Source organism: Prevotella sp. SGI.167, assembly GCF_050313615.1.
GTDB lineage: Bacteria > Bacteroidota > Bacteroidia > Bacteroidales > Bacteroidaceae > Prevotella.
The window spans coordinates 1-57,671 of sequence record NZ_JBNPLT010000013.1; the positions used below are offsets into that span (position 1 = coordinate 1).

The following is a 57,671-nucleotide window of genomic DNA, read 5'->3' on the forward strand; positions in this document are numbered from 1 at the left end:
TACTGAATAACCTTTTAGGTACCATACTCCCTGGGTATCATGGCAGCATAAGGGGAAAGTATAATAGAGGAATGGAGCAGAAGATGACGAGAAAATTCCTGGATGAAATATCCCCTTTACTGAAGGTAGTACTAGTACGCGTACGTAGTACGTACTAGGTAAATATAAAAAAATATTCGTATCTTTGCACCCGTAGTCAGACAACTAAAGTCTGGTTGCGGGCGTTTTTTGTTTATAGGAATCCGGTGCCGTTCCTGAAACAGAAATTTGGCGAATATCTCGCAGTCCAACCCTTTAACATTAAGAAAAATCGTGAGCGTAAGTTGTTTTGCAAGTGGGTCAAGGATTTTATCCAGCCTGTGATGGAGGACAAGGACAGCTCACCTATACCCAGGCTGAGATGGTGCGTCTGCAGGACGAAAATGTCGACGGAGCTGACGGAAAGCAAGGTGGAAAGGTGTTCAGTATTCAGTTATTCAGTTTTAAGAAGCTGTTATTTCGTTCCGACGGACTCGACCTGAGAGTTTTTAGCGTTTAATGGTTTGGAAACACTTAACATTCAGACTAATGGAAATAGTATTAAAGCGTATAGCTAAAAAAGAACTTATACATAGGCAGACTCTATCTGTTGGGCGTGCCGAATTTCGAGGGCATGGTGGTGGACTCCCGCATCTGACAGCATCAACTCATCAACGTCATGGAAGCGGCTCGCGACAGAGGCGAAAGTATCTGGATCACGATAATCTAGAAAAGATTATCTGGTGATAGCAAACAAAAGGAGGGTGTACCATTCAGAATGACACACCCTCAACATTTATACTTATCTGTTTGTTATCTCAAAGAAAATTACTTCTTGTTGATAGCGAGGTCGATAGCTACTGCGATAGCTACAGTAGCACCTACCATAGGGTTGTTACCCATACCGAGGAAGCCCATCATCTCTACGTGAGCAGGAACTGAAGAAGAACCTGCGAACTGAGCGTCTGAGTGCATACGACCCATTGTATCAGTCATACCGTAAGAAGCAGGACCAGCAGCCATGTTATCTGGGTGCAATGTACGACCTGTACCACCACCAGAAGCTACTGAGAAGTATGGCTTACCAGCAGCCACACGCTCCTTCTTGTATGTACCAGCTACTGGGTGCTGGAAACGTGTAGGATTGGTAGAGTTACCAGTGATAGATACGTCTACATCCTCGCTCCAGTTGATAGCAACACCCTCGCGAACGTCGTCAGCGCCGTAGCAGTTAACCTTAGCACGTGGACCGTCGCTGTAAGCGATGCGGTTAACAACCTTCAACTCACCTGTGTAGTAATCAAACTTTGTCTGAACGTATGTGAAACCGTTGATGCGGCTGATGATCTGAGCAGCATCCTTACCAAGACCGTTCAAGATAACGCGCAATGGGTTCTTGCGAACCTTGTTAGCCATCTCAGCAATCTTGATAGCACCCTCAGCAGCAGCGAAAGACTCGTGACCAGCCAAGAAAGCGAAGCACTGAGTCTCCTCACGGAGCAAACGAGCAGCCAAGTTACCGTGACCGAGACCAACCTTGCGGTCGTCAGCTACAGAACCAGGGATGCAGAAAGCCTGCAAACCGATACCGATAGCCTCAGCTGCATCAGCAGCAGTCTTAACACCTTTCTTGATAGCGATAGCAGCACCAGCTACATACGCCCACTTAGCGTTCTCGAAGCAGATACGCTGAGTATCTTCACACATCTGATAAGGGTCAACACCTGCGTCCTCGCAGATTTGATTAGCCTCTTCCAAGCTCTGAATACCGTTAGCATTAAGAGCAGCAAGAACCTGCTTCTCGCGACGTTCCTGACTTTCGTAACTTACTTTTCTAATCATATCTGTATCTCCTTATTATTCTTTACGTGGATCAATAGCTTTAACAACACCCTGCTCAGCAGTCGTACGACCGTAGCTACCTGTGAACTTCTTGACAGCCTCGTTAGCGTCCATACCGTTCTTGATAGCTTCCATCATCTTGCCGAGGTGAACATACTCGTAACCACAAACCTGGCTGTCCTTGTCGAGGAACTGCTTTGTGATGTAACCCTCTGTCAACTCGAGGTAACGTGTACCCTTAGCTACAGTACCATAGAGAGTACCTGTCTGTGAACGAAGACCCTTACCCAAGTCCTCAAGACCTGCACCGATAACGAGACCGCCCTCAGAGAAAGCGCTCTGGCTACGACCGTAAACAATCTGGAGGAAGAGCTCGCGCATAGCTGTATTGATAGCATCGCAAACGAGGTCAGTGTTCAAAGCCTCAAGAATAGTCTTGCCTGGGAGAATCTCAGAAGCCATAGCAGCTGAGTGAGTCATACCAGTACAACCGATGGTCTCAACAAGAGCTTCCTGGATAACGCCTTCCTTGATGTTCAAAGAGAGCTTGCAAGCACCCTGCTGAGGAGCACACCAACCCACACCGTGAGTATAACCAGAGATGTCTTTGATCTCTTTTGCCTGAATCCATTTTCCCTCTTCAGGAATTGGAGCTGGTCCGTGGTTAGGACCCTTAGCGACAACGCACATGTTGTCTACTTCTTTAGAATAGATCATATTCGCTAAATTTTATATTAATGAATATATATAAGTATAAATCCTTATAGTAATTTCACTTTGTTTGCTGAAACATCTGTCTTACGACATGATTTCCGACCACAAAAGTACAAAAAATATCTGTAAAATACCCAAAAAAGAGTATTCTTTTTAACTCTTTAACCTAATATTTAGATTTTTTCTTGGGTTTATGCACAATTTCATGTATCTTTGCAAACTAAAAATAGCAATTTTTGTAGATTATGATCGAAGTTAAGATAAAGGATGCCGTGCTTCAGCAGGCTGCCGAAGCGGGCATGGACGATTTTGTGAAGGCGTTTGTAGATGCCATCCGGGAGGCGATAGGCGGGGAGCTTACTGCCCAGAACATGGCTGAGCTGAACAGCGACCAGATTACGCTCCTGGCGTGGGACACCCTGCACGAGGAGATGATGGATGGGGGCATGATACAGCTCATCCACAACGGCTATGGCGCCTTCCTATGGAAGAATCCTACGGACAAGGCGTTCCGCAACTGGGGGCTGGTGGAGCTGTCGAAGCTCATCAAGAAGAGCCATTTCCTATATAAGAGCCATCATGAGGACATCGAGGGCGAGATGAGCGATGAGGAATTCATGGCGCTCTACGAGAAGTTTCCGGAATTTGATGATTTCGACGATGAATTCGTTGAAAATGAGGAGGAATGGACCAGCAGGGTGGCGTTCTACATCGATGAGCATATCGAGAACTTCGGAACGATAGTTTGATTGTTTAGTGTTTAATGATTACTTTTTAATTATTCATTATTCATTATAAATTATACATTATTATATATATATATGAACAAGCAAGAAAAGGAACTCCGAAAGAAGAGTCCGATACAGATACGCAACAAGAAGGCTTCGTTCGAATACTTCTTCGTTGACACCTATACCGCGGGCATCGTGCTCACGGGTACTGAGATTAAGTCTATCCGCGGTGGTAAGGCATCGCTGGTAGACTGTTACTGCGATTTCTATCAGGGCGAGCTCTGGGTGAAGGGAATGAACATCTCTCCCTACTTCTACGGCTCGTTCGGCAACCACGAGGCGCGCAGAGACCGCAAGCTGCTCCTTACCAAGCGCGAACTGCGCCGACTGGAAGAGGACAGCAAGCAGCCGGGCTTCACCATCGTCCCTACGCTCATCTTCATCGATGACAAGGGCCGTGCCAAGGTGGATATCGCCCTCTGTAAGGGTAAGAAGGAGTATGACAAGCGTCAGACTCTGAAGGAGAAAGAGGACAGAAGAGAAATGGATAGAGCCATTAAGCACTTTTAAGACTTTGAACGTTGAGATTTGAACGTTGAACTTTATGAAATGCATCTTTTAATGATGTTAGTCATTTCGGGCGGTTCTTTTCTCGATGTTTAAATACTCTTCATTATTTAAGTTTTTAGGATAATATGACAAATCATAAAGTTCAAAGTTCAAAGTTCAAAGCTCAATGTGAAAAGAAGATTCTGATTCTTGACGGTGCCATGGGTACGGAGATTCAGAAATATAATCTGACCGAGGATGACTTCCGAGGTGAGCGGTTCCGTGATGTACCGGGAATGATGAAGGGCAACAACGACATGCTCAACATCACCCGACCTGATGTCATCTCGGACATCTACCGACGCTACCTGGAGGCTGGCGCCGATATCATCACAGCCAATACCTTCTCGTGCCAGCGCATCTCGCAGGCTGATTATCACCTGGAAGACTGCGCCCGCGAGATGGCGTTCGAGGGCGCACGACTGGCGCGCATCGAATGTGATAAGTTTTCTACACCCGACAAGCCACGCTTCGTTGCCGGAGACGTGGGACCAACCAACAAGACTTGCTCCATGAGTCCGGACGTCAGCAACCCTGCCGCCCGCGAGATTACATACGATGAACTCTTCACCGATGTCTGCGAACAGGTGGATGGTCTCATAGAGGGTGGCGCGGACGTGATTCTCATCGAAACCATCTTTGATACGCTCAACTGCAAGGCGATGATTGATGCTGCCATCACCATGATGAAGAAGCATGGGGTGGAGCTGCCTATCATGATCAGTCTGACGGTGAGCGACCTGGCTGGAAGAACCCTGAGCGGTCAGACGGTGGATGCTTTCCTAGCCTCGCTCTCGCCTTATCCTATCTTCTCCGTGGGCATGAACTGCGCCTTCGGTGCGTCTCAGATGAAGCCGTTTATCGAGCATCTTGCCAAGGTGGCACCTTATTATATCAGTGCCCATCCTAATGCCGGCCTGCCTAACGAAATGGGCGAATATGACGAGACGGCTGAGTTGATGGCTCCGAAAATCGCCGAATTCATCGATGAAGGCATCGTGAACATCATCGGCGGCTGCTGTGGCACAAGTCCCGAATTCATCGCTCATTATGCCCGATTGGCTGAAGGAAAGAAGCCGCATCAGGTGGTGGAGAAGCCTAAGTATATGTGGCTCTCGGGACTGGACCTCCTGCAGGTGGATGACTCCGTTCATCTGCCGGTGGACGCCAGCAGGTTCGTGAACGTGGGTGAGCGCTGTAACGTGGCTGGTAGCAGGAAGTTCCTGCGTTTGATTAATGAAAAAGGTTATGAGGAAGCCATCGGTATCGCACGCAAGCAGGTGGCTGACGGAGCTGCCGTGGTAGACGTCAATATGGACGACGGACTGCTGGATGCGAAGGCTGAGATGGTGAACTTCCTCAATATGATAGCGGCTGAGCCGGAGATAGCCAAGGTTCCGGTGATGATTGACTCCTCTAAATGGGAGGTGATCCTGGCTGGACTGAAATGCTGCCAGGGCAAGTGCATCGTCAATTCCATCTCGCTGAAGGAGGGTGAGGAGGTATTTCTCTCGCATGCCAGGGACGTGATGCGATATGGCGCTGCCGTGGTGGTGATGTGCTTCGATGAAGTGGGTCAGGCAACTACCTTTGAGCGCCGCATCGAGATAGCCGAGCGTGCTTACCGACTGCTGGTGGACAAGCTGGGCATGAATCCGCTCGACATCATCTTTGACCCTAACGTACTCGCCATCGCTACGGGTATGGAGGAACACGACAACTATGCCGTGGAATTCATCCGTGCCACCGAGTGGATTCATCAGAATCTGCCTGGGGCCCACGTGAGCGGTGGAGTCAGCAACCTCTCGTTCTCGTTCCGTGGCAATACCTATATCCGTGAAGCCATCCATTGCGTCTTCCTGCATCACGCCCAGAAAGTGGGCATGGATTTCGGTATCGTAAATACAAAAGCCAGAATGGATTATGATAAGATACCTAAAGAACAGCTTGAACTCATCGAGGACGTGGTGCTGAACCGCAGAAAGGGTGCTGCCGATGACCTTATCGAGCTGGCTGCTGAAATCAAGGCGAAGGCAGATGCTGCCAAGGCAGCTGCCAAGGCTGGCGGTGCTCCGGTGAAGAAACCGGCGGCTCCGGAATGGAGAAAACAGCCTGTAGAAGAGCGGTTGAAGTATGCGCTGCAGAAGGGCATCACCGAGTTCCTGCAGCCGGATATCGACGAGGCTCTGCAGAAATATCCGCATGCCGTGAACGTTATCGAGGGTCCGCTGATGGACGGTATGAACCTTGTTGGCGAACTCTTCGGCAGGGGCGAAATGTTCCTGCCTCAGGTTGTGAAGACCGCACGTACGATGAAATCGGCGGTTTCTATCCTCCAGCCTCATATCGAGGCAGAGAAACAGGGTGGCAGTACCTCGGCTGGCAAGATACTGATGGCTACGGTGAAGGGCGACGTCCACGACATCGGCAAGAACATCGTATGCGTGGTGATGTCGTGCAACAACTTCGAAATCATCGACCTGGGCGTCATGGTTCCTGCAGAACAGATCGTGAAGAAGGCGATAGAGGAAAAGGTGGATGCCATAGGACTGAGCGGCCTGATTACGCCATCGCTCGAGGAGATGGTTCATGTGGCGAAGGAAATGCAGAAGGCGGGGCTCCGTATCCCTATCATGGTGGGTGGAGCCACGACGAGCGAGCTTCATGTGGCGCTGAAGATAGCCCCGGTTTACGACGGTCCGGTTATCTGGGTGAAGGATGCTTCGCTCAATGCCGGCATCTGTACCCGTTTCCTCAACGAGACCGAATGTCCTAAGTTCGTGGCAGAGCTGGATGAGCGCTATGAGCGCCTCCGCAACGAATATCACGAGCAGCAGGTCAAGATAGCATCGCTTGAAGAAGCAAGAAAGAACAAGCTGGAGCTGTTCTAAAAGATAAGAATACAAATGTTTTTAGGATAATTATGATCAAGACAGTTATTTTTGATATGGGTGGCGTTATCATCACCCTCGACGAGAATAAGGCAGGCAAACGTTTTGTTGAGTTGGGAATGAAGGAGTTTGCCGAGAAGATGGACCCCTACAAGCAGGTGGGCTTGAACGGCCAGCTGGAAGAGGGAAAAATCTCTGAAGAAGAATATCGCCGGATGGTGAGCGAAAAGCTGGGCAGAGAGGTGAGCTTCGAAGAGCTGCAGCACTGCTGGCTGGGCTATATGAAAGAGGTGCCAGCCCGCAATCTCATGGCGCTCAGAAAACTGAAGGAGCAGGGCTATCGCGTGGTGCTCCTCAGCAATACCAATCCCTACGTATCGGCTTGGGTAGACAGTGAGGCGTTCTCCGGCGACGGTCATCCTATTGGTGACTATTTTGATGCGATGTATCGCAGCTATGAGGTGAAATACATGAAGCCGGACGAGAACTTCTTCCGCTATGTGCTGGGGCAGGAGAAGACGATGCCCGAGGAATGTCTCTTCATCGATGACGGTCCACGCAACTGCTGCGCTGCCTCGGAACTGGGCTTGTTCACCTATTGTCCGCAGAACGGGGAAGACTGGTGCGACAAGATCTACGATTATCTGAAGTAACGTTTTGGGTATCGAATTGATGTAACAGTTTATGGTGATTATTTGCAGTCCGATTGCAAATAATTACCATTTTATTTTGCATTCTGCAATAAATGATGTACTTTTGCATTCGCAAATATTAAAATAACAAGACAATGGTTAAGAAAAAGAGATGGCATTGCTTGCCTGGACAGCCTCTTACTGAGCTCGACAAGCAGGTGATGTTTTGGGAAAATAAGGGTAAGCTGGTTCCTACCCGTGACTTGATTAAGACTCCTGAGCAGATTGAGGGCATCCGCAAGAGCGGCGTCGTCAATACCGGTTGTCTCGACGCTGTAGCCGAGATCATCCGTCCGGGTATCAATACACAGGAAATCGATGACCTTTGCATGCAGTACTGCAAGGATCATGATGCGATTCCTGCCTGCCTCAACTATGAAGGCTATCCTAAGAGCGTATGTACTTCTATCAACGAGGTGGTTTGCCATGGTATTCCTAAGGAAGAGGATGTGCTCGAAGAGGGCGACATCATCAATGTGGACATGACTACCATCGTGGACGGTTACTATGCTGATGCCAGCCGTATGTTTATCGTAGGCGGCAAGACTACTCCTGAGAAGGAGCAGCTGGTACGCGTGGCTAAGGAGTGTCTGGAGATTGGTATGGAGGCTGCCAAGCCTTACAGCTTCGTAGGCGACATCGGCCATGCCATCGAGAAGCATTGCAGGAAGTATGGTTATGGCGTGGTTCGTGATCTTTGCGGTCACGGTGTAGGTTGCAAGTTCCATGAGGAACCTGAAGTGCTCCACTATGGTCATCGCGGTACCGGCATGCTGCTTGTTCCAGGTATGGTATTCACTATTGAGCCAATGATCAATATGGGAACCTGGCAGGTGTTCATCGATGCTGACGATCCATACGGATGGGAGGTTATCACCGGTGACGAGAAACCATCTGCACAGTGGGAGCATACCCTCGTGATGACAGAGACCGGTGTGGAGATTCTTACACATTAAAACAAGGGGCATGAGCCCGATAGAATTATGGAAGAAAAAAAGGATATATATATATTAGGTATAGAGAGCAGCTGCGACGATACCTCTGCCGCAGTGCTCAAGAACGGAGTATTGCTGAGCAATGTGACCGCTTCCCAGGAAGTTCACAGAGCTTACGGCGGTGTGGTACCTGAGCTGGCTTCACGCGCTCATCAGCAGAATGTGGTTCCTGTCGTAGACCAGGCCATCGCCCGTGCCGGCATCACGAAGGAAGATCTTTCTGCCGTAGCCTTCACCCGTGGTCCGGGATTGATGGGTTCGCTCCTCGTGGGTGTGAGCTTTGCCAAGGGTTTCGCCCGTTCGCTCAATATTCCAATGATTGACGTGAACCACCTGCAGGGTCATGTGATGGCGCATTTCATCAAGGAGAGCGATGACGACCAGAGTGCTCCTCCATTCCCATTCATCTGCCTCCTCGTGAGCGGTGGAAATTCGCAGATTGTGAAGGTGAACGCCTACAACGACATGGAAGTGCTCGGACAGACCATCGATGATGCGGCTGGCGAGGCTATCGACAAGTGTGCCAAGGTGTTGGAGTGGGGCTATCCGGGTGGTCCTATCGTAGACAAGTATGCCCGCCAGGGTAATCCGAAGGCTTTCAGCTTCTCTGAACCTCACATCCCTGGCTTGAACTACAGTTTCTCCGGCTTCAAGACCAGTTTCCTCTACAGTCTGCGCAAGTGGGTGGCTGCGGATCCTGACTTCGTAGAGAAGAACAAGTTCGACCTGGCTGCAAGCATCGAGTTTACCATCGTGGATATCCTGATGAAGAAGCTCCGCATGGCTGTGAAGCAGACGGGCATCAAGCACGTGGCTGTGGCTGGTGGCGTAAGTGCCAACAACGGTCTCCGCAATGCCTTCCGCGATCATGCCAAGCGCTTTGGCTGGACCATCTATATCCCTAAGTTCAGCTATACCACCGATAATGCGGCGATGATTGGCTGCGTGGGCACTTTCAAGTATCGTGACGGTGAGTTCGCTACCATCGATTTGCCGGCTTATTCAAAAGTAACGTTTAAGTAAATTATACATTATATATTTGTATTTAGAATGGAATTTGAAACAAAGATATTGAGTAAGGGCATTCAGGAGATGCTCTACAACAGTGACAAGACAGTGGGTACAGCAGAGAGCTGCACAGGTGGTCGTATCGCCGAGGCAATCATCTCAGTACCAGGTGCCAGCAATTACTTCAAGGGTGGCGTAGTAAGCTATACCAACGAGGTGAAGGAGAATCTCCTGGGCGTGAGCCATGAGGTGCTGGAGGAGCAGACTGCCGTTTGCGAGGAAGTGGCTAGAGAGATGGTGCTGGGTACCATCAAGACCCTGAATGTAGACTTCGCCATTTCAGCCACAGGTTGCGCTGGTCCTACAGGTGGCACTCCAGCCATTCCAGTGGGAACTATCTATGTAGGTTATGGCAACAAGGATGACGTTCGCGTGGTAAAACTCACCGAAGATTTCGGACGGGACATCAACCTTGCAATTGCCACAAATACAGCGCTTAAGGGCATGCTGGATTTCCTCAAGGAACATGCAGAAGAACTGAAAAAAGAGGTATAAATTGCTAATTTTGGCAGATAAAGTATTAATAATCCTTAAAAGACACCGTTCTTTTAGGGATTATTTTGTTATTACCGAATTATTTTGTAATTTTGCACTCTGTTTGGAATAGGTAATAATTAACGAATTAGAAAATTAAAGATAGAAATGTCTAAGATTTGTCAAATTACAGGTAAGAAGGCACAGTTAGGTTGTAATGTGTCTCACTCAAAGCACCGTACAAAGAGAAGCTTTGACGTTAACCTCTTCAGCAAGAAATTCTACTATGTAGAGGAGGGTTGCTGGATTAGCCTCAAGATCAGTGCTGCTGGTCTTCGTCTTATTAACAAAGTAGGTCTTGACGCTGCACTTAATCAGGCAGTGAAGAAGGGCTATGTAGATTGGAAGGACATTAAAGTTATAGGAGAATAAATATCATGGCAAAGAAAGCAAAAGGTAATAGAGTACAGGTTATCCTCGAGTGCACTGAACATAAGAACAGTGGTATGCCAGGTACAAGTCGTTACGTGACTACTAAGAATCGTAAGAACACTCCTGAGCGTCTTGAGTTGATGAAGTACAACCCAATCCTTAAGAAGATGACTCTTCACAAGGAGATTAAGTAAGCTAGCTTACAAGTTTATAAACAATTTTATCAATTTTAATAGACTATGGCAAAGAAAGCGGTCGCTACCCTCCACGAAGGTAACATGGATGGTCGCGCATATACAAAGGTTATCAAGATGGTTAAGAGCCCTAAGACTGGTGCTTATGTTTTCGATGAGAAGATGGTACCTAACGAGGCTGTTAAGGATTTCTTCAAGGACTAATCTCAAGCTATTGAGTATTCAGTTCATCTGAAGAAGATATAAAATTTAAAAAGGATTGCATTCTTCATCATGAAGTTTGCAATCCTTTTTTTTGTTTCCTATATTCTTGTTTCTATTTCTTCTTTACTCCTCTTACTGCTTCGCTTTCCAGCGGGTTCTCAGGCCAGAAATGCTTCGGATATCGGCGCTTGAGCTCCTTGCGCACTTCGAAGTAGGTTCCTTCCCAGAAACTGTGGAGATCCTGAGTCAACTGCACCGGCTTGAATCCAGGTGAAAGCAACTCCATCAGCAGCGGCTGCTTGCCATCATTCACCGTCGGCGTCTCTGTCATTCCGAAGCATTCCTGCAGACGCACACTCAGAACAGGGGCTTCTGCGCCCTGGCGGTAGTCGATGCGGATGTTGCTGCCCGAAGGAACACGGAGGTGGGTAGGGGCGAGGCGCTCTATCTCCTGCTGAACATCGTATGGGATGAGTGCCCACAAGGCTTCCTCAAGATTGATTTTCTTCATCTCGCTGATGCTGGTCCTCACGCGCCCTGCATCCTCCAGATAGAAAGGGAGCCAGTCGGCAGCGGTCGATAGGAGCTTTTCTGTTGAAAGGTCGGGTATCTCCAATTCGGGATGCCATTCGCTCACCTTCGCTACACGTCGTTGCAGGCGCTGTACGCTTTCGTTCCAGTCGAACATGCTGAGTCCGTCTTTTCTGGCTGCGGTACAGATGATATCGATGAACTGCTGCTTATCCGCATTCTGAATCGGCTTGCTGTCAATCACCAGCTTGCCTATGCGTTGTTCCATCTGCATCTTCACCATTCCTGCTTTACTGTCCCAGGAGATGTTTTCAACCTCCGTAAATGGCAGGTCTCTGACAGCGACGGGAGCGCAGAGGAAAACTTTTCCTTTGCCACCGGCATCGTTACCGGAAGCAGATTTACCGGAAACAGATTTGCCGGATGCAGATTCGTTGCAGCTGGCAGAATTGAGCGAAGCGATGGCTATCCATTCCTGTGCAGACATCGCATCAGACTTGTCGATGAAGACCGTATTGCCGTTTGCCATGCGAAAATTGCCAATATTATCCACCGCCCTGGCGATGCGCTCCGGATAAGCCTGGGCTATCAGACTGCCCACTTCCTCAGCATCTATCTCTCCATTATCTTCCTTGATTCTAAGCATTCTGCGGTATTCCTGCGCAATCTGTGCTATGCGGTTCCATCTTCCCAGGTTCGATTTCCTGCGCTGCGAACGAAGGATGGAGATTCTTAAGGCGATATCCGTATCAGAAGATTCGCTCATCGGGTCTTTCTCTTCCAATAGCGCTGCAATATCGCAGGCCAAAGCTGCAGAATTTCTGTTCAGCATCATGCGGGCAATGCGTGGATGACAGGGTAGGGATGTCATTTCCTTGCCAAGAGCTGTGATGCTTCCATCTTCCCGAATGGCTCTGAGAGAAACGAGTAAACTCTTTGCTGACAGCAGATTAGCGGTAGGTGGCTGAGTGAACCAGGGTAGGGATTCAGGGTTGTTTTCTCCAAAGGCAGCAATATCCAGAACCATTGAAGCGAGATCTGCATCTTCTATTTCCGGACGGCGCTGATCTTCCATCAGATGTTCTGAGGTCTGCGTCCAGAGACGGTAGCAGATACCTTCAGCTACTCGTCCGGCACGACCTCTTCGCTGGGTAGCCATATCCTTGCTGATTCGTACAGTCTTCAGCTGGCTGAGTCCGGTTCGGTTATCATAGACCAGCTTTCTGCAGAGTCCGGAATCAACCACTATTCTCACGCCCTCAATAGTAAGCGAAGTTTCGGCGATAGGGGTTGCAAGAACGATTTTTCGGCTTCCTTCCTGTGAGGGAGCAATGGCGCTTCGCTGCTTCTCCGGCGAGAGATTGCCGTAAAGCGGATAGACGGTTGTGGCTGCCCACATATTATCAGCAGAAGAATCATCAGCCTTGGCTATTATCCCGTTTAACATTTCTTCGCATTTCAGGATTTCTCCCTGGCCAGGAAGAAACGCCAGAATATCGCCTTGATGATCGTGATGGGCCCTGACAATCGTGGCAACCATCTCCTGAACCATATCGTATGGGTTGACATCATCGGCTGCATAGACGGTTTCTACCGGAAACATCTTACCTTGGCTTTCTATGAGTGGTGCCCGGAGCGTTTGGCAAATGGCGGTTGTATCAATCGTTGCAGACATGATAACCATCTTTAAATCCGGTCGGATAATCTCCTGAGCTTGTCGGGTCAAGGCAAGCGCCAGATCTGAATTGATACTTCGCTCATGAAATTCGTCAAAGATGACGATGCTGACGCCATCCAACGTGGGATCATTCACCAGCATACGCGTGAGGATTCCTTCAGTGAGAACTTCGATGCGAGTATCTTTAGACGTCCTATTTTCGAAGCGTACGCGATAGCCAACCGTCTTGCCAACAGATTCGCCCAAAATACTGGCCATTCGTTCAGCTATCTGACGAGCAGCCAGCCGGCGCGGTTCCAACATGAGAATCTTGCCATTGCATGCGTTGAGAATGGTAAGTGGCAGCAAGGTTGATTTGCCGGCACCAGGTGGTGCAGTAATGACGAGATTGGATGATTCCGCCAATTTCTGATTGACTGCATCGGCAATCTGGTATGCAGGCAAATTTCCTGCCTGACTGAAAAGTCTATCAGTGTTCATATCGTTTATACTAATCTAAAATTACATTCTGCAAAGGTACAAAGAAATCCGTAAATAACATATTGGTTTTGTTTTTTTTATTACTTTATATTATCTCTATCTTAAAATATTAACGTGTATTATGATAAATAGACGTTTTCGGAAAGTATAATTTGCATAAAATAATTTGGTCAATACAAAATAATATTGTACTTTTGCGTTCGTAATAAACATATAAGCGTTGACAATAAAAATAAAGAGAATAAGATTATGAAATTCATAGGAATTATACCAGCAAGATACGCCTCTACGCGTTTCCCTGGCAAGCCGCTCGCCATGTTGGGTGGCAAGCCAGTTATACAGCATGTTTATGAAAAAGTGGCTGCAGTACTGGAAGAAGCATACGTTGCCACTGACGACGAACGCATCTTCAAGGCTGTTGAAGCATTTGGCGGCAAGGCTGTCATGACCCGCACCGACCATAAGAGCGGTACCGACCGCATCGAAGAAGCTATCGAGAAGATTGGCGGCGACTGGGACGTTATCGTAAACGTTCAGGGAGATGAACCTTTTGTTGCTAAGAGTCAGCTGGATACCATCTGTCATTGCTTCGACGACCCAACCACTCAGATTGCTACATTGGGCAAGGCTTTCACCTCGATGGAAGCTGTTGAGAATCCAAATAGTCCAAAGATTGCTGTCAGCAATCAGGGCTTTGCTCTCTACTTCTCGCGCAGTGTAATTCCTTACGTTCGTGGCAAGGAACGCAAGGATTGGCTTAGCCATTTCCCTTATCTCAAGCACCTGGGCATCTATGCCTATCGCAAGGATGTGCTCAGAGAAGTGACCCAGTTGCCACAGAGTTCGCTGGAGATTGCGGAGAGTCTGGAGCAGCTCAGATGGTTGCAGAACGGCTATAAGATTAAGGTGGGAACTACAGACGTAGAGACCGTAGGTATCGATACCCCGGAAGACTTGCAGAGAGCTGAGGAATTTCTCAAGGAGCAGGCGGAATAAAACAATATTACCTATTATATAATAGGTTAAGTATCAAGTATATAAATAGTCAGGTAAAGTATCAAGGCAATGAACAAGATAGAGTCTATCGTCAGGAAATTCATCATCCACCACAATCTTTTTAAAAGTCGTGGCAGATATATAGTTGCCCTATCAGGTGGAGCCGACAGCGTGGCGTTGCTCTTTATCTTGCAACAACTGGGAGTGAGCGTAAGCGCTGCCCATTGCAATTTTCATCTGCGTGGTGAAGAGAGCGAGCGCGATGAACAATTCTGCGTCAATCTTTGCGAAAGGCTCGGAATAACGTTGCATCGCATTCATTTCGATACTCAGTTTTACGCCAGTCAGCACAAAGTGAGCATCGAGATGGCTGCCCGCGACCTGCGTTATCGATATTTTGCCCAACTGGCTAAGGATATTGAAGCCGATGGCATCTGTGTGGCTCATCACCGGGATGACAACGTAGAAACAGTTATTCTTAACCTGCTCAGAGGCAGTGGCGTGGACGGACTGGCTGGCATTGCTCCCAAGAATGGAAACATCCTGCGCCCCCTACTCTGCATCAGCCGTCAGGATATTCTAGACTATCTCCAGTTGCAAGGGCAGGATTATGTAACCGATTCTACCAATCTGGAGGATGATGCTCTGCGCAACAGAATCCGCCATCACGTGATTCCATTACTCGAAACAATCAATCCGGCTGCCAAGGAGAACATCGACCAGACTGCAAAATATCTGAGGCAGGCGAAAACGATGCTGGAGGGATTGATGAATCATGATAGAGCTGATGCTGGTGTTGTCAAGGATTCTTGCAATGAAGGATCGGCAGATGAGCATGTGATTTGCCTGCAGAAGCAACCTATCATGAAAGCTCCTTCCCCTGAATTCATGCTTCATAGCGAACTGGGAAAATATGGTTTTCATGGTGATGTGATTGATGATATTTATGAGAGTCTGGTTGCCAAGGACGGTGGCGTGGGAAAGCTCTGGAAGAATGGCAGTTATATGGTTGCCATCGATAGAAATCAATTGTTGGTTACGGCTTTGGCTGATTTGGATACCATTCAGAGTGAACGCCCGTTCCGCTTGCCGGAAGAAGGTAATTACAACTTAGGAAAAAGCTTGAAGATAAAACTTCATTGCTATCCACGGACTGCTGACTTCACTCCAAGCAAGAGCAGTCATCTGATAACGCTTGATGCAGATAAAGTAAGTTTTCCACTTACCTATCGCCTATGCGAAAAGGGTGACCGGTTCTACCCTTTCGGTATGAAAGGAAGTAAATTGGTAAGCGATTATCTTACCGACCGCAAACGGAATGTGGTACAGAAGATGGGGCAACATGTCATTACCAACAGCCAGGGCGAAATCATATGGCTGGTAGGTGAAAGAACTTCTGACAGGAGCAAGATAACAGATCAAACCCAAATAATTTTGGAAATAGAACTTGTGCAGAATAATGAAAAACAATAGAATCAAGGGCTTCAGCATTGCTGGAGCCCTGTTGGTAGTCATATTAGCAGCGCTGGGATATTGGATATATTATTGTCTCAATCCCAGCAGAGAGAGAGTAATGGCGGCAAGAGCCACTATCAAGGCTTATTCGCATTACGAACTGAGACAAGACGGCAAGCTGGTCTTATGCTTTGATGAGGATACGCTAAGCCTGGCAGCCAACTTTATGAACCGATGGACTCTCATACCTTCGTGTGGGGGCAGACTGGCTGCTGCATACAATAGCAGCATCAGTAAAAGCTGCTATCAGAAGGTGGATGCAGATACTCTCCTGAAAGAAAAAGTTGATTCGCTTGATAGCGTATATACTGACTCAAAATGGAAGGTTGGAGAGTTGAATTATTATTTACATTCTCACTCCGTTCAAGACCTCGGATATAACCCAATAAGCGGCTATACTCAGCGGGAAATCATCTTACGAGATTCTGCAAGAAAAATGCTTGATTCACTGAAACAAATCCGAAAGAAAGGACATGTGAAACTGGTGCGCTGCATAAGTTACAAGGCGTTTTTCAGGCAGGCTGACGGCAAGTGGGCAAGCGAATCTTGTGAACTTTTGAAAGCCATGGACGGCAGGAATACGGCTGGTCTTCATCTCTTCCGGTTAACTTCAGAAACGACTCCGGATGGTGTTGCCGCACTCTCTCCTCGCCTTGCCTCATCGCTTGCCAAGACACATGGAACAACCCTTCGCCGTTCTATCAACTATAAGCTGAAACCGGATTCGCTCGGCTACTATGAAGGGGCGTTTGACAGTCTTTATCAAGCAAACGGATATGGCAGATGGCAGGCGTATGACGGAACTTATTATGAAGGTGAATGGCAGAATGGAGTCCGACAAGGCTGGGGATTCAGCATCGCTCCAAGAAAGCCACTTCGTGTAGGTGAATGGAAAAATGACAGATATAAAGGAGAGCGACTGGTCTATACTTCCGAGCGTATCTATGGTATCGACATCTCCAAATATCAACATGGAAAAGGAAGAAAGAAATATCCAATCAACTGGGACCGTCTGCGCATCACGCATCTGGGCAGACTGAGTAAGAAAACGGTATCAGGAGCAGTCAACTTCCCTATCCGTTACATCTATATCAAGAGTACGGAAGGTGCCTCGCTATTGAATCCCTATTACAGGAAGGACTACCTGGCAGCCAAGGCTCATGGATTCAAGGTTGGCAGTTATCACTTCTTCAGTACAATTTCGCCAGCAGCCCAGCAGGCGCATTATTTTCTGAAGCACAGCTATATACGCAAAGGCGACTTTCCACCAGTGCTGGATGTGGAGCCTCTGCCCAGCCAGATCAGAAAAATGGGTGGTGCAGGTGTGCTCTTCAGCCGGGTAAGAACATGGCTAAGAATCGTGGAGAGAGCTACGGGTACCAAGCCGATACTCTACATCAGTCAGATATTCGTAAACCGCTATCTATCAATGGCTCCGGACCTTAAACATAACTATCTGGTATGGATAGCAAGGTATGGAGAATATAAGCCAGACATTCATCTTGTTTACTGGCAACTCTGTCCAGATGGACGTGTGGCTGGCATCAGAGGCGAGGTAGATATCAATGTTTTTAATGGCTATAAAGACGCCTTTATGAAATTCTCTCAGAATGAGACAGTTAAATAATTATGTTAAAGTAAGTTATCAAAAGTAACAACGTATCGATTTTTTTGCTATATTCGCGCTTAAATGGGTGTAACTAAAAGAAAATATAGCAGATATGAGACAACTTAAGATACAGAAAAGTATAACAAATCGTAATAGTGAGGCGCTCGACAAGTATCTTGTTGAGATAGGTCGTGCGCCCATGATTTCTATCGATGAGGAAATAGAACTGGCTCAGATTATCCGTAAGGGAGGTAGAGCTGGCGAAAGAGCTAAGAATAGATTGGTAGAAGCCAACCTGCGCTTTGTGGTGTCTGTAGCTAAACAATACCAGCATCAGGGATTGACACTTACCGACCTGATTGATGAAGGAAACATCGGACTTATCAAGGCGGCTGAACGATTTGATGAAACGAGAGGTTTTAAGTTTATATCCTATGCGGTATGGTGGGTTCGTCAGAGTATTTTGCAGGCTATAGCTGAACAGAGTCGTATCGTCAGACTGCCTCTCAACCAGGTAGGTTCACTGAATAAGGTAAATCAGGAAATCAACAAGTTCGAACAGGAGAATCTGCGTAAGCCAAGCGTGCAGGAAATTTCAGATAGAACGGGTGTTGACGAAGACAAGATAGCCCAGAGCATGATGGCGAGTGGTCATCATGTAAGTATTGATGCCCCATTCGGATCTGATGATGACGATAATGCCATGGTTGACGTGATGTCGAGTGGTGATGATAGCCGTACAGACAAAGGCGTTGATCATGAAAGTATGGCTCAGGAATTGAGAGCTGTTCTTGATAAGGTCTTGAAGGAAAGAGAACGCAAAATCCTGTGTGCATGCTATGGCATCGGAGAAACCGAAAAGGGTTTGGAAGAGATTGGCGACAAGATGGGATTAACGCGTGAACGTGTTCGCCAAATACGCGAAAAAAGCATTACAAAGTTGCGTGAATCCGGAAATATAAAAATTCTTGCAAAATATCTAGGTTAAAATTTGGATATTTGCGCAGATATAGTTAACTTTGCAATCGGGTACAGACTGTTCTGTTCCCGATTTTTTTATTTGTATGAAGAAATATCTATTATGCCTCTTGTTCTTCACGCTGCTGCCTTGTTGGGCTTGTGCCAGAAGATCGTCACCGAAAGACGCCTATGCTGATTCGGTGATGCATTTGATATTTCGATATGCCCAGACGGTGGATACTACAGGTAGAGCAGCTCATACCTCTTGCGCATATACAAAATTCCAACTTCGTACAAATCGGCGTAATGCCCTGCTCATGCTCGTTCCAACCATGTATGCTGTGGCTCACGGAGGTGGAAGAAAGTTCATCAGCGAGTATTACAACCGGATGAGTCATGATGCTAATGGTCAGTTGATAAACAAGCGCATTCTTGGCATCAGTACCATTCCGCACAGGAGTCGAACGATGGAACAGGCGTTGAGATACATGACTCCAAATGTGTATGAAGAAAATCTCTTTCAGGAGAACATCCTCTCCCCTTTCCATCGGTCCAATCGGATATATTACAAGTATTCGGTCACTCCTCTCCCCTTTGGCATGGCTCAGGTTTACGCTTATCCAAGAATCAGGAATACGCAGACGGTACTTACCAGGGCGATTGTTGACAGCAAGAACGGAAAAATCAGTATGGTTGATTTTGAAGGTGAATATGATATGACCCGCTTCTTCATCTCTGTGAAGATGGGAGCGGAAGGCTTTAAGTCGCTGGTTCCAAAAAGATGTGATATGAGAGCAAATTTCCGGTTCCTTGGCAATAAGATTGTTGGAAGGTATGTTACGGTATATGATTTGCCCGATTTACAGGCTGATTCGCTCAAGCAATTATCTGATACGGCTATCATGGCAAGAGTGAGACCGGAGGAATTAAACCTGGACGAAGAGAGTCTTTATCAATCTTACTACAAGAATAAGAACATCAAGAATACTTTAGCTCATAAGGAAAATGATTTTGTAAAAAATGTGCTTTGGGATATGGTAGGCGATAATATGCTGAACCGTATTTCTCAAGATTTCGGTAAGGAAAATCAGGGCTATTTCAAGCTGAGTCCTATCTTTAATCCGCTCTATATGGGTTACTCTGAACGCAAGGGATTGGTATATAAGTTTGACCTGAGAACGCAATATGCTTTCGACCACAACTTTCTGCTCAGTTTGCAATTCAAGGGCGGATATAGTATGCGACAGCATCGTTTCTATTTCCGCTTGCCTTTTATCTTTAGATATAACAACCTTCATGAAGGTTATCTCAAGGCAGAAATGGGTAATGGTAACCATATCACAACCAATCTGGTGGCACGGAAGTTTGTTGATATGGATACACCGACAGATACCATCAGCAATTATGAGTTCAAGAACGATTATCTGAAGATAACCAACCATTGGCGTTTCAACCAGCATCTGGCATTTGAGGTGGGTCTGGTTAACCATAAGCGTCTGGCTGTAAATCCGACGTTTTATACATCCCACGGCTATCCTTCATGCTATAAGTCGTCCGCCCCAGCCATTGGCATACAATGGTCGCCTAAAGGGAAGCGTGGCCCCGTTCTCACTCTGGACTATGAACGTGGAATCAAGGGTCTGTTTGGCTCCAATATCGAATATGAACGGGTAGAAATGGATGCTCAGAGTATTTTCTATTCCTCCCGTCGCCGCTCCTACTCGCTTAGAGTGGGTACGGGCTTCTATACCAAAAAAGGCGATCATTGGGATTTTGTAGACTACACAAATTTCCATGACAATAACATACCAGGAGGCTGGAATGATGACTGGAGCGGAGAGTTCGAACTGCTCAGTTCTCAATGGTATAATGCCAGCGATTATTACGCCCGCACCAATTTTACATACGAAGCGCCGATGCTGGCAGTGGCATGGGTTCCGCTGATAGGAAGGTTCATAGAGAAGGAAAGGCTATACATCAGTTCCCTTGTTGTCCGTCATCTGCATCCTTATTCGGAATTAGGATATGGAGTTACTACCCGACTGATGACTTTGGGTGTCTTCGCAGCATTCCATAATGCTTCATTTGATGGTATCGGTTGTCGCTTCGGCTTCGAACTGTTCAGAAATTGGTAAACTGTTTAAAACTTAAAAATAAGATAAAATTCAAAGTTATATATGAATTCACAATTAACTGTATATAAGGCAAGTGCAGGATCGGGCAAGACCTTCACTCTCGCCAAAGAATACATGACTCTCGTGATAGAGAATCCGATGGCTTATCGCACCATTCTCGCTGTGACCTTTACCAACAAGGCAACAGAAGAGATGAAGATGCGTATATTGAGTCAGCTCTATGGTATTGCGCAGGGACTGGAAGAATCGAATGGCTATCTTGAGCAAATCAAGATTGCCTTGCCCCATCTTTCAGAAGGAATAATAAGAAAGAATGCAGCAGAAGCCCTGAGACTCCTCTTGCATAACTACAATTACTTCCGCGTACAGACCATTGATACTTTTTTTCAGGGGGTATTGCGTAATCTGGCTCGAGAACTGGATCTCACAGCTAATCTGCGTATTGGATTGAACGATTATCAGGTAGAACAGCAGGCTGTGGATGAACTGATAGAAAGTTTAACCAGTACTGACCGTCTACTCTTCTGGATCTTGGATTACATTCAGGAAAGTATTGACGATGATAGAAGTTGGAATGTAATAGGCCCCATCAAGAAATTTGGTGAGAATATCTTCAAGGATTACTATAAGGAAAATTCTGATGCTCTGAATCAGTGCATGTCAAAGGAAGGATTCTTCAAGGAATTTACTGCCAAGATGAAAGAAATCAGAAGCCAGGCAAGAGAGAAGCTGCAGGAGATTGCCGCAACTTTCTTTGATAGTCTTGAAGAAGGTGGATATACTGCTGATGATCTGGCTGGAAAAACCAGGGGAATCTGGAGCTATTTCAATAAGTTGAAGAATGGCAAATATGATGAAGATGACTTGATAAACGCCACCTTCCATAAATGTTATGAAAGTCCGGAGGCTTGGGTCAAGAAAAGCGATGTAAAGGAACAGTCACCTCTGTTTATGTTTGTATCTGATAAGCTTTATCCTATCTTGAAATTCTCGGAAGAGAAAAGACCGGAATGGGTGAAGGACTACAAGAGCGCTACCCTTACGATGAAGCATCTCAACCAGTTGCGCCTGCTGGGTAGCATCGACCAGAAAGTGAGAGAACTGAACCAGATAGCCAACCGTTTCCTGTTGAGTGATACTCAGACACTGCTTCATGCTTTGGTTGAAGACAGTGACTCGCCTTTTATCTTTGAAAAGATAGGAACTCAACTTGATCATGTGATGATAGATGAGTTCCAGGACACCAGTACCATACAATGGCAGAATTTCAAGGTTCTGCTGGAGGAAACCATGAGCAGGGAAAATGCGGGAAATCTCATCGTGGGAGACGTAAAGCAGAGTATCTATAGATGGAGATCGGGTGATTGGCGATTACTCAATAATATCGAGAATGAGTTTGGTGGAACCAAGTCGCTCGAAATGAAAACTCTTGATACCAATTATCGCTCAGACCGCAACATCATCGCCTTCAATAATGCTTTCTTTGTAGAAGCAGCCAAGCAGGAGTGTGAGTTGCTGAAAGGCTCTGACCAGGAACAGGTAAAACAATTGGTAAATGCTTATGCCGATGTTTGTCAGAAAGTACCAGAGAAGAAGGGCAAAAAGGGATATGTAGAAGTGCAGTTGCTTGGAGGAGAAGACATCACGGAAAGCATGATGAAGCAGTCGCTGGAAATAGCAACTGAGCTCACGGCTATGGGTGTTCCAGCTAATAAGATTGCCATTCTGGTGCGCAGCAATAAAGCCATTCAGGATATTGCTGCCTATTTTATGGAGAATTCAGATTTTCTGATGGTCTCAGATGAGGCTTTCCGACTGGATGCTTCCCAAGCTGTTTCTACCCTCATTGTGGCATTGCGCCTCATGGCTTGTCCGGATGATGCCATTGCAAAGGCTACCCTCGCCAAATATGCAATCAAGTATCTGAGGGATCCTCATTTGGTTGAAACATTATTGGAACAGCGTTCTACCTTGCTGGAAAAACCGCTCTTTGAGCTTACCGAGATTCTTTATGCTACCTTGGGGATGGATAAGGTAAAGGATATGAAGAAACAAAGCGCTTATGTCTGTGCTTTCTATGACAAGATGAACGAATATCTGGTAGACAACAGCAGCGATATAGATGCCTTTCTCAAGGAATGGGACAATACCATTCATGAGAAAAGTATTCATTGTGATGGAATTAACGGAATCAGACTTATCACCATCCATAAGAGTAAAGGATTGGAATTTGATTATGTAATAATGCCTTTCTGCGACTGGAAACTGGAAAAAATGAATACTATCTGGTGTGAGCCACAGGAGGAACCATTCAATGAACTGCCCCTCGTACCGGTAGACTTCAATGCAAAAGCCATGATGCAATCCATCTATGAGGGGGATTATCATCATGAGCATCTCCAGAATGTTGTTGACAATCTAAATCTGCTTTATGTTGCCTTTACCCGTGCCAGCCATAGTCTGTTTGTATTGGGTAAGCGAGGCAATCAGAACAGTCGCGCATACTTGATAGAATCGGTTCTTCAGAATGTAGCCAGGAATTTGGAGAGTACTGGGGTTCCTGTAGAATTATCGGGAATAGGATCTGAGTCTTCTGAAGATATCAACTTCTCTTACGGTGAACTCATCGTAGAAGAAGAAAATCACGAAGAGAAGAAAGAATCGGAGAACGTCTTCATGAAAGATGAGAAACCGACAGATATCGTACTTTGTGCTAATCCGGATTTGCCGGAATTCAAGCAGAGTAATAAGAGTCGCGACTTTGTAGAGGGTGATGAAGCTGAAGAACAGCAGAAGTTCTACATCAAAATGGGTACGGTATTGCATAGCATTTTTTCTACTATCAAGACTTCAGCCGATGTAGAAAGTGCCCTCAAACAATTGGAAATAGATGGTATTCTCTACGATGACAACGTATCCAATGAAAGATTGGAAAAGATGATTAAGCAGCGCCTTGCCTCTCCTCAGGTAAAAGACTGGTTCTCTGACCGCTGGAGAGTATTGAACGAATGCTCTATCGTGAAATATGTGGATGGAAAAGCTGTTAAGTTCCGACCAGACCGAGTGATGAGAGACGAGAATGAAACGATAGTTGTTGACTTCAAGTTTGGTAAACCAAAGGAAGAACATCAGGAACAGGTTCGTGGATATATGAACTTGTTGCGTGAAATGGGATACCAGAATATCACCGGTTATCTTTGGTATGTTTATCCCAACAAGGTCGTTGAAGTAAGATAATAATTTTGACAAAATAAGTTTTTGATACTCAAAACTAGAAATAAAAGTAAAGCTATGGTACCATTTCTTAAATCAGTAGCAAGAGATTTGAGAGAGAAATATGGCAGGGACATGAGCGACATCGTTGTCGTCTTCCCTAACAAACGTGCCTCTCTCTTTCTGGATACCTATCTTGCAGAAATTGAACATGAGGCTATATGGTCTCCTTCATATATAACTATCAGTGAATTGTTCCGACAGAACAGTCCACTGAAGGTTGCTGACCCTATCAAGCTGGTATGCGATTTGCATAAATCATTTGTGAAATGTACTGAGATTGATGAAACTCTTGACCATTTTTACGGTTGGGGTCAGATGCTCATTACCGATTTTGACGATATTGATAAAAATATGGCAGATGCGCAACTGGTGTTCTCCAACTTAAAAGATATTCATGAGCTTGATGATATCTCCTATCTGACTGATGATCAGAAAAAGATGATTCAGAGGTTCTTCAGTAATTTTTCGGAAGACCATAATTCGGAATTGAAAAAGCGATTCCTCCAATTATGGAGTCATTTCCTCGATATCTACAACGATTTCAACAGTCGTCTCGCTCAGCAGGGGCTTGCCTATGAAGGTGCGCTTTATCGCCAGGTAGTGACTGATGAAAATCTCAAATTTGAACACAAGAAGTATGTTTTCGTCGGCTTTAATATGTTGCAGAAGGTAGAGATGCAATTATGCGACAGGTTGATGAAAGAAGAAAAGGCTGTCTTCTATTGGGATTATGACAAGGCTTATATGGATAACAACCATGAAGCGGGTCATTATATTCGCCAGAATCTGAAGTATTTTCCGAACGAACTTGACGCCGATTCAGGCAAAGGCAAGCTGGAAGCAAATGAAAACGGAAACGAGTCTGGTCAATCTGCGGAGAACATATATGATAATTTATCCAGGAAGAAGAGAATCAACTATTTTTCTGCTCCAACAGAGAATGTTCAGGCTAGATTCGTACATACCTGGCTAAAAGAGAACGGGTTGTGCAAGGAGACTGGCAATGTGGCTATTGTTCTTGCTGACGAAAGCTTACTCCCTACTGTTTTACATTCTCTCCCAAAGGAGGTAGAACATGTGAATATAACAATCGGATATCCTTTGCAGCAGACGCCTTTCTACAGTCTGATTCAGCAACTTATCCAATTGCAGGGCATCGGGCATCCTAAGGCTAGCAATACTTATCGCCTGCATCAGGTTCTTGCCACCCTGCGCCATCCTTATGCCCGTTATATTTCGCAGCTCAACCTACAGGTTATCGAGCAGTTGGAATCAAAGAAGACGTTCTATCCAGATAGAAGTACACTCATCATGAATGAGGATGAAGGACTCGCCATATTGTTCAGAGATATAGATAAGGTTGAGAATCTTGATGAGTATAATATGGGATTGCTAAACTATCTGATAGATATCCTCAAACAGATTGGCTATAACACGAAGCAGCAGAATGTGGACCAGCTTTTCCAGGAGTCTCTTTTCCGTTCTTATACTGTAATCAATCGTCTGAGAGGACTTGTAGAAAGTGGCGATTTAAAGGTTGATACAATAACCTTGGAGCGCTTGATTCTGCAATTGTTCCAGACAACCAGCATCCCATTTCATGGCGAACCTGCTGTAGGTATTCAGATTATGGGAGTCTTGGAAACCCGAAATCTCGATTTCGATTATATGCTAGTCTTATCATGTAATGAAGGAAAGTGGCCAAAGGGTGTCAACGATGCTTCGTTTATACCTTATTCTATAAGAAAAGCTTACGGGTTGACGACCATTGACAATAAAGTAGCTATCTCTGCATACTATTTCTATCGCATGATACAGCGTTGCCAACATTTGACATTCACCTATAATAATGCTACAGAAGAAGGACAGACTGGCGAAATGAGTCGCTTTATGTTGCAGTTGATGATAGAAGGAAAGAATACTGTACACCGTCATTCATTCAAACTCGGTCAGACTCCTTGTCGCGATGAATATAAAGAAGTAGATAAGACAGAAACAATATGGGAAAAACTGAATGAACATTGGAAAATATCTCCTACTTTCATCAATACTTACATGAGATGCGAAAAGCGTTTCTACTATAGATATATAGAGAAACTGGAAGAGCCAGATCTCATTGATGAAGACGAGATAGACAACCGGATATTCGGAAATATATTCCATCGTGCCGCCCAACTTATATACCTGCAGTTTGCCCCAAAATCTGCAGTCAAGCTGGATAAGGATGGTAAGGAACAGCTCATCCACCCTATCATCATCACAAAGGCCGATTTTGAGAATGCCATTAATAACGAAGCCTTGATTTATCGTATAGTAGATCAGGCTTTCCGTGAAGAGCTGTTCAAGGTTAGCAGTAATGGTTATCAGCCAAAGTATAATGGACTGCAACTTATCAACAGAGAGGTGATAGCCAATTATCTGAAGCAGTTATTGGTTATAGATTGTCGTCAGGCACCATTTACTGTTATCGGTTTGGAGATACCGATAGAAACAAGGTTTGTCCTGCCTACTTCCTGTGGTGATAAGAATATTACCCTATCAGGATTTATCGACAGGTTGGATTCTGTTGCAGCAAATGGCAAACCAGGATTGGAAAATATGGCAGAGAAGATTCGTGTCATCGACTATAAAACAGGTAGAGCACCCGTTTCTCATCCTGCTGAAATTGCAGAGGTGTTCAATCCGGAGATGCTGCGCAAGCATACTGACTACTATCTGCAGACCATCCTCTATGCCTTGATTGTAAGTCAGTCCACTTCTCTCAATCCAGCTAAGGACCCGGTATCGCCAGGACTTCTTTTTATTCAGAATGCAAGAGCAGAAGATTACGATCCGACGCTGAAACTTGGCAGAGGTAGTTATATAGAGAATGTAGCAGATTATAAGGATGAATTTTGGGAGGGTATCATGAAAATCCTCTCGGATATATTCAATAAAGAATTGCCTTTCCGCCCAACCGCTGATAAAGAAAGATGTGCTGCATGTCCTTATGCTGGTCTTTGTAAGTAAGAATATGGAAAAAGGATACTTTTTGAATAAAAAACGGAGAAAAATTTGTAAGATTCAATTTTTCTCTGTATTTTTGCAGAAAAGAAACCTTCTTTTGAAGAGAAGGGCTTGTTGTTACTAAAAAATGAATATATTATGACAGAAAAAGAATGCAATATATTGGTTAGTGAAAACCAGAACTACGTAAAGGCTGTCGCCAATCAGTTCCGTGGTAAGGGAATGGAATTTGATGATTTGGTGAGCGAAGGAACGCTTGCCATGATTACCGCAGCACAGAAGTTTGATGCTTCCCGTGGTACCAGATTTGTTTCATATGCAGCTCCTTTCATCCGACAAGCCATGCAGGAGGCTGTTGATAAGCAGTCGGCACTTTATCGGATACCAAAAGATCAGAAGAAGTATGCACCTCGCAATGCCAGCAAGGCTGTGTCTATCGACCAGCCAATAAGCGAGGGAAATCCATACACACTTCTTGATATATTGGTGAATCAGGATGTGAATATGGCTGATGATAATGTAGCTTTCCAGCAAATGCTGAAAGATTTGGATAATTGTGTGGATTTGCTTGATGAGCGTGAAAAAGAAGTGGTTCGCAAGTTCTATGGACTTGGAATTCATCATGAGACATTAGCTGAAATTGCTGATGATATGAGTTTGAAACGAGAACGGGTTCGTCAAATCAGAGACAAGGCCATACGTAAGATTTCTAAAAATGCAAGCAGCAAGGTGCTGAAACATTTCTTGAGAAAATAATGGATACAAAAAACTCCTAGCCTTTCCGGGTTATACCCAGGGGCTAGGAGTTTTCTGTTTCTATTGCTTTGCTTTCTCGTATTTCGCTTTCTGGTTCAATCGATACTGACGAGGAGTTATGCCCATGCGCTTGTAGAAGTTTGCATAGAAACTCTGACGGGTACTGAAACCAGCCATTTCTGCAATGTCTTCTACACTCATTTTGGCATATCGCTTGTCAGTAAGCAATGACATTGCATCGTTTACACGATAGTCGTTTACAAGTTCAGAATAGTTCTTGTGGAATCTTGTTGCACAAACAGCAGAAATGTAGCGGGAATTTGTTCCCAAATCCTCTGCAAGTCTGCGTGAATTGTATGCAGGATCCTTGTACTTTTGTTCTGAAACCAACATACGCAAGATGTCATCGTGGAGGCGGTCTTTAGTCTCCTCGCTCAACAAGGTTTGATACCTTGCCATCTTTTCTTTTTTAGGTTGAATGTTATATTTAGCCATATCTGTAATAAATTTGATACAACAAAGTTAGTAAATATATTTTGATTTACCAAATTTTTTTCCATTTTTTTTTAAAAAAGAAGAGAAAATTATTGTTTATGTGAAATAAAATGGCTAATTTTGCATTCGTATACATCTTTTATATAGAAAATGTTACGCAAGTTAATATACAAATAAATGAAATTTAGGATATGAAACAGATATTGTCATTCATAAAAACATACGTTATTCTGGTGATATTGTTCGTGGTGCAGAAGCCTCTTTTTCTTCTTTTGGAAAAGTCTTCTACAGCTCCTCAAACAATAAATATTTGGGACTATATGCCTCAGGTAATCTGGCATGGGTTGTCGCTTGATTTAGGAATGGCAGGTTATCTCTCTGTTATTCCCGGTTTATTGCTTCTGGTGTCTATCTGGATTCGGAAGAAACTGGTTTACCCTATCCTGAATATTTATTTCGGTATTGTCGCCTTCATGGGGGCATTCCTTTTTGCACTGAACTTAGGACTTTATCCGTATTGGAATTTCCCTCTGGACAGTACACCGCTTTTCTATTTTTTCACTTCGCCTAAAGACGCCTTGGCTAGTGTAAGTTTCCTTTACATCATCCTGGCATTTTTAGCAATTCTTATTTCTGCTATAGGTGTATGGTTTATACTTCGTGTTACCATTAAGAAGAAAACTTATCGCAGCAGATATACGAGTTATGGATTCGGTGATTGCCGTGGTGGACACCGTTCCTCTTATGATAGCGATATAGAGCGTCATCGCCTTCGTTCATCGCTCATTCTGTTAGTGCTCACAGCATTGCTTTTCCTTCCTATCCGTGGTGGAGTTACAGTGTCGACGAATAATACAGGCAAGGCTTATTTTTGTCAGGATGCATTTCTTAATCATGCAGCTGTCAATCCTATGTTCAGTCTGTTTGAGTCGCTTTCGCATCAGGAAGATTTTGCAGCTCAATATCGCTATATGGATAATGCTGAGGCAGACAAGCTTTTCAAAGAGCTGGTCAGTTCCAGTGATGTTAATACCTACCCTCTTCTCAATGACGAGGCAAGAAAGACGGGAAATCCCGACATTTTGATTGTCATCATGGAGAGTTTTGCCAACGACATCATGCCGTCTATGGGCAAGGTGAAGAATGTAGCAGTCCAGCTCGATTCAATTGCGCAGAAGAGCATCCTCTTTACACGTTTCTATGCCAACAGCTTCCGAACAGACAGAGGATTGGTTTCCATTCTGAGTGGTTATCCGGCACAGCCAACAATGAGCATCATGCGCTACCCTGCCAAGACTGCCCAGCTTCCTTCTATAGCCCGTTCTTTAGCTGAGGCTAAGAATTATCAGAATGCTTATTATTATGGTGGTGATGTTGATTTTGCCAACCAGCGTTCTTATCTTGTTTCGCAAGGATATCAGAAGATAATATCTGATGCTGATTTCCCGATTGAAGATAAGCTGAGCAAATGGGGAGTGCACGATCATATTGTGGCTGAAAAGTTGCTGGCTGATTTGAAAAAGGAACAGCATGTAAAGCATCCTATGTTGCGCATCTTCCAGACATCCAGCAGTCACGAGCCGTTTGACGTGCCATATAGCCGGTTGAAGGACAAGCGTCTGAATGCTTTTGCCTATACAGACAGCGTGATAGGTCATCTTATGAGAGAATATAGCAAACTTCCTAGATGGAAGAATACATTGGTAGTATTGGTTCCTGATCATGTGGGTGGTTATAAAGAACATCTTGATAATTTTGACAGATCACGTTATCAGATACCGCTTATCCTGACAGGTGGTGCTATTGCCCGCCCTATGAAGGTGGCACTTGTAGGCTCACAGAACGATATTGCAGCAACTCTTCTCGGACAGCTGGGTGTGAAGCATCAGGATTTCCTGTTCAGCAAGAACATGATGAGCGATGCAACGCCTAAGTTTGCCTTCTTTGATGTGCCGGATGCATTTGGTATGGTTTCTGAAGACAATTCAATCATCTATGACAACAAGACACAGAAGATAGTGTATGATCAAGGTAGAAAAGGATATAATTTAAAGCGCGGACAGGCTTATTTGCAGAAGCTGTATGATGATATAGCAAGCAAAAAATAGAATAAGATCAGTAAGATAAAGAAAGAAAAATGATAGAATTCATTCAACAATTAGAACACATTGATATGCAGATTTTTCTGTTTTTCAATGGCTTTCATAGTGACTTTTGGGATTATTTCATGTTGATTTTTTCCGATCGTTTCGTGTGGGTTCCGTTTTATGCAAGCTTTCTCTTTGTCATGGTCAGAAGCTTTCCTGTCAAGGTTGTGCTTACCACTCTGATAGTAATAACACTCATCATTGCGCTCTGTGATCAGACAGCCTCAGGTCTGTTGAAGCCTATGATAGGAAGAATGCGCCCGAGCAATCCCGACAATCCGATTTCCCCGATGGTTCATATTGTTCAGGGGTATCGTGGTGGAGCCTATGGATTTCCTTCATCCCATGCAGCCAATGCATGGGGAATGGCTTTTTTTGCGAGGCATCTTGTACGGAGAAGTAAACTGACTCTGTTTCTCTGTCTTTGGGCGCTGATAACCTGCTACTCCAGAATGTATCTGGGAGTGCATTATTTTGGCGATGTGTTGGTAGGAACAGTCATCGGTTTCATCTATGCTACACTCTGCTATTATGTCTTCCAGCATTTCCTCAGGAAATATACGGATAGCTTCAAGCCAACGAATTTCCTGCGCTTTTCCTATGTACCAATCTTGACTGGGCTGGTATCTATATGGATTATCATCTGTGCGAGTGGGATACTGATGATGTACGGTATAAACATAAGATAAGTCTATGACTCTGTCTGGGAACGACAAAATTTATTTATAAACATATAATTAATATAAGGATTATGAAAAAAATGACATTTATGGCCATTGCCATGGGACTGTTTGCATTCACAGCATGCCAGCAGACAAAGAAGGAAGCTCCAGCAGCTGAACCTGTTGTAGAAGTAATCACAGATTCTGCTACTCAGCAGAAGGTTGCCGGTGAATACAAGAGCGCTGATGGTAAGCGTATCATTACTATCAATAGCGACTTTACCGTAAAGACAACCGGTCTTGACAAGGACTTTTTCAAGTGGGAGTTCATGGTTAAGCCAGAGAATTCTACAGTCAATATCAATCTTGTCCGTAAAGGTTTGGATGCAGAGGTTAAGGATCAGGCTGTTATTGATGCCGAAGAGGGCTCTCTTTTGTTGAAGAATGAGACTTTCCGTAAGGCAGCTGAGAACCAAGTAAAGTGATAGAATTCACTTTACAGAATGATATAAAAAGCAAAGCACCTCCACTTCACAGTGGGGGTGCTTCTATTTAAAGTATTAGCATTCTTTAAGGTAAAAAGATTGTATTCAGGATAACGGTTGCAAAGGTAGCTGTTTTACACGAGAAAAACAAATATTTTTATATGTTTAAGAACATGTTTTAGAATATTCCATACTGATATTATAAATAATGTTTAGATAATTTCCGTACTTGCAATTAAATTTGTATCTTTGCACCAAAAATAACAATATAACAAATAAGATATATGGCAATTAATGAGGAAAAGAAGCTTGAAGAGAAGAAAAGTCTTTCTTTCGTCGAGCAATTAGTTGAGGAAGATCTCAAGGAAGGTAAGAATGGTGGAAGAATACAGACCCGTTTCCCGCCAGAACCAAATGGCTATCTTCATATTGGTCATGCCAAGGCCATCTGTATGGACTTTGGTGTTGCAGAGAAATATAATGGAGTATGTAATCTCCGTTTCGATGACACCAATCCTAGTAAGGAGAACAATGAATATGTAGAAAATATTCTTCAGGATATTCAGTGGCTTGGCTTTAAGTGGGGTAATATATATTATGCTTCCGATTACTTTGAGAAGTTGTGGGAGTTTGCTGTCTGGATGATCAAGAAAGGTCATGCTTATATCGACGAGCAGACTGCTGAGCAGATTGCTGAGCAGAAGGGTACTCCTACTTCTCCTGGTACTGCCAGTCCTTACCGTGACCGTCCTATCGAAGAGAACCTTGCTCTTTTTGAGAAGATGAATACACCTGAGGCTGCGGAAGGAAGTATGGTGCTGCGTGCCAAGCTCGATATGGCTAACCCTAACATGCACTTCCGTGACCCTATCATGTATCGTATCATTCATACTCCTCATCATCGCACAGGCACTAAGTGGAATGCTTATCCAATGTACGATTTTGCTCATGGACAGAGTGACTACTTTGAGGGTGTAACCCACTCTATCTGTACTTTGGAGTTTGTTCCTCACCGTCCTCTCTACGATAAGTTTATAGACTTCTTGAAGGAAAAGGATGGCACAGACAATGTTTTGAATGATAACCGTCCACGTCAGATTGAGTTCAACAGATTGAACCTTACCTATACTGTAATGAGTAAGCGTAAGCTTCATACATTGGTGGATGAGCATCTGGTAAACGGTTGGGATGATCCTCGTATGCCTACACTTTGCGGAATGCGCCGTCGTGGTTATTCTCCTGAGAGCATCCGCATGTTCATCGACAGTATCGGTTATACCAAGTTTGACGCCCTTAATGATATGGCTCTCCTGGAGGCTTCTGTACGTGAGGACTTGAACAAGAAAGCTTGTCGTGTAAGTGCTGTGCTTGACCCGGTTAAGCTTGTCATCACCAACTATCCTGAGGGTGAGAGCGAGGAGATGGAGGCTATCAATAATCCTGAGAATGAGGCTGATGGCTCACATACCATTACTTTCTCAAAGAATCTCTGGATTGAGCGTGCTGACTTTATGGAAGATGCTCCAAAGAAGTTCTTCCGTATGACTCCTGGTAAGGAAGTTCGTTTGAAGAACGCTTACATCGTGAAGTGTACAGGCTGTACCAAGGATGAGAATGGCGTTATCACTGAGATTCAGGCTGAGTACGATCCTATCAGCAAGAGCGGTATGGAAGGTGCTAACCGCAAGGTGAAGGGTACACTCCATTGGGTATCTGCTGACCATTGCGTAAAGGCTGAGGTTCGTGAATATGACCGACTCTTTGCCATCGAGAATCCTTCTGCTGATGAGCGCGACTTCCGTGAGCTGCTCAATCCGGAAAGTTTCCACGATTACAAGAACTGCTATGTTGAGGAGTATGCTGCCGGCAAGAAGCCTGGTGAATATCTCCAGTTCCAGCGCATCGGTTACTTCATGGCTGATCTTGACAGCACAGCAGAAAAACCTGTATTTAACAAGACTGTTGGCTTAAAGGACACTTGGGCTAAGCAGAATAAATAACAGAACTTTCGCATGTGGGGAAGTTAGGGAAGTTAGGGAAGTTAAGGGACAAATGTCCTACGTTTTACGCAAGATAACTATTGTCTCTTAACTTCCCGAACGACCGAAGGGAGTGATAACTTCTTTAACTTCTGAACTTGCGAACCAAGAATAGATTATATTAGGATAATGAATACAGCAGATCTTTTTCTTTGGATTCTAGATAATTTGAGCTATTGGGTGGTTGCACTGTTCATGGCTATCGAAAGTTCGTTCATTCCTTTTCCTTCTGAGGTTGTTGTTCCGCCAGCAGCGTGGAAGGCGATGGATCCAAACAGTGGAATGTCATTCCTTCTGGTCATTGTTTTTGCAACTGTCGGTGCAGACCTCGGTGCGTTGATTAATTACTATTTGGCAAAATGGGTGGGTCGCCCTATCATCTATCGTTTTGCAGATAGCCGCCTGGGACACATGTGCCTGATTGACCGCAAGAAGGTTGAAGTGGCAGAAGAGTTTTTCCGCAAGCATGGTGCTGCCTCTACCATATTTGGTCGTTTAGTGCCTGCTGTCCGTCAGCTTATCAGTATTCCTGCCGGTCTGGCAGGTATGCATGTAGGCAAATTCCTGCTCTATACCACAATAGGTGCAGGTGTATGGAATACGGTTCTGGCTACCATCGGATGGGGTATTTATAAGTATACAGACTATAAGACCACACAGGATGTTTATCAACAGGCCTTGAAATACAGCCATGAGTTGGGCTATATCATCCTGGGCTTGGCTGTGATAGTAGTAGCTTTCCTTGTCTATAAAGGAATGAAGAAAAAATAATTTCAATATACTGAAACGAAGAAGCGGGAGCGCCATATATCCATGACGCCCCCGCTTTTTTTATGATTTAAAGCTTGCAACAAGCTTCTTACCAGGAATACTGATAGTCTTGCCGGTTTTAAAACGGTCGAATCCTTCACCGTACACACCAATAACGGCACTTTGACTGACGAATGCTGCAGGGTCTATTTCATCGATGAGACGGAATATTTTCTGCGATTCACGCTGTCGGGCCAACACAAAGAGCATGTGTACATCCTTGCCACTATAGCATCCATGACCATCCATGATAGTACATCCTCTATCGGCTGCAGTATTGATGGCTGCACTCAGTTCCAGATATTTATCTGAAATGATGAAGAACTGTACCGAGCGGCGAAGTGTGTTGACAATATGGTCTACACAAATCGATACCACAAAAAGACAGACATAGCCATAGATGACCTGTTCCCAAGATTGAAGAACAAAATAAGAACTGGTAATGATGCAGAGGTCACAAATCATGATAGCATGCCCCAATGAAATGTTCCAGTACTTGTTGATCATGGCGGCTACCGTATCACTACCTCCCGTAGAACCATTGGCTGAAAGTCCAAGTCCTGCACTGCTTCCCATGAAGAATGCACCGATAACCGTTGCCATGAAGGGTTGGTCGTGCAGTAGAGGAGTCATTCCCACGGTCTGGGTCTCAATAATGCGCGAGGTAATGGCAAAGATAGCCACTCCATAAATGGTTTTAAGGCAGAATTTATAGCCTAAGATACGAAAGGCAATAATCAGCAGGAAAACATTGAGTGCGAAGTAGGATACAGATACCGGAATGCCGAATCCCCAGCACAGGATGGAAGCGATACCTCCTACTCCACCCATCGTAATATGGTTTGGAAGCAGGAAAATGTTAAGACCGATACTTCCCTCAATCATTGCCAATGCAATAATCATGTAATCACGGATTTCGTGAATTTTACTTTTTCTAGTCATATATAATTATGTATATTTTGATTTCGTGTGCAAAGTTACTGCTTTTTAGAGACAACACAAAATAAAAAAAACAAAAAAATCGATAAAAAGCATGGCTATATCAATATATTTTTATAATTTTGCAGAAGGTAGCTATCAGTCGCTATCAACAGAACATATACTAGTAATTAGAAAAATCAATCTTGTCTATGGCAGTTATTTCAGAAAACATCAGTCAATGGCCATGTCTTAGTGATGGTCTCCACTACAATTGGTTGGTCGATTATGCGGCTTTCAGTGCCTTTGGTACCTTTGAACTTTCGCCAGAGGAATGGGAGAAGCGTGAACTTATAGTCAATTTTAAAGGAAACTCTGAGTTGACGACAGAAATAGATCATCAGCAAGCTTTAAAAAAGGCTATTGATATGGTTGTATCCTTTCTTAAAGATGTTTTGGGCAACGAAAGTTCATCCATTACGCTTGTCTGTATTCCTGCCTCATTGAAAAAGCACACAGAGCGTCGTTTCCATAGCTTCAGTGAACAGGTTTGCGCACAGACCGGACTTCAGAATGCTTACGATGCCTTTAGCTATACGACAGAGAAAGATGAGGATGGCGATGAAACAGATACGCTTCATATTGATGAGTCTTTCTTTAAAGGGAAGAAGGTTTTGCTGTTTGATGACATGATAGCCACAGGTGGTTCCATTTCCCGATTTGCAGAAAAGCTCAAGGCAATGGGTGCTTCCGTGATAGGCGCATTGGCTTTAGGTAAAAAGATTTCTGATGGTTATGATCAGAAAATATAAATCATTCACGATGTCAAAGCTAGCCTCAGGTCACCCCGTCAAAGAGTACATTGAAGAAAATAAGGATAAAGAATCAGGGATGGATACACCTTAATAACAGGTGAAATCCATCCCCTTTTCTTTCTATAAGATAATCATACTTAGATTATCGTGATCCAGATACTTTCGCCTCTGTCGCGAGCCGCTTCCATGACGTTGATGAGTTGATGCAGCCAGATGCGGGAGTCTACCACCATGCCCTCGAACTTGTTCTCCCCAACGAGGATACAGCCTTGCGTGTCGTCAGGATAATTGCCGGCATGGATGCGGATGCCCTCGAAATTCGGCACGCTCAACAGTAATGGCAGCCAACGCTTGAATCTTGGCGAATACGATATGACCACGGGATATGAGCCCTCAGGAATGGCCGTATGACCAGGTATCTTACGTGCCTTCTTGCCACTCTTGCGGCCATAGCGGACATCCACTTCCTCTGGCTTCAGCTTGATACCCAACAGATTGCGCCATGTAGGCTCCATGGTATCGCAGAGATATGTTTTCTTTGACAGCAACTGGCTGTCAAAGGTATGAACCAGAGTGCTCTTATCATCTTTCTTCTTGCCGGGCAGCGAGATGCGCTTTACGCTTGCATCGGTCAGCAGATAGAGTCTGCCTATGGTATAAGTTCTTTTTTTAGCTATTCTCTTTAATACTATTTCCATTTTGTCTGAATGTTAAGTGTTAGTTTTTTTTAAAACTGTTAAACGTTGCAACCTCTCAGGTCGAGTCCGTCAGAACGATATAATAGCTTCTTAAAACTGAATAACTGAATACTGAACACCTTTCCACCCTGCTTTCTGTCACCACCGTCGGCATTTGCTCCCTTCGGAGGAATTTTCTCGATGTAATGGCGGTTCACCCAGTTTCTCAGCATCATCGCCGTACCCTTCTTGCCAAAGTCGTTCTGCAGACGCACCATCTCAGCCTGGGTGTAGGTAAAGGTATCAGGCAATAGCTGCAGCAGGTTGGTAGGTCCTCGCTTGCTCGATTTCTCTCCTACCTCATTAGCCTTGGCTATGCCTGTGCCAAAGAAAATCATCTTGCACCACAGGTCGTAACTCTCGCTCCATCTGATGAACTCGTCTATTTCGGGTTCCCATTTGCAGCCGTTTGCCACGTATAGCACACAAGCCTTGAGGAAGGCAATCACGTTGCCACGGAAGGAGAGATTCTCGAACACTCTGTTTTGCGACATGCGCGAAAAGTCTGCGTTCTCCTCCTTCAACTTTTCTGCCAGGGCGAAGGCCTCAGCGCAGTCTATCCTACCCGATGCCTTGCACAGATTCTCTATGTAAGGTCTGAGCGCCTCTCTGAAGGCATCGTCATATTCGCCGTATACAGGCATTTCGGCACCGATTTCCCGCTCCGGGATGGTACAGAAGTTGATGCGGCTGATAGGTCCGTCGGTGAGCACTTTTGAGAAATATCGCTGCCCCAGCTGAACGGTGGTCGATGCATTCCAGTTGAACCGGATGGTGATGCGCTCGGTGACGCTCGATGTACCCACGCGCGTCTGACCGTATTGGTTGCCCGGGTCGAAGGCAAGGCACATGATCTTGAACTGCTGGTTGCCCTGCCCCTTGAGGGCGTCGAACTGGTCTATCTCGTTGAGCGTCGTATAGAGGAAATGCTCCTGAGCCTCAGCCGTACGCATCACGAAGGCCGGGTTGGTCATATCGGCGTCTATCTCCTGGATGATGAGGTTTTCCGGACGCTTGCGCTTATCCTTGTTGGCACCCTTGCGTGTCACCTCGTCTTTCCATTCCTTCTCCCGTTTCAGGTTCTCACGGTCGCGCTGTCTGATGTCCTCCATAATCATGTTGATGGGCATCTGCACACAGTTCTTGCCTGCGCCCGTGCCCGCCAGCAGACAGCACATCAGGGTAGCCTCATGCTCCACATTGTCAATATACTTGAAGGTGGTCTTGCAGAGGTGTGTAGCAAGTGGCGGGAAGATGGCATGTGCCACGGCAGGCTTATAGACGTCCGGGGTCTTCGACAGCAGAAGCTCCACGAGTTTTGGGAGATGTTCGGGCATAGGAGGCGGAGCGATTTTATCATCTTCCGCATTGGAATCCGTGTCATCCTCGGAACCCTCGGAACTCACGGTCTTGAACGCCACGGCATCCTTCTGGGATGACTTCTCTGCCTGGGCATTGATGCGGATCACGGCTTGTGACATCGGTTTCGAACTGTCACCATATTTCGCATAGAAGTCGTGGATGAGCTGCTGGCAGTCACGCTCCTGCGAGAAGGCAGGCATCTTCTGTGCCACCACCGCCTTCAGTTCGTCTTCCGGCATCACTCTCGATGCGCCTGCGCTCATGATTGCCAGGAGCGATGAGTGACGTGAGCCTGGGGTGTTGATGTCCACGTCCTTCAGGCCTGCAGCATTGCGGAAGAGGTCGAAGGCTGCGAGGTTCTTGCCGGTTGCCACAGCCCCAGCATCCTGATGAGCTCCAGCAGGGCTGAGATGAGCAGCATGAGCAGCATTGCTATCACAAGGTTGGGCAGGCTGAATGGCAGAGCCAGCAGAAACAGCGTGATGGCTGTCAGAGCCCGAAAGTCGATGGTCTTGAACATTTTGTTGAGTTTTGAGTTTTGAATGTTGAATGTTGAGTGGTTTTGGCTGGGTGCCTTGCTGGATTCTTCCGTCGATGGTAAGCTCACGGTCCAGGTAGGCTTGTCTGCGCTTCTTCAGTTCTTCCTGTGGCAGCACCTCGTACCAGTGGGGCGAGCGATAGATTTCTGACGCCTTATCGGTGATGAAGAGCATGCGTTCTGGCGTGATGCAGCTCTCGTCGTAGGGCACGCCCAGTGCCTCGCAATAGGCTCGCTGCGTCTCCTCGATAGTCATGCCGACGGGCATGCGGATGTCGATGTGCAGCTTCTTGCGGGCTGAGTACTCCAGGTGCAGCAGGGCTCCCTTCCAGATGGTATCGCTGCAGTTCAGCTCTCGTGCCTTCTCTATCGCCTTGTCCACATATTCCTTGTCGTCCACGTCGATGGTGGTCTGGAAGAGGAAGCTTTCGGGCACGGCGTTCTTCTGCGAGCGTCTGTTGTCCCGGAACTGGTAGTAGTGAGCGCAGCGAAAAGGCAGCTGCTTCTTCAGTCCGTCGTTACCCCCACGGATGGCAGCTACCAGGTCTGCCATCCAGGGATAAGCGATGGTCTTGTCGTAGACCGAGAGTGGCTGGGAGCTTACGCTCCCCATATTGCCATTCTTGTACGGATTATATGCTATAATATGTTCCATCGTTTAAATTTTCAATGTTGAATTACTGAACTTTCTCATATGGGGAAGTTAAGTGAAGTTAGGGAAGTGAAGGAGTTAAGACGTATGTCATGCAGCTTAAGAACTACGCCAAAAAGGCTATTGTCTTAACTCCTCAGCGACCGTAGGGAGCGATAACTCCTTTAACTTCTTTAACTCCTGAACTTGCCAATCAATTAATTCCCCTTGATGTCCGCCTCCTTGAATCCGGCAATCAGTTCCTTGTGCTCTGCCTTGAGGTAGCGCAGCATGTCCTGCTTGTCCAGGTCACGGCTGAAGGTATAGTTCACCTGCACCGTGCGCTTGGTGGTGCGCACCACGGCATGGTTGGTCTTGAAGATTTCCTCGAAGATCTTCTCACCCGTACGCTCGTAAGGCTTGAAGTCGAACTCGTCGCCTCTCTTCTCGCCAGAGCATACCATTCTGCCCGGTATCACCTTAGGCTGTTCGCAGATAACCTCGGTATCGTTCCATGGCGCCTTGCGGAAGGCGATGGTACCGTTTTCCTCACTGATGATGGCTCCGTCCACCTTCTGGGCGTTCAGGAGCTGCTTCTTTGCTGCTTGTTTCATGATTGTAAAAACATGTTTATAAGATGAATAATGTCAGTTGATTCTCATATCGTTGATATACAGGCCGTCGACAGCATATCGGATGTCAATCGGTTTTTTCAGAGGGTCATAACAGATTCTTTTCATCATGACACATTCATAACGCCAACAGCTTTCCTCGTCCTTCATCACAGGCTTGATGAAATCCTTGACCCACTTGTAGAACAACTTACGCTCAGGATCTTTCGAACAGCCTATGGTCATATCTCTCACCACCTGAGAGTCTACGAATATCATACTTCTCCAGGCTATTTTACTTTTTTGTTTCACCTTGTCAGCATTGCCAAAGAATTCACCGAAAAACAAACGATGTGTAAAATCCTTCGGCACCTTTTTTGTTTCCGCTTCCACATAGATTTCTACCACTTTCCCCTCCGTGTCGGCTAATACAGGGAACAATGTCTCTCTGCCGATAGAAGTGATGGCAACCAGATCCTCGAGGCAAAAGAACAACTCTCCGTCGTAGTACACCACTCTCAATCCGCCATACTGCGGATGATAAAACACATAAGCATTTTCTGCCATATCAATATATCATGTTAAAGGGTTGGGCTGCGAGATATTCGCCAAATTTCAGTTTCAGGAACGGTACCGGATTCCTATAAACAAAAAACGCCCGCAACCAGACTTTACTCGTCTGATTACGGGTGCAAAGATACGGATATATTTCCATACTTACCTAGTACGTACTATGTACGCGTACTAGTACCATCCTTCAGTGAAGGGGGTAGTTTTTCCAGGAATTTTCTCGTCTTCTTCTGATCCATTGCTCTATTATAAGCAGCTCTCAGGGCATTGGGGGAAACCTCCCAAAGAGTAGAGAATACTTTCCACACATCCTTTATATCCAGCGTTATAGCTATCTGATAGGCAAGGACAGCAGACTCTGAGTTTGATAACTCCAGAGGGCAGAAGTTCTCATCGAGTAACCCATACTCCTGCAGTTCCTTCAAGACTTCCTGACCCTCCTCTCCTTTCAGGTCATCCGACATGCGTTCCGCAGGATTGGCATTGTGCTTCTTTTTGGAGCTACCATTCATATACCAATTCTCCACATACTCTATATAACAGGCATTGCCCGTTACGTTTATAGTTCTTCCTTCTCCAAGCATGGCTTCTCCTCCTTAAATTCGTTGTTCATATACTCAATATACTTGCTGTTTCCATTCAATTGAATGACCACGCTAACAAGGCAGAATCGCCCATACTTCAACATCAAGCGCACGAGCTTGATAATAAATCTCCCCATAATTCTTAGGTTATATTTGTTAGAAATTTAGTTCTTTGTCGCTCGTTCCTTAGTAGAGGACGTTAGAGTTTGTTTGCGCTAACAATTTTGCTGGTACAAGCAAATTCCAGGAGAGCTATAAGGGCATACACCCTTAGGGGACAAGTAGTCTCCGATTTTATCAGATTTTACTTTCTTTTTTTGTATTTATTTTATAGATTAGTAATTAGCCTCAAAATGAGTTCGCTAACACATAGTGAGGCGGAAAACTCTCACTTATACTTACTTCATAAAAGCCAGCAAATCCTTTCCCTGATGCATGAGGTTGAGAACCACAGCAGCTTGCATTCCGTAAATTTTCTTATATTTTTCTTTCATCTCATATAGCATGGCAAGCCTGGATCCCCTTTCTCTTACATTTTTCTTGTAATTCTCCACCGCCTCTATTTCCTGGTAGAGATAGTAGCCAATGACGTAGCAGAATTGTCTGATGGTCTCAAAATATATTGTGGTTTCTTGCTGCCTAAGTTTTCTGATGGTATCGTAAGAAGGACCAAACTCCAAATTTATTATTGTGGGGGTTGTGATTTCCTCCACTAGTATGTGGTCAAGGAGTGCTCCCACTTCCTTGACAACCTTGCCTCTCATATAGCCGTCGGCATATGAATTCATGTAACTACGTCCTTTTCCCATAATTTCTTTTTAAAATTTCGGTGTGACATTATAAAAAAAGAGCGAAATAGAGGTGTGTACTACGATTCCTTAATTCGCAATATGAGTACTATTATTTTTCTGATTTTTAGTTTTTTGAAAAAAAAGAGGGAAAAGTGAGCGTTTTTGCAGCTTCACTTCTCCCTGTTACTTTTATGGAATTTGTATGGTAGGTGCAGCACTCTGCACTGCTGATTTTACTTGATTATAACATTTGGTAAAACCAGCAAGACTGATACGCTTTACGATTGATCCTGCCACTTTATCGTAGTATTTCAAAGATAGATAATTACTCTTTTTGAGTTGGTCTGGTTCAAGGGACAGATAGAAATAGCTAAAAAATCCATCAGTATCGATTTTACCATCATCTCCATATCCTTCAAAATACATAGTCGTATCATAAGAATCTTCTGTATAATTATCTTTAGTTATGATAAGACGATAATCTACGCTTGTTATTCTGCTTGATATTTTTCCGTCATTCTTGACAGCTGCATCCCAAGCTGTATCAAAATAAGCTAATCCGTCGTATGTTTTTACGACACGTAAGCTATTGTCCGCTGGAAAATATACCGCATCAATATTGCCACCGACATAATGTACAATCATGTAGATTTTTTCCATTGTATAATCATCCTCATTACTTTCTAGTTTCCAATATCCCTGTGCTCTTGTAATATTCGCTATTAATATTAGAAAGAACATTAATATAAATTTTCTCATAAATCTTATTTAAATCGTTTCTTTTATCTTTATTTCAACCCCTACTTATTTGTTTTCATTAGCGTTTAGACGCTTCTTGAAAGCCTTTAGAGTATTTTTGAGCATATCAGATTCGACCTCTTGCATGAACGAAGACATAAACTCGAAATCAATTTCACCCATATTATTAACAGGGAGTAGAATCCTCTCTCGTTTTATACGTTTGTCATTTATCTCTCTGTTAAAACAATACTTCTCTGACAGACGATTAATAATAGGCAACATGAAAAGGTAGGCATATTTATCCAATCCTTTACGCTTAAGTTGAGTAACATGGTCGCTTGCGACAAACTCATACTGATGGAAGAAGGCACTACCGACACTGCCGCTATTGGCTATAGTTATACAATCCTCGAATATCCTTATGCTGCCTTCATTGCCGATGAATCCATCCACTCCATTGTTGAGTGCCGTGGATGAAACATACGGGACTGTACCTTCAGTGTGGTCTGCTTTTTTAAGACGTTTGCCACGTTGTATTTTCGTGAATACTTCTGTAAAACTAAATGGTTTCCATTGTGGAAGGTGCAATTTATCCCCACATTCTTTGTGAATCAGCCGTTTGCATAAATTCTCTACTGCAGGTTTCAATAATATCGTTTCTTTTCTACGCATGTATTCTTCCATAAACTGCCAATCAATTTCGTGTTTGTCCGTTATTGGTAGAAACACTTTACTACGCTTCAATCTTGTTAATGTTGCACCATTACCACCCCAATTAAACTTTTGCAGCAAAATTTTAATTGCCACAATAAGGAACGAGGCGTTGTACCTATTCATACGAGGATGGCGTATTACTTGGATATTTTGCCCTGTATAGAATGGCAATGGTTGATAAAATATGGTTTGGGTATCGAGTCCTATTGTAAGGACATTCCCCTCGTCTTTTTTATATTTTGGTTGTTCTCCAATGAACATATCTATACCGTTGTTCTTGTCCGAACGAGTGATATACGGTATAGTTCCGACAAGATTTACTAAATTTTTCTTATCAATACTACTTTTGGTAGCTCTAATATCGAAGATTTCATCCAAGACAAAAGCCTGCCATTTATGCTGTGTCAATAACTTATTCATCCGCCACCTCCTTTTCCTCAAACAAGTAACCTCGTCCGTGAGTAATCATGTTAAACTCAAATGTTAAATAATCAGCCATAGTTTTTTCAAAGTCTGCTTCAGAAGGTATTTCGTCATTGAAAAAATAGAACGAATGTAACCATTCGTCTTCTGGCAGAATAGTTGTATAGACACAATAGCTATTTGGTGCCTTGCATCTTCCAAACCAGACATCTAACAAATGTTGTTTTTTATCTTTTGCACTTGGTGTCTCAACCAATCCAATATGTTTACTCACCTTATATCCATCATTTGTAAAATCTATGAATTTACAAACATGATTTTTTTCATGCGGTATACCTGCCGTAAAAACCGCAATGCAAGGATTAGTCCCTACACCATAGAATGTATCTTTTTGTAATGTTATGACTCCCTCCAAAGTATGGCGTTTAAGTATATTATATTTTATATTCTTTTCAGCCACCGTTTTACCCGTTAAAGAAGACTGAGGTATAATAACTATACATTTTGCTCCTTCAACTAACGAATCTAACAAATGTTCTGTAAAATTTATCTCATATTGCTTCGGGTCTTTTGTCTTTTGTGCCTGTGAATAAGGAGGATTCATCATGCCTACAGTACAGGCATTTAACTGAAGTTTAGCTGGGTTTTGAGCCAGAAAGTCCCAGTTATGCAAGTTGCTTTTACCATCTCCACGCAATATCATGTTTGTAGTTGCAATTGTAAACATATACCCTTGAGATTCTATACCATACAATTGGTCTTGGCGTATTGATCTTTTAACCGCCTCATCGTCCGTTTCCTTCAGCATATAATGCATCGCTGCAATAAGAAATCCTGCTGTTCCACAACAAGGATCAAGAACTTTGTCGGAAGGTTTGAGTTCTGCCAGGTCACAAAACAATTCAGTTATGTGTTTCGGTGTCAAAACAATGCCAAGAGATTGTCCATCCCCTCCAGAATATGACATAAACTCACCATAGAAGCGACCAATATAATCTTCTGATGAAGAAGTATACTTTATGCTTTTATATATTTTCTCATAGATAAATTTTGTGTAATATTTCAGAGGAGTCATATCTAACGCCTCATCTTTACTATTAATTTTAGGCGCATCTTTTATAAAAGCGAATTGGGCTAGAAGCTTATCACGTTTTGTATCAGGTGTAACATTAGCACGCTTCAAATTACTGCATATCGCCTCATAGATTTTTGAACCATCCGTTTTAATACTATCCCCATTAAGAGATTCCAAATCAAACGTTTTATATTCAATTTCTCTCAAAGCCAACATTATTCCGGAAACTATAAGAGGTTTTTGCTCTGTTGTCAGACTTCCATAAGAACGTAAGTACTCATGCAAAGTTGCGGCATCTTTAATTATTTCTGCTGTAGTTTTATCTGCATCTGTCGTTTCTTTTAATATCTCCTTATAATAATATTCATTTATATTTGACAAAGAAAAAGATATGAAAGATTCTAAGTCTTCCAGTTGCTGGTATTCCCCTCTATCATTTATAAATAGTGGGGTAATACGATGTCTTTTTTCATTACCTGAAACACCAATAGCTATCACTTTTCTATACGCAGTATGCTTTGCCAAATGCAAACCATAGAAAAGAGCACCATTCACAGCATACTCTCTAACAGACTTAGTTGACAAATCAACCAGGTCTTTTTCTGTAAGCATAATATGATGGGACAAGTCAGCCTTGTCCTCAATAACAATAATAAAATCTTCCACGACCCCACAATATTCAGGATAGCCAACATTTCCAGTCTTTGATTTAGAAGCCGTTTTCAGAGCCTCGTCTATGTCTTTAATATCGCAGCCTTGTGGTGTGAGATTTATATCGGCATCTTTTAGCAATTCATATACCCAAAAATCCGTTTTAACTTCTTTCTTTGCCATAATATAATATTAAAACTTTTATTTCACAAACTTTAGTGTAAACACATTTCCCCCTGGCATATCCTCCAAGGTGATCACCCATTCTATCTTGCCATTCTCTGGGTCGACATCAATAGCATACGCCGTGCCTTCCTGCTGTCCGTCGAAGCGCACGTCAAAGCGCCAGAGACCGTTCTTCAAAATCTGGTCTCTGGTAATCTTGATGGTTGAAATCTTGGAAATATCTATGTCGAGGCGCTTGGCTATCTCCTGATAGCTAAGCACCCATCGGGTCTTACCATTAGAAATGTATTCATAGGCTATGCCATCCTTGGTGAAGCCGATACCCTCAGCATCGGTAATGGCATAATAACTGGGAGCCTCGCTGTCAGCAGGTGGACTGACAACCAGGTCGGTATCGGAGCTTACATCATCCTTGCTGCAACTGGCAAAGGCAAGCGTTAAAAATGCGGCTACAAGAGCCAGCTTCCCCGATATGGGGGGGGTAAATTTACTGATAATCATAACGTTATCGTTTTAGTGTCACTTATGTGGCTATATACCACACCACAAAGTTACGATTTCTTTTTGAAACTGGCAAGGATTTCGGGAGTTTTTTCTATCATTATTCTCCATAATTGTAAAAAAGTTAACTTGTAAACCCTAACATGGTCTCTGTTAGCGATGAATCCTTTCACAGCTGCATATATGGCGCAACAAGCCTAGAGTTTCATCTGTTTGATTTCCTCTGCCGTCACCCCCGTCATATCCATGACCGTTGCTTCATCCATACCCTTTGCCAGCATCTTTCTGGCAATCTCAAGGCTTCGCTGGTTCATGCTTTTTTCTATGCCTTTCTTGTAGCTGTCATCAATGAGGGTTCTTTCAACGCTTACGGAATCCCAGAACTTGTCGTAGGCCCAGAGTTCGGCATCCGAGAAACCGGAAATCTCCAGTTCTTCTACGGCTTTTCCTATCTCCGGGTCATTAAGCAAATCGGCAGGAATCTCCTTCGTGTCGGAATTGATTTCCGTGAGGAAACGGAGCCACAATACCATCATACGCTTGTCGGCAATGGAATGAGGAGTGAACTTAGGGAGTTCTATGAAGGTGAAGTGTAGGTCTTCAATCACTTTGTGGGTATCCTTGTCGTACACGACGTGATAATTGTGGATGAAATCAGGAGTGTTATATTTGAAGGTGTCACTTATCAGATTGAGTGAATATGTTGGATATTGGGCAAAGTATTTCACTTGCTTTATAGCCGGATTCACGTAGAGTTCTGATGCAAGAAATTGTACGCGCAGTTGGAAAGCATCAGACCACTCTATTCGTATCACAACACAGAATTTATTGCTTTTGGCATCAGTACAGAGTATGTTTGTAATGGCATATCTGTAACTGTTATTTTCGGGCACAAGTTCTGTTGGCAGATACTTTATCTCTTGTATCTGCTCCTCTTCGCTGAGTGGCAGGAGTGCGTTCAGAAGACTGATCAGTCTTTTAGGATGATTGCCGAATATCTTCTTGAACGTGAGGTCTGCCTTAGGATCCAAGTACTTCATAACCATCTGTTTTAAAAACTACCCCACAAAGTTACGATTTCTTTTTGAAACTGGCAAGGATTTCGGGAGAAAGTTTTTGAAAAAAGTTATTTTTGGACGCGACCCAGTCGCCATGTAAGGGCAATAGCTGGTTGTTTACCGGTCTTTGAAAGCTTCTGCCTTTTGAGGGCTTATAAGGCCTAAAGGTTATTCAGTATTCAGTTATTCAGTTTTTTTCGCGATAGTAACCCTTTTTGTAGTTATAAATTGTAAGTAATTATTTTATATTATATATATATATTTATATATATATATAATATACTATCTATACAGAGAATTGTAACAACAGCGAAAAAAACTGAATAACTGAATACTGAATACGTTTCCAGAAAACGGGTATTACTTTGTAATATGCTGATTTATATGGCAAAACATAGTTTTCTATACCGCAAAACATAGAGATGCGCCCCACAAAACATAGAGTTTGATTTCTTTAACTAAGTTTCAAATCGTAAGTTGCTGAAAATCGCTCCTTATCACATGCAAAAATTTGGTAGATACAGAAAATCTTCGTATCTTTGCATTGTGATTAGAAGAAAGATATCAACCTTTTCTTTTCACCATCAATCGGAAGATATAGGTACCAATCGGAAGAAAGATGAATCAGAGAACATTAAAACATTAACCCTTTAAAAATTAATTGATTATGGGACTTGGAACTAGTAAGTATCGTAAAGTAATGCGTACCCCACAAAGTGGTGAGAACGCTGGTAGGAAACTCTGGTATGCTACTGCAGTGAGCGACCGGGAGATGAACTTCGAGGACTTCGTAACTCACATCTCTGAACACAATTCGCCTTACAGCCGAGGCACCATCCACGGAGTGCTGATGGATACGCTCGACTGCCTGAAGGAGCTGATTCTCGACGGCAAGAGCGTGAGACTCTCCGACCTCGGCCTGTTCTCCATCGGTATGACCTCGCGCGGTGAGGAAACCAGAGAGAAGGTGACGGCTGCAAGCGTGCAGGGGGTTCACCTGATTGTGAGAAATACCAAGAACTGGAGTAATGCCGAGCTCAAGAAGCTCACCAAGATCGTGGCATACGATGAGTATGTAGCCGGCGAAGGAGGCGGAACCTCCGGTACTCCTGGCGGAGGCTCAGGCTCCGGTGATGCCACTCAGGGTGGCGGCGGCACTCAAGAGGGCGGCGGCTCTCAGGAAGGCGGCGGAACCCAGGAAGGCGGCGGAACCCAGGAAGGCGGTGGCGGTAACACCGATAGTGGTGACGTAGGCTTCTAGGCATAGCCCCTTCGGGGGCTTTGCTCAGGTACTGAAACTGAATTAATCACTAATAAATTCGAGTTTCGCAAGTGAGGGAATTGATTGAAGTTAAAGAAGTTATCACTCCCTACGGTCGTTCCTTCTAACTTCCCTAACTTCACTTAACTTCCCCATATGCGAAAGTTCAGTTAATCACTAATAATTAATCACTAATGAAATGAAAATGAAGCGTGAAACTTGGAAGACAATCATTCAGATCTTGTTGTCAATCGTAACGGCAGTAGCCGCATCGCTCGGAGTAACGAGCTGTATGTAATAGCAGTAATGTGCTGCATGTAATAGCAGTAACGATCTGCATGTAAATTTAGGTTCTTGAAATCCTCTCCATTCTGAAAGCCGGCTGATTTTAGGCTCATCACTAAAAATCAGCCGGTTTTGTATTTTCCTGACGGGGGTACATGTGATAACCTTCATCAGATGTTAAATCGGATAATTCTTGTTAAATAAATCGATTATTATCTCGCATGGCTATACCTTTGCACCAAAATTTATAATCAAAAGGATAATATTTTAAAGGATAATATTTTTAAAAAAAAGAGAAGTAACATGAGTGAAAAAACAGAAAGTTCAGTAGCCTGCAACCCGCATCGGGTAGGCTTCCTGGGGCTGCTCGTCACACTGGGCATCGTGTTCGGAGACATCGGAACATCACCCCTCTATGTGATGAAGGCCATCCTGCATACAGGCGAAACCATCAGCGAAAGCACCATCCTGGGTGCACTGTCCTGCATCATCTGGACACTCACCCTGCAGACCACCATCAAATACGTATGCGTGGCGCTGCGTGCCGACAACAATGGCGAAGGTGGCATTCTCGCCCTCTACGCCCTGCTGCGCAAGATGAAGAGAAAGTGGATTTACATTCTTGCCATCATCGGAGCAAGTACACTGCTGGCAGACGGAATCATCACCCCTGCCATCACCGTGACCACAGCCATCGAAGGACTCGAGAGCATCAGTCCCCACCTGCCAGTCATCCCCATCACCCTTGCCATCATCACCATCATCTTCTTTGTGCAACGCTTTGGCACAGAGAGTATTGGCAAGTCGTTTGGAGTTTTCATGCTGCTATGGTTCCTGCTGCTGGGCGTAACGGGAGCGTTCAGCATCACCTCTTATCCCTTGATACTGAAGGCGTTCAACCCCTATTATGCAGCCATGCTTCTGGCAAGATCGCCGGAGTGGTTCCTGATTCTGGGCGCCGTATTTCTCTGTACCACCGGTGCTGAGGCACTTTACTCCGACCTGGGTCATTGCGGCAGGAAGAATATCGCCATCAGCTGGGGCTTTGTGAAGACCATGCTCATTCTCAACTATCTGGGTCAGGGTGCGTGGGTGCTGAATCATGTGGATACATCAATGGCCGTGAATCCGTTCTTTGCCATCATGCCGCAGAGCATGCTGTTCTTCGCCATCATCATGGCCACGGGTGCGGCAATCGTGGCGAGCCAGGCACTCATCAGCGGAACCTTCTCCATACTGAGCGAAGCCATGAACCTTCACTTCTGGCCGCGCATGCGAATCAAGCATCCTACCCATTTAAAGGGGCAGCTCTATATTCCGATGATCAACCTCGCCATGTACATCGGCGTGGTGCTCATCATCCTGCTCTTCCGCGACTCCTCGCACATGGAGGCAGCCTACGGTCTCGCCATCACCATCACTATGCTGATGACCACCCTGCTGCTCGGTTTCTACCTCCACAGCAGGGGCGTGGCGCGGATTTTCACTATGCTGTTTATGGGCGCATACTGCACCATCGAAGCCATCTTCCTGGCAGCCAATCTGTCAAAATTCCTCGCAGGAGGATGGTGTACGATGCTCATAGGCGGAATCCTCTTTCTGATGATGTATGTGTGGGTGAGAGCCATGAAGATACGCCGACATTATATCAGCACCAAGCCGCTGAATGATTATTATCAGATTATCTCCGACATCAAGGCCGATGAGAGCATTCCCAAGTACGCTTCCAATCTGGTTTATGTAAACCACGCCAGCAAGGAAGGCACCGTAGACGACAAGCTGCTCTACTCCATCATCAACAAGCAGCCGAAACGTGCAGACCATTACTGGCTTATCAACATGGAGTTTGTTGACACACCTGATACGCTGGAGTACAACTGCGAGACCCTGATTCCCGACACCCTCTACAGCGTGACGATGCACATTGGCTTCCGCATAGAGCCTAGGGTGAGCCTCTATCTGCGCCAGGTGGTGGAAGATCTTGTGGCAAGCAGGAAGGTAGATTTGAGAAGCACCTATCCATCGCTGCGCAAGAACGGCATTCCGGGCGATTTCCGTTTCATCATCATCCACCGCGTTTATTACCCTGAGAGCTCAGATAATCGTCAACAGAATTTACTGATGAGCATCTACGCCATTATCAGCAAGATTGGCATCGACGAGCCTAAGGCTTTGGGGCTGGATACTTCCATGGTGGTGGTAGAACGGGTGCCGCTCATCATCAGCCAGCGCACCGGAAGCATCAGGCGCATCGCCCGGATTGAGGAGTAACAGGAAGATTTTCCGACACAAAAAAATCTGCCAGATGATAACTTTTCGGATTATTATTTGTATCTTTGCACCGGAATTGCGCAAAGCAAGGTTGAAAGATAATAAAAAGACAATTGAATGGGAAATAAAACAACAGCAATGGAGCGGGGAATGCAGCGACGAACGGAACTGCTCCTGGGAAAGGATAATCTTGAGAAATTACAGTCGGCACGAGTGCTCATCTTCGGTATCGGAGGCGTGGGGTCATGGTGCGCTGAGGGACTGCTGAGAAGCGGCGTGAGGAACATCACCATCGTGGACAGCGACCGCGTCTGCGTGACCAACTGCAACCGCCAGCTGATGGCAACCAGCCGCACCATCGGCGAGGTGAAGGTGGATGCACTGCGCCAGCGCCTGCTGGATATCAACCCTGATGCCAACATCACCGCCTATCAGAAAATATATCAGGCGGAAACAGCCGACGAATTCCACATGGAGGAATACGACTTCATCATCGATGCCATCGACTCGCTGAAGGACAAGGCAGATCTGATTCTCCGTGCCACTTCCCTTCCGAAGGAAATCACCTTCATTTCTTCGATGGGTGCAGCCCTGCGCAGCGACCCGTTCATGGTGAGGAAGGCTGAGTTCTGGAAGGTGGATGGCGATCCGCTGGCAAGGGCCCTGCGCAAGAAATTCAAGAAGAACAAGACGTTTCCCCGTCGCAAGTTCCAATGCGTTTTCAGCGAGGAAAAGCCGATGCAGAACAGGGGCGTGAACAAAGCCTGCGGTACGGGCGCCTGCCTATGTCCGAAAGCAAAGCTGCTCAGCGGAGAGCGGGGCACGGATACTGCCGTATATGATGCTCCTGGCGACCAGCGACTCGTGGAACACGAATGGTGCTCAACAAAGGCGCAGATCAACGGTTCGCTCTGCCACATCACCGCCACTTTCGGCATGGCAATCGCAGGAATGGTCATCAATCATATCACCGAGTGATGGATTGCATCAACAGAAGAAATAAACATTAGGACAAGAAAAAAGATATGATTACAGTTGATGGATTGACCGTAGAATTTGGCGGCACCCAAGTTCCCGCCTAGTCCACGCAGCGGCAACTATCCGGTGCAGATGAGCGATGTGGCGATGTCGTTCGAAGGCAAGCAGATTTTCAGCGGCGTGAACCTCACCGTGGAGCGAGGCGACAAGATTGCCTTCGTGGGAAGAAACGGAGAGGGTAAGTCTACGCTCGTGAAATGCATCATGGGCCAGCTTCAGAACGAAGGCAGACTGGAGCTGGGACATAATGTCCAGATTGGCTATTTCGCTCAGAATCAGGCATCTCTGCTCGATGGCGAGCTTACGGTATTCCAGACTATCGACGATGTTGCAAAGGGCGAAATCCGCAACAAGATTCGTGATCTGCTCGGTGCCTTCATGTTTGGTGGCGAGGATTCTACCAAGAAGGTGAAGGTGTTGTCGGGTGGCGAGCGCACCCGTCTTGCCATCCTCAAGCTGCTGCTGGAGCCGGTGAACCTGCTGATTCTCGATGAGCCTACCAACCATCTCGACCTGAAGACGAAGGATGTATTGAAGCAGGCGCTTCTGGATTTCGACGGTACACTCATCGTGGTGAGCCACGACCGTGATTTCCTTGATGGTCTTGTCAGCAAGGTCTACGAATTCGGCCACGGCCGCGTCCGTGAGCATCTCTGCGGCATCTACGAGTTCCTGGAATCCAAGAAAATGGAAAGCCTTCAGGAGCTGGAAAAGAAATAATATTCTAGTGGCGTATATGTGGGAATTGATTGAAGTTAAAGAAGTTATCACTCCCTACGGTCGTTCGGGAAGTTAAGAGACAATAGTTATCTGGTGTAAAACTTAGAACATTTGTCCCTTTAACTTCTCCTTAACTTCCCTTTAACTTCCCTCTAACTTCCCTCTAACTTCCCTTAAATTTTGTTCCCCAAAAGGCAACGTTTTTAACAAATAATAACAATCCTGCTTTCTTTATAATATATTAACTATTACAATTTGGAAATATTACAAACTTTTCTTACCTTTGCAGTCGAAAATGAATAAAAACAGTAAAAAATATACAATTCTCAGAATTTATGATGAACAGGATAACCAATTATATTCTCCTCATCACATTCTTAGTATATGGCGGCAGAGCGCCAGCACAGAATGTCAAGCATGAGAACGACTCCGTGAAGATGAACAAACCATTCAATATGGATGTACGGACGAACATAATATATGACGCATTACTGATTCCCAACGTAGGAGTGGAATTCGACCTCGGCAAGAGATGGACGGTTGCCGCCAACGCCATGTATGGCTGGTGGAACAACGACCGTAGCCATTGGTACTGGCGAGCCTACGGTGGTGATGTTGCCTTGCGCAAATGGCTGGGAAAGGCAGCCCGAAGGAAAGCCCTCACGGGGCATCATGTCGGGGTGTACGGCCAGATTTTCACCTACGATTTCGAAACCGGTGGAAGGGGCTACATGGGCGGCAAGCCCGGTGGCACGCTCTGGGACAAGATGAACTACGTGGTGGGAGCCGAATATGGCTACTCCCTCCCCATCGCCCGAAGATGGAACATCGATTTCACTATCGGAGCCGGATACTGGGGCGGAATCTACCACGAATATCTCCCACAGGACGGTGAATACGTATGGCAAGCCACGAAGAAGCGGCAATGGATAGGCCCTACAAAGGCTGAAATATCCCTCGTCTGGCTCCTGGGCAAAGGGAACTGTAATCAGGGAAAATCCAGAAGGAAAAATTCTTTTCTGATGGATTCCACAGACTGGAAAGGAGGTGGCGATGATTAGAAGAATCCTTACATTTTTCATCCTCCTGCTCACCCTTATCCTGACTTCCTGCGAGCATAAGGAACTCAAATTCCCCGAAACCGTCAAGTTCCGCTCCCTCAGAGTGGTGCTGAAATGGGAACAGCTGGCAGACTTCGAGAAGCCGGAAGGAATGCGAGTCATCTTCTTCCCTCTCCAAGGCAAAGGTGATCCCTGGATATTCGACTTCCCGTATGGTGAAGGCCGGACGATAGAGTTGCCAGTCAACGACTATGCCGTGGCGAGCTACAACTATGATGCCGACGGCATTCTGTGGAAGAATACTGACAGTTTCTGGCAGTTTACCGCCTATACCCGCTCCGTTCAGACGCCTGATGGCGAGCATGCCTGCATCACTCCTCCGTGGATGTGCGGCTACTATCTGGAAACGGTTTCGGTCAAGGACAATGGCAAGGAAGACGAGCTGGTCATCACGCTCTATCCCGAGAACAAGGTGAGCCGATACACCTACGAGGTGCATGGCATCCGCCATCTTGAGAGAGTGGCTGACATCAGGGCGAGTCTTTCTGGAATGTCGGGTTCGCTGCTGTTGGCAAACGATGAGTTGCCCGATGATGTTCCATCCGAGCGCCTGCTGTTTGGCGGCGAGGTAAAGGACGGTCAGATCAGGGGCGGCTTCTACACCTTCGGCTATCGCCAGAAGAGCACCGAGCCTCATGTGTTCAAGCTCTACATCAAGAGTCGCACGGGCAAGTTGCATGTTCTGGAGCAGGACGTAACCCAGCAGGTCCGTTCCTTCCCTGTAGAGGGCCATATAGGCAATGTTCATCTGGTATTGAACTTTGATTTCGGCATTCCGGAGGATTCCGGAGGCATCAAGGACGATGCCGGATTTGACGTAGGAGCCGATGACTGGGCAGACGTAAACACGGATATTCAGTGTTAGAAAATATGCGATTCAGAAAGTTTTCAGGTAAAATAAACCAATTATATATTTAATGTTTCAGTAAATTTAATTATCTTATGAACAAAATTTATTTATTAACCGCAGCCTTTGCCGTAATGGCATCGCTGTCAGGATGCTCGGACACCGAGCTCGCAAGCATTGACACCGTTCAGGAAAAGACCCCAATCGGCTTCCATACCGTTGGCAGCCAGATGGGATCTAGAGCAGAGATTATTGATGCTGGGAATATCACATCAACGGACTTCAAGGTATATGCCTTTGATGGTGATGGTAACGCTTTTATGGGTGAAAATGATACTGAGCCCGCATGGAATGGTGTTAAAATTAATCACACAACTGGAAAATGGGACTATGCTAATAGTGCTGATATCAAATATTGGCCAGGTACAGTAAAACCATTGGATTTTTATGCTGTAAATCCTGCTACATTTGATATGGAGAATATGATGACTCATTATGGTTGGAATTTTAATAAAGATAGCCAGCAAATTACATATACTTGCATTGATGAATTTGGACAAAACAAAGGTATTTCCAATCTAGACGTAATGTATGCTACAGCAAAAAATCAGACTAAAGATAATAATGCAGGTAAGGTTGGTTTAGTTTTCAAGCACATATTGTGTCAGGTTGCATTTAAAGCAAAAACTCAAGATGCAAATATGCAAGTTGAAATTGAGAGTATAAATATTCACAATGTAAACACAGGAGGTATCTTCACAATACCAACTGGTATCCCAGCCAATAAAGATTGGCAACTTACCGGAATATCTAGAACATTCTCGATAGGAATGAATGGAACAACATCTGTAAACAATACCGGTACGGATGTCTTTACAAAGTCTATTCTCTTCGTTCCACAGCAGTTAACGAAATGGGCAACTACAGCATCAACACCAATGACTATTGAAGAAGCTGATGTTGCCAAGCAATGTTATTTGGAGATAATCTGCAAGATTTCAATTGATGGCACGTATCCACATGGTACTGCAACAAAATTTGAGAAGCTCTATGTACCATTCGAAGCTGATTGGCAACCAGGCAAGCGTTATGTCTACACCTTGATATTCGGTGGTGGTTACACAGAAAAGGGAAATCCAGTTTTAACTCCAATAAGTTTCGAACCATCCGTAGAAACATGGAAAGATGAAAACAAAGATATTAACAGCCAGCAGTAACCATCATTAGGAAAAAACTTCACAAGTAAGCCCAATTATATACAAAAATCCCCTGCAAGAGAACTGCAACAAGCTACCTCTTGTAGGGCTTTTTTTATATCCCTACCCTTTTTACCCATAGTTTAAGAAGCCCGTTTTCCCCATACGCCCTGAAAGGGCAGAAGCTCCTAGCCCGTTCTTGAACCACATGAGAAAGTTCTGTATTTTCATATCCCACGGAGATATTTTTTTATCTCTCAGAGATATTTTCATAATTCACAGAGATATTAGCCCCGTCCTTTTAGAAATAAAGATAAACCAGGGAACTGTAGAGCTGGACGGAGAGAACGTAGAGGAGATAGAGCGGAGCAAAGATGCGGATGCCGAAATACGACGCCTCATAAGCCTCCGTGAGCGAACGGAAGCGGTTGCTCGCCACACCAAAGGTGAGACTCATCACCATGACCGCAAAACAAATGTACGGAAGGAGACTCTTCGTAAAACTACTGCCCCAGATGCCACCCATCACGTTCAGCAATATAGCATGGGGAACCATCGTGAGACAAACCATCACGAAGACGAACAGCAGAAACTCGAAAAACACCACTCGCATGGCTACCCGCTGGCGATATTCCCTGCCGTTGAAATGAAGCAGACCGCTCCTGTAGAGTGCCCCCAGCGAGATGCAGAGCAGCAGGAGCCAGACCAGCATCGGCTGCATCAGATTCTCCGTAAAGCGTCCGAAGAACCATCGGATGCCCTCGGCATTGAGCAACGTGCGCGGGAAGGTTTCCGGCATCGCAGCCGTCTGCAGCCACGATACCAGCACTAGAACGCACTGGCCAACCAGCAATCCGCTAGCCAGCCATGCCCCCAAACGGGTCAACTTCCGATAAATCGATATCCTATTCCTCATAGTCCTATTTCCCATGACTTATCTCCCTCGTGACCTACTCCTCGTCAGCGACGAGATTATCAATATCCAGGATGCGCAGTTCGCAGGCCCTTACCACCAGTCGGGTGGCATTCACGCTATTGCCGTTGTTGCCGTCAGGAAACAGCTTCTGCACCAGCTCGTTCTGGCGCTTCTCCAGACTCTTCACGCCGAAAGGCATTCCTCGCAGGCCAGTAATCTGCTCCTTGGTGTAGCCCAGGGCAAGATGGCGCAGAAAACGCTCGTCATATTCATCAATCTCGTAATTGATGAGAGCCTCCTGGCGCATCAGCTCGCTGTTTACGCTCTTCTTGAATCGCTCGATAATCTTCTTCAGGATAGGCTGGTTGAAGACCATCTTCTTGCCGCCCATGCAGCTCGCCACATCACCACGGGTGAGCAGTTCACCGCTCTTTAGGATGATTCCGTCGCATCCGGCATCCAGCGCATCCACCCAAAGCTTCTCGTTGAGGATCTCGCCCGTAAAGATGAGCACCTTCACGTCGGGATACTGCTGCTTGGTGCTGCGGCAGATTTCCACGCCAATGGTGGTAGAACCGCCCAATCCCAGATCGAGCAGTACGAGGTCGGGCTTCTGCGCCTTGATAAGTCGCCAGTAAGCCGGTTCGTTTTCGGCAGTTCCAATGA

At 45.1% G+C, this 57,671-nt stretch carries 50 protein-coding genes and 2 pseudogenes (1 of these 52 running past the window's edge); 33 read left to right on the forward strand and 19 right to left on the reverse strand.

All coding sequences use genetic code 11. From position 1 onward, the window contains the following. Nucleotides 1-334: 334 nt before the first annotated feature. A complete protein-coding gene (locus ACQRBJ_RS08240; RefSeq protein ID WP_441932185.1) occupies nt 335-538 on the forward strand; it encodes a hypothetical protein in 204 nt (67 codons plus the stop codon). 308 nt (nt 539-846) lie between these two features. On the opposite strand, the gene ACQRBJ_RS08245 is transcribed toward ACQRBJ_RS08240, so the two are convergent. Next, nucleotides 847-1,860 (reverse strand): GGGtGRT protein, encoded by a 1,014-nt coding sequence (locus ACQRBJ_RS08245; protein ID WP_295023261.1) that lies wholly within the window; start codon nt 1,858-1,860, stop codon nt 847-849. Between the two features lie 15 nt (nt 1,861-1,875). Continuing rightward, complete coding sequence (locus ACQRBJ_RS08250; protein WP_006849036.1) at nt 1,876-2,577, reverse strand: iron-sulfur cluster assembly scaffold protein; 702 nt, start codon at nt 2,575-2,577, stop codon at nt 1,876-1,878. Between the two features lie 242 nt (nt 2,578-2,819). Between ACQRBJ_RS08250 and ACQRBJ_RS08255 the strand changes: the two genes are divergently transcribed. The 10 genes from ACQRBJ_RS08255 to ACQRBJ_RS08300 all read left to right on the forward strand — a co-directional run bounded on the left by ACQRBJ_RS08255 (nt 2,820) and on the right by ACQRBJ_RS08300 (nt 10,864). Then, nucleotides 2,820-3,323 (forward strand): DMP19 family protein, encoded by a 504-nt coding sequence (locus tag ACQRBJ_RS08255; protein WP_293628794.1) that lies wholly within the window; start codon nt 2,820-2,822, stop codon nt 3,321-3,323. Nucleotides 3,324-3,395: 72 nt separating this feature from the next. Continuing rightward, entirely contained in the window at nt 3,396-3,875 is a 480-nt protein-coding gene (smpB, locus tag ACQRBJ_RS08260; protein ID WP_445303315.1) for an SsrA-binding protein SmpB, read from the forward strand. Nucleotides 3,876-4,000: 125 nt separating this feature from the next. Further along, the gene (gene metH, locus ACQRBJ_RS08265; protein WP_445303316.1) at nt 4,001-6,805 is read left to right on the forward strand and encodes a methionine synthase; all 2,805 of its coding nucleotides are present in this window, start codon (nt 4,001-4,003) and stop codon (nt 6,803-6,805) included. Between the two features lie 32 nt (nt 6,806-6,837). Then, nucleotides 6,838-7,458, forward strand: a complete 621-nt coding sequence (locus ACQRBJ_RS08270) for an HAD family hydrolase (protein WP_217761486.1) — start codon at nt 6,838-6,840, stop codon at nt 7,456-7,458. A gap of 134 nt (nt 7,459-7,592) precedes the next feature. Beyond that, on the forward strand, nt 7,593-8,453 hold the full coding sequence (gene map / locus ACQRBJ_RS08275) for a type I methionyl aminopeptidase (RefSeq protein WP_441932189.1): 861 nt from the start codon (nt 7,593-7,595) through the stop codon (nt 8,451-8,453). A gap of 27 nt (nt 8,454-8,480) precedes the next feature. Further along, the gene (gene tsaD / locus ACQRBJ_RS08280; protein ID WP_153126174.1) at nt 8,481-9,515 is read left to right on the forward strand and encodes a tRNA (adenosine(37)-N6)-threonylcarbamoyltransferase complex transferase subunit TsaD; all 1,035 of its coding nucleotides are present in this window, start codon (nt 8,481-8,483) and stop codon (nt 9,513-9,515) included. Between the two features lie 27 nt (nt 9,516-9,542). Further along, nucleotides 9,543-10,055, forward strand: coding sequence for a CinA family protein (locus tag ACQRBJ_RS08285; RefSeq protein ID WP_445303317.1), 513 nt, complete (start codon nt 9,543-9,545; stop codon nt 10,053-10,055). A 147-nt stretch (nt 10,056-10,202) separates the two neighbouring features. Next, nucleotides 10,203-10,466: a 50S ribosomal protein L28 gene (gene rpmB, locus ACQRBJ_RS08290; protein WP_006849044.1), complete on the forward strand. Its 264-nt coding sequence runs from the start codon at nt 10,203-10,205 to the stop codon at nt 10,464-10,466. A 5-nt stretch (nt 10,467-10,471) separates the two neighbouring features. After that, nucleotides 10,472-10,660: a 50S ribosomal protein L33 gene (gene rpmG / locus ACQRBJ_RS08295; RefSeq protein WP_006849045.1), complete on the forward strand. Its 189-nt coding sequence runs from the start codon at nt 10,472-10,474 to the stop codon at nt 10,658-10,660. A gap of 45 nt (nt 10,661-10,705) precedes the next feature. Further along, the gene (locus ACQRBJ_RS08300) at nt 10,706-10,864 is read left to right on the forward strand and encodes a DUF4295 domain-containing protein (protein WP_006849046.1); all 159 of its coding nucleotides are present in this window, start codon (nt 10,706-10,708) and stop codon (nt 10,862-10,864) included. A 112-nt stretch (nt 10,865-10,976) separates the two neighbouring features. Here ACQRBJ_RS08300 and hrpB read toward each other — a convergent pair whose 3' ends face one another. Then, nucleotides 10,977-13,553 carry an ATP-dependent helicase HrpB gene (gene hrpB, locus ACQRBJ_RS08305; protein ID WP_445303318.1) on the reverse strand — a complete coding sequence of 859 codons (2,577 nt, stop codon included), beginning with the start codon at nt 13,551-13,553 and terminating at the stop codon, nt 10,977-10,979. A gap of 249 nt (nt 13,554-13,802) precedes the next feature. On the opposite strand from hrpB, the gene kdsB reads away from it, so the two are divergent. The 8 genes from kdsB (at nt 13,803) to ACQRBJ_RS08345 (ending at nt 27,806) form a co-directional block, all read left to right on the forward strand. Next, entirely contained in the window at nt 13,803-14,549 is a 747-nt protein-coding gene (kdsB, locus tag ACQRBJ_RS08310) for a 3-deoxy-manno-octulosonate cytidylyltransferase (protein WP_295348237.1), read from the forward strand. 69 nt (nt 14,550-14,618) lie between these two features. Then, a complete protein-coding gene (gene tilS / locus ACQRBJ_RS08315) occupies nt 14,619-16,022 on the forward strand; it encodes a tRNA lysidine(34) synthetase TilS (protein WP_445303319.1) in 1,404 nt (467 codons plus the stop codon). After that, nucleotides 16,009-17,691 (forward strand): GH25 family lysozyme, encoded by a 1,683-nt coding sequence (locus tag ACQRBJ_RS08320; protein ID WP_445303320.1) that lies wholly within the window; start codon nt 16,009-16,011, stop codon nt 17,689-17,691. The genes tilS and ACQRBJ_RS08320 overlap by 14 nt, the downstream gene beginning before the upstream one ends. Nucleotides 17,692-17,785: 94 nt before the next feature. After that, nucleotides 17,786-18,661 carry a sigma-70 family RNA polymerase sigma factor gene (locus ACQRBJ_RS08325; RefSeq protein WP_217761489.1) on the forward strand — a complete coding sequence of 292 codons (876 nt, stop codon included), beginning with the start codon at nt 17,786-17,788 and terminating at the stop codon, nt 18,659-18,661. 175 nt (nt 18,662-18,836) lie between these two features. Then, nucleotides 18,837-20,768 carry a DUF5686 family protein gene (locus ACQRBJ_RS08330; protein WP_445303321.1) on the forward strand — a complete coding sequence of 644 codons (1,932 nt, stop codon included), beginning with the start codon at nt 18,837-18,839 and terminating at the stop codon, nt 20,766-20,768. A gap of 42 nt (nt 20,769-20,810) precedes the next feature. Further along, a complete protein-coding gene (locus ACQRBJ_RS08335; protein ID WP_445303322.1) occupies nt 20,811-24,005 on the forward strand; it encodes a UvrD-helicase domain-containing protein in 3,195 nt (1,064 codons plus the stop codon). A 54-nt stretch (nt 24,006-24,059) separates the two neighbouring features. Next, nucleotides 24,060-27,053 (forward strand): PD-(D/E)XK nuclease family protein, encoded by a 2,994-nt coding sequence (locus tag ACQRBJ_RS08340; protein WP_445303323.1) that lies wholly within the window; start codon nt 24,060-24,062, stop codon nt 27,051-27,053. A 135-nt stretch (nt 27,054-27,188) separates the two neighbouring features. Beyond that, on the forward strand, nt 27,189-27,806 hold the full coding sequence (locus tag ACQRBJ_RS08345) for a sigma-70 family RNA polymerase sigma factor (RefSeq protein WP_294971992.1): 618 nt from the start codon (nt 27,189-27,191) through the stop codon (nt 27,804-27,806). 60 nt (nt 27,807-27,866) lie between these two features. On the opposite strand, the gene ACQRBJ_RS08350 is transcribed toward ACQRBJ_RS08345, so the two are convergent. Further along, complete coding sequence (locus ACQRBJ_RS08350) at nt 27,867-28,301, reverse strand: helix-turn-helix domain-containing protein (RefSeq protein ID WP_153126155.1); 435 nt, start codon at nt 28,299-28,301, stop codon at nt 27,867-27,869. Nucleotides 28,302-28,492: 191 nt separating this feature from the next. Here ACQRBJ_RS08350 and ACQRBJ_RS08355 point away from each other — a divergent pair, with 191 nt between their 5' ends. From ACQRBJ_RS08355 to ACQRBJ_RS08375, 5 genes are all read left to right on the forward strand, one after another. Then, on the forward strand, nt 28,493-30,409 hold the full coding sequence (locus ACQRBJ_RS08355; RefSeq protein WP_445303324.1) for an LTA synthase family protein: 1,917 nt from the start codon (nt 28,493-28,495) through the stop codon (nt 30,407-30,409). Nucleotides 30,410-30,528: 119 nt separating this feature from the next. Next, nucleotides 30,529-31,137: a phosphatase PAP2 family protein gene (locus tag ACQRBJ_RS08360; RefSeq protein ID WP_445303358.1), complete on the forward strand. Its 609-nt coding sequence runs from the start codon at nt 30,529-30,531 to the stop codon at nt 31,135-31,137. Nucleotides 31,138-31,199: 62 nt separating this feature from the next. Continuing rightward, nucleotides 31,200-31,595, forward strand: coding sequence for a hypothetical protein (locus ACQRBJ_RS08365; RefSeq protein WP_445303325.1), 396 nt, complete (start codon nt 31,200-31,202; stop codon nt 31,593-31,595). Nucleotides 31,596-31,879: 284 nt separating this feature from the next. Next, nucleotides 31,880-33,595 (forward strand): glutamine--tRNA ligase/YqeY domain fusion protein, encoded by a 1,716-nt coding sequence (locus ACQRBJ_RS08370; protein ID WP_295348259.1) that lies wholly within the window; start codon nt 31,880-31,882, stop codon nt 33,593-33,595. A gap of 168 nt (nt 33,596-33,763) precedes the next feature. After that, complete coding sequence (locus ACQRBJ_RS08375; protein WP_445303326.1) at nt 33,764-34,405, forward strand: DedA family protein; 642 nt, start codon at nt 33,764-33,766, stop codon at nt 34,403-34,405. A gap of 60 nt (nt 34,406-34,465) precedes the next feature. Here ACQRBJ_RS08375 and ACQRBJ_RS08380 read toward each other — a convergent pair whose 3' ends face one another. After that, entirely contained in the window at nt 34,466-35,386 is a 921-nt protein-coding gene (locus ACQRBJ_RS08380; RefSeq protein WP_294972478.1) for a YitT family protein, read from the reverse strand. A 188-nt stretch (nt 35,387-35,574) separates the two neighbouring features. Here ACQRBJ_RS08380 and ACQRBJ_RS08385 point away from each other — a divergent pair, with 188 nt between their 5' ends. Next, a complete protein-coding gene (locus ACQRBJ_RS08385) occupies nt 35,575-36,174 on the forward strand; it encodes a phosphoribosyltransferase family protein (RefSeq protein ID WP_294972480.1) in 600 nt (199 codons plus the stop codon). Between the two features lie 140 nt (nt 36,175-36,314). Here the strand turns inward: ACQRBJ_RS08385 and ACQRBJ_RS08390 are convergent, their stop codons facing one another. The 12 genes from ACQRBJ_RS08390 to ACQRBJ_RS08445 form a co-directional block, all read right to left on the reverse strand. Then, nucleotides 36,315-36,875, reverse strand: coding sequence for a DUF5675 family protein (locus tag ACQRBJ_RS08390; protein WP_445303327.1), 561 nt, complete (start codon nt 36,873-36,875; stop codon nt 36,315-36,317). Nucleotides 36,876-36,913: 38 nt separating this feature from the next. Further along, complete coding sequence (locus ACQRBJ_RS08395; RefSeq protein ID WP_445303328.1) at nt 36,914-39,469, reverse strand: hypothetical protein; 2,556 nt, start codon at nt 39,467-39,469, stop codon at nt 36,914-36,916. Nucleotides 39,470-39,663: 194 nt separating this feature from the next. Beyond that, a complete protein-coding gene (locus ACQRBJ_RS08400) occupies nt 39,664-40,059 on the reverse strand; it encodes a hypothetical protein (RefSeq protein ID WP_294972623.1) in 396 nt (131 codons plus the stop codon). Nucleotides 40,060-40,092: 33 nt separating this feature from the next. Continuing rightward, nucleotides 40,093-40,623, reverse strand: a complete 531-nt coding sequence (locus ACQRBJ_RS08405) for a hypothetical protein (RefSeq protein WP_445303329.1) — start codon at nt 40,621-40,623, stop codon at nt 40,093-40,095. Between the two features lie 164 nt (nt 40,624-40,787). Next, entirely contained in the window at nt 40,788-41,210 is a 423-nt protein-coding gene (locus tag ACQRBJ_RS08410) for a hypothetical protein (protein ID WP_445303330.1), read from the reverse strand. Next, nucleotides 41,186-41,347, reverse strand: coding sequence for a hypothetical protein (locus tag ACQRBJ_RS08415; protein ID WP_294972616.1), 162 nt, complete (start codon nt 41,345-41,347; stop codon nt 41,186-41,188). Before ACQRBJ_RS08415 ends, ACQRBJ_RS08410 begins: the two co-directional genes overlap by 25 nt. 261 nt (nt 41,348-41,608) lie before the next feature. Then, nucleotides 41,609-42,019 (reverse strand): hypothetical protein, encoded by a 411-nt coding sequence (locus tag ACQRBJ_RS08420; protein WP_295348274.1) that lies wholly within the window; start codon nt 42,017-42,019, stop codon nt 41,609-41,611. A gap of 171 nt (nt 42,020-42,190) precedes the next feature. Continuing rightward, nucleotides 42,191-42,760, reverse strand: coding sequence for a hypothetical protein (locus tag ACQRBJ_RS08425; RefSeq protein WP_445303331.1), 570 nt, complete (start codon nt 42,758-42,760; stop codon nt 42,191-42,193). Nucleotides 42,761-42,805: 45 nt separating this feature from the next. After that, nucleotides 42,806-43,876: a restriction endonuclease subunit S gene (locus ACQRBJ_RS08430; RefSeq protein ID WP_445303332.1), complete on the reverse strand. Its 1,071-nt coding sequence runs from the start codon at nt 43,874-43,876 to the stop codon at nt 42,806-42,808. Further along, nucleotides 43,869-45,788: an HsdM family class I SAM-dependent methyltransferase gene (locus tag ACQRBJ_RS08435; protein ID WP_445303333.1), complete on the reverse strand. Its 1,920-nt coding sequence runs from the start codon at nt 45,786-45,788 to the stop codon at nt 43,869-43,871. The genes ACQRBJ_RS08430 and ACQRBJ_RS08435 overlap by 8 nt, the downstream gene beginning before the upstream one ends. A gap of 18 nt (nt 45,789-45,806) precedes the next feature. After that, nucleotides 45,807-46,292, reverse strand: a complete 486-nt coding sequence (locus ACQRBJ_RS08440; protein WP_445303334.1) for a hypothetical protein — start codon at nt 46,290-46,292, stop codon at nt 45,807-45,809. A gap of 197 nt (nt 46,293-46,489) precedes the next feature. Next, nucleotides 46,490-47,332, reverse strand: coding sequence for an Rpn family recombination-promoting nuclease/putative transposase (locus tag ACQRBJ_RS08445; RefSeq protein ID WP_445303335.1), 843 nt, complete (start codon nt 47,330-47,332; stop codon nt 46,490-46,492). A 685-nt stretch (nt 47,333-48,017) separates the two neighbouring features. Between ACQRBJ_RS08445 and ACQRBJ_RS08450 the strand changes: the two genes are divergently transcribed. The 8 genes and pseudogenes from ACQRBJ_RS08450 to ACQRBJ_RS08485 all read left to right on the forward strand — a co-directional run bounded on the left by ACQRBJ_RS08450 (nt 48,018) and on the right by ACQRBJ_RS08485 (nt 56,110). Further along, nucleotides 48,018-48,611: an HU family DNA-binding protein gene (locus ACQRBJ_RS08450; RefSeq protein ID WP_445303336.1), complete on the forward strand. Its 594-nt coding sequence runs from the start codon at nt 48,018-48,020 to the stop codon at nt 48,609-48,611. 205 nt (nt 48,612-48,816) lie between these two features. Then, the gene (locus ACQRBJ_RS08455) at nt 48,817-48,909 is read left to right on the forward strand and encodes a smalltalk protein (protein ID WP_153121823.1); all 93 of its coding nucleotides are present in this window, start codon (nt 48,817-48,819) and stop codon (nt 48,907-48,909) included. Between the two features lie 290 nt (nt 48,910-49,199). Beyond that, on the forward strand, nt 49,200-51,167 hold the full coding sequence (locus ACQRBJ_RS08460; RefSeq protein WP_445303337.1) for a KUP/HAK/KT family potassium transporter: 1,968 nt from the start codon (nt 49,200-49,202) through the stop codon (nt 51,165-51,167). 117 nt (nt 51,168-51,284) lie between these two features. After that, complete coding sequence (locus ACQRBJ_RS08465) at nt 51,285-52,145, forward strand: tRNA threonylcarbamoyladenosine dehydratase (RefSeq protein WP_445303338.1); 861 nt, start codon at nt 51,285-51,287, stop codon at nt 52,143-52,145. A gap of 90 nt (nt 52,146-52,235) precedes the next feature. Continuing rightward, a pseudogene (locus tag ACQRBJ_RS08470) lies at nt 52,236-52,925 on the forward strand (ATP-binding cassette domain-containing protein); the annotation flags it as partial. Nucleotides 52,926-53,386: 461 nt separating this feature from the next. Then, a pseudogene (locus ACQRBJ_RS08475) lies at nt 53,387-53,986 on the forward strand (DUF3575 domain-containing protein); the annotation flags it as partial. Then, nucleotides 53,979-54,911, forward strand: coding sequence for a DUF5119 domain-containing protein (locus tag ACQRBJ_RS08480; RefSeq protein ID WP_441937863.1), 933 nt, complete (start codon nt 53,979-53,981; stop codon nt 54,909-54,911). The pseudogene ACQRBJ_RS08475 and the gene ACQRBJ_RS08480, both read left to right, overlap by 8 nt. Nucleotides 54,912-54,988: 77 nt before the next feature. Further along, nucleotides 54,989-56,110, forward strand: coding sequence for a fimbrillin family protein (locus ACQRBJ_RS08485; protein WP_445303339.1), 1,122 nt, complete (start codon nt 54,989-54,991; stop codon nt 56,108-56,110). Between the two features lie 280 nt (nt 56,111-56,390). Here ACQRBJ_RS08485 and ACQRBJ_RS08490 read toward each other — a convergent pair whose 3' ends face one another. Next, the gene (locus tag ACQRBJ_RS08490; RefSeq protein WP_445303340.1) at nt 56,391-57,005 is read right to left on the reverse strand and encodes an ABC transporter substrate-binding protein; all 615 of its coding nucleotides are present in this window, start codon (nt 57,003-57,005) and stop codon (nt 56,391-56,393) included. Between the two features lie 34 nt (nt 57,006-57,039). Beyond that, nucleotides 57,040-57,671, reverse strand: partial view of a DUF5932 domain-containing protein gene (locus tag ACQRBJ_RS08495; protein ID WP_153126131.1) — the 3' portion only. It continues 94 nt past the right edge of the window; 632 of the gene's 726 nt are visible here — the last part of the coding sequence; its start codon lies beyond the right edge, outside the window; the stop codon is at nt 57,040-57,042.

Bases quoted from the DNA above. Each gene is read 5' to 3' on its own strand.
- ACQRBJ_RS08245 (WP_295023261.1), bottom strand. From the start codon at position 1,860: ATGATTAGAAAAGTAAGTTACGAAAGTCAGGAACGTCGCGAGAAGCAG.
- ACQRBJ_RS08250 (WP_006849036.1), bottom strand. From the start codon at position 2,577: ATGATCTATTCTAAAGAAGTAGACAACATGTGCGTTGTCGCTAAGGGT.
- ACQRBJ_RS08255 (WP_293628794.1), top strand. From the start codon at position 2,820: ATGATCGAAGTTAAGATAAAGGATGCCGTGCTTCAGCAGGCTGCCGAA.
- smpB (WP_445303315.1), top strand. From the start codon at position 3,396: ATGAACAAGCAAGAAAAGGAACTCCGAAAGAAGAGTCCGATACAGATA.
- metH (WP_445303316.1), top strand. From the start codon at position 4,001: ATGACAAATCATAAAGTTCAAAGTTCAAAGTTCAAAGCTCAATGTGAA.
- ACQRBJ_RS08270 (WP_217761486.1), top strand. From the start codon at position 6,838: ATGATCAAGACAGTTATTTTTGATATGGGTGGCGTTATCATCACCCTC.
- map (WP_441932189.1), top strand. From the start codon at position 7,593: ATGGTTAAGAAAAAGAGATGGCATTGCTTGCCTGGACAGCCTCTTACT.
- tsaD (WP_153126174.1), top strand. From the start codon at position 8,481: ATGGAAGAAAAAAAGGATATATATATATTAGGTATAGAGAGCAGCTGC.
- ACQRBJ_RS08285 (WP_445303317.1), top strand. From the start codon at position 9,543: ATGGAATTTGAAACAAAGATATTGAGTAAGGGCATTCAGGAGATGCTC.
- rpmB (WP_006849044.1), top strand. From the start codon at position 10,203: ATGTCTAAGATTTGTCAAATTACAGGTAAGAAGGCACAGTTAGGTTGT.
- rpmG (WP_006849045.1), top strand. From the start codon at position 10,472: ATGGCAAAGAAAGCAAAAGGTAATAGAGTACAGGTTATCCTCGAGTGC.
- ACQRBJ_RS08300 (WP_006849046.1), top strand. From the start codon at position 10,706: ATGGCAAAGAAAGCGGTCGCTACCCTCCACGAAGGTAACATGGATGGT.
- hrpB (WP_445303318.1), bottom strand. From the start codon at position 13,553: ATGAACACTGATAGACTTTTCAGTCAGGCAGGAAATTTGCCTGCATAC.
- kdsB (WP_295348237.1), top strand. From the start codon at position 13,803: ATGAAATTCATAGGAATTATACCAGCAAGATACGCCTCTACGCGTTTC.
- tilS (WP_445303319.1), top strand. From the start codon at position 14,619: ATGAACAAGATAGAGTCTATCGTCAGGAAATTCATCATCCACCACAAT.
- ACQRBJ_RS08320 (WP_445303320.1), top strand. From the start codon at position 16,009: ATGAAAAACAATAGAATCAAGGGCTTCAGCATTGCTGGAGCCCTGTTG.
- ACQRBJ_RS08325 (WP_217761489.1), top strand. From the start codon at position 17,786: ATGAGACAACTTAAGATACAGAAAAGTATAACAAATCGTAATAGTGAG.
- ACQRBJ_RS08330 (WP_445303321.1), top strand. From the start codon at position 18,837: ATGCATTTGATATTTCGATATGCCCAGACGGTGGATACTACAGGTAGA.
- ACQRBJ_RS08335 (WP_445303322.1), top strand. From the start codon at position 20,811: ATGAATTCACAATTAACTGTATATAAGGCAAGTGCAGGATCGGGCAAG.
- ACQRBJ_RS08340 (WP_445303323.1), top strand. From the start codon at position 24,060: ATGGTACCATTTCTTAAATCAGTAGCAAGAGATTTGAGAGAGAAATAT.
- ACQRBJ_RS08345 (WP_294971992.1), top strand. From the start codon at position 27,189: ATGACAGAAAAAGAATGCAATATATTGGTTAGTGAAAACCAGAACTAC.
- ACQRBJ_RS08350 (WP_153126155.1), bottom strand. From the start codon at position 28,301: ATGGCTAAATATAACATTCAACCTAAAAAAGAAAAGATGGCAAGGTAT.
- ACQRBJ_RS08355 (WP_445303324.1), top strand. From the start codon at position 28,493: ATGAAACAGATATTGTCATTCATAAAAACATACGTTATTCTGGTGATA.
- ACQRBJ_RS08360 (WP_445303358.1), top strand. From the start codon at position 30,529: ATGTTGATTTTTTCCGATCGTTTCGTGTGGGTTCCGTTTTATGCAAGC.
- ACQRBJ_RS08365 (WP_445303325.1), top strand. From the start codon at position 31,200: ATGAAAAAAATGACATTTATGGCCATTGCCATGGGACTGTTTGCATTC.
- ACQRBJ_RS08370 (WP_295348259.1), top strand. From the start codon at position 31,880: ATGGCAATTAATGAGGAAAAGAAGCTTGAAGAGAAGAAAAGTCTTTCT.
- ACQRBJ_RS08375 (WP_445303326.1), top strand. From the start codon at position 33,764: ATGAATACAGCAGATCTTTTTCTTTGGATTCTAGATAATTTGAGCTAT.
- ACQRBJ_RS08380 (WP_294972478.1), bottom strand. From the start codon at position 35,386: ATGACTAGAAAAAGTAAAATTCACGAAATCCGTGATTACATGATTATT.
- ACQRBJ_RS08385 (WP_294972480.1), top strand. From the start codon at position 35,575: ATGGCAGTTATTTCAGAAAACATCAGTCAATGGCCATGTCTTAGTGAT.
- ACQRBJ_RS08390 (WP_445303327.1), bottom strand. From the start codon at position 36,875: ATGGAAATAGTATTAAAGAGAATAGCTAAAAAAAGAACTTATACCATA.
- ACQRBJ_RS08395 (WP_445303328.1), bottom strand. From the start codon at position 39,469: ATGGAACATATTATAGCATATAATCCGTACAAGAATGGCAATATGGGG.
- ACQRBJ_RS08400 (WP_294972623.1), bottom strand. From the start codon at position 40,059: ATGAAACAAGCAGCAAAGAAGCAGCTCCTGAACGCCCAGAAGGTGGAC.
- ACQRBJ_RS08405 (WP_445303329.1), bottom strand. From the start codon at position 40,623: ATGGCAGAAAATGCTTATGTGTTTTATCATCCGCAGTATGGCGGATTG.
- ACQRBJ_RS08410 (WP_445303330.1), bottom strand. From the start codon at position 41,210: ATGCTTGGAGAAGGAAGAACTATAAACGTAACGGGCAATGCCTGTTAT.
- ACQRBJ_RS08415 (WP_294972616.1), bottom strand. From the start codon at position 41,347: ATGGGGAGATTTATTATCAAGCTCGTGCGCTTGATGTTGAAGTATGGG.
- ACQRBJ_RS08420 (WP_295348274.1), bottom strand. From the start codon at position 42,019: ATGGGAAAAGGACGTAGTTACATGAATTCATATGCCGACGGCTATATG.
- ACQRBJ_RS08425 (WP_445303331.1), bottom strand. From the start codon at position 42,760: ATGAGAAAATTTATATTAATGTTCTTTCTAATATTAATAGCGAATATT.
- ACQRBJ_RS08430 (WP_445303332.1), bottom strand. From the start codon at position 43,876: ATGAATAAGTTATTGACACAGCATAAATGGCAGGCTTTTGTCTTGGAT.
- ACQRBJ_RS08435 (WP_445303333.1), bottom strand. From the start codon at position 45,788: ATGGCAAAGAAAGAAGTTAAAACGGATTTTTGGGTATATGAATTGCTA.
- ACQRBJ_RS08440 (WP_445303334.1), bottom strand. From the start codon at position 46,292: ATGATTATCAGTAAATTTACCCCCCCCATATCGGGGAAGCTGGCTCTT.
- ACQRBJ_RS08445 (WP_445303335.1), bottom strand. From the start codon at position 47,332: ATGAAGTACTTGGATCCTAAGGCAGACCTCACGTTCAAGAAGATATTC.
- ACQRBJ_RS08450 (WP_445303336.1), top strand. From the start codon at position 48,018: ATGGGACTTGGAACTAGTAAGTATCGTAAAGTAATGCGTACCCCACAA.
- ACQRBJ_RS08455 (WP_153121823.1), top strand. From the start codon at position 48,817: ATGAAGCGTGAAACTTGGAAGACAATCATTCAGATCTTGTTGTCAATC.
- ACQRBJ_RS08460 (WP_445303337.1), top strand. From the start codon at position 49,200: ATGAGTGAAAAAACAGAAAGTTCAGTAGCCTGCAACCCGCATCGGGTA.
- ACQRBJ_RS08465 (WP_445303338.1), top strand. From the start codon at position 51,285: ATGGGAAATAAAACAACAGCAATGGAGCGGGGAATGCAGCGACGAACG.
- ACQRBJ_RS08480 (WP_441937863.1), top strand. From the start codon at position 53,979: ATGATTAGAAGAATCCTTACATTTTTCATCCTCCTGCTCACCCTTATC.
- ACQRBJ_RS08485 (WP_445303339.1), top strand. From the start codon at position 54,989: ATGAACAAAATTTATTTATTAACCGCAGCCTTTGCCGTAATGGCATCG.
- ACQRBJ_RS08490 (WP_445303340.1), bottom strand. From the start codon at position 57,005: ATGAGGAATAGGATATCGATTTATCGGAAGTTGACCCGTTTGGGGGCA.